General features: G+C 72.8%; 55 protein-coding genes, 1 tRNA gene, 1 pseudogene and 1 riboswitch (1 of these 58 running past the window's edge). Of the genes and pseudogenes, 15 read left to right on the top strand and 42 right to left on the bottom strand.

The window, feature by feature from the left end; translation table 11 throughout:
- The 16 genes from JS756_RS03130 to JS756_RS03055 form a co-directional block, all read right to left on the bottom strand.
- Positions 1 to 331, bottom strand: the 5' portion of a protein-coding gene (locus JS756_RS03130) for a hypothetical protein (protein WP_205381363.1). 80 nt of this gene lie to the left of the window's left edge; the window shows 331 of its 411 coding nt (coding positions 1-331); its start codon is at positions 329 to 331; its stop codon lies off the left edge, out of view.
- Positions 332 to 339: 8 nt separating this feature from the next.
- On the bottom strand, positions 340 to 819 hold the full coding sequence (locus JS756_RS03125) for a hypothetical protein (protein ID WP_307790274.1): 480 nt from the start codon (positions 817 to 819) through the stop codon (positions 340 to 342).
- Between the two features lie 29 nt (positions 820 to 848).
- Entirely contained in the window at positions 849 to 1,259 is a 411-nt protein-coding gene (locus JS756_RS03120; protein ID WP_205381362.1) for a phage tail tube protein, read from the bottom strand.
- Positions 1,260 to 1,322: 63 nt separating this feature from the next.
- Positions 1,323 to 2,057, bottom strand: coding sequence for a hypothetical protein (locus tag JS756_RS03115; protein ID WP_205381361.1), 735 nt, complete (start codon positions 2,055 to 2,057; stop codon positions 1,323 to 1,325).
- Entirely contained in the window at positions 2,054 to 2,254 is a 201-nt protein-coding gene (locus JS756_RS03110) for a hypothetical protein (protein WP_205381360.1), read from the bottom strand. The genes JS756_RS03115 and JS756_RS03110 overlap by 4 nt, the downstream gene beginning before the upstream one ends.
- A complete protein-coding gene (locus JS756_RS03105; RefSeq protein WP_205381359.1) occupies positions 2,254 to 2,703 on the bottom strand; it encodes a hypothetical protein in 450 nt (149 codons plus the stop codon). Before JS756_RS03105 ends, JS756_RS03110 begins: the two co-directional genes overlap by 1 nt.
- A gap of 10 nt (positions 2,704 to 2,713) precedes the next feature.
- Entirely contained in the window at positions 2,714 to 3,307 is a 594-nt protein-coding gene (locus JS756_RS03100; RefSeq protein ID WP_205381358.1) for a phage gp6-like head-tail connector protein, read from the bottom strand.
- A 1-nt stretch (position 3,308) separates the two neighbouring features.
- Complete coding sequence (locus tag JS756_RS03095) at positions 3,309 to 3,515, bottom strand: hypothetical protein (protein WP_205381357.1); 207 nt, start codon at positions 3,513 to 3,515, stop codon at positions 3,309 to 3,311.
- A gap of 68 nt (positions 3,516 to 3,583) precedes the next feature.
- On the bottom strand, positions 3,584 to 4,999 hold the full coding sequence (locus JS756_RS03090) for a phage major capsid protein (RefSeq protein WP_205381356.1): 1,416 nt from the start codon (positions 4,997 to 4,999) through the stop codon (positions 3,584 to 3,586).
- 138 nt (positions 5,000 to 5,137) lie between these two features.
- Positions 5,138 to 5,812, bottom strand: a complete 675-nt coding sequence (locus JS756_RS03085) for an HK97 family phage prohead protease (protein ID WP_205381355.1) — start codon at positions 5,810 to 5,812, stop codon at positions 5,138 to 5,140.
- On the bottom strand, positions 5,809 to 7,023 hold the full coding sequence (locus JS756_RS03080) for a phage portal protein (RefSeq protein ID WP_205381354.1): 1,215 nt from the start codon (positions 7,021 to 7,023) through the stop codon (positions 5,809 to 5,811). The genes JS756_RS03085 and JS756_RS03080 overlap by 4 nt, the downstream gene beginning before the upstream one ends.
- Before the next feature lie 13 nt (positions 7,024 to 7,036).
- A complete protein-coding gene (locus JS756_RS03075; protein ID WP_205381353.1) occupies positions 7,037 to 8,599 on the bottom strand; it encodes a terminase large subunit domain-containing protein in 1,563 nt (520 codons plus the stop codon).
- Positions 8,562 to 8,843, bottom strand: a complete 282-nt coding sequence (locus JS756_RS03070) for a hypothetical protein (RefSeq protein ID WP_205381352.1) — start codon at positions 8,841 to 8,843, stop codon at positions 8,562 to 8,564. The genes JS756_RS03075 and JS756_RS03070 overlap by 38 nt, the downstream gene beginning before the upstream one ends.
- 180 nt (positions 8,844 to 9,023) lie before the next feature.
- Complete coding sequence (locus JS756_RS03065; protein ID WP_205381351.1) at positions 9,024 to 9,317, bottom strand: HNH endonuclease; 294 nt, start codon at positions 9,315 to 9,317, stop codon at positions 9,024 to 9,026.
- Positions 9,318 to 9,389: 72 nt separating this feature from the next.
- Positions 9,390 to 9,641, bottom strand: coding sequence for a hypothetical protein (locus JS756_RS03060; protein WP_205381350.1), 252 nt, complete (start codon positions 9,639 to 9,641; stop codon positions 9,390 to 9,392).
- Positions 9,642 to 9,847: 206 nt separating this feature from the next.
- Positions 9,848 to 10,048, bottom strand: a complete 201-nt coding sequence (locus JS756_RS03055) for a hypothetical protein (RefSeq protein ID WP_205381349.1) — start codon at positions 10,046 to 10,048, stop codon at positions 9,848 to 9,850.
- 404 nt (positions 10,049 to 10,452) lie between these two features.
- Here JS756_RS03055 and JS756_RS03050 point away from each other — a divergent pair, with 404 nt between their 5' ends.
- On the top strand, positions 10,453 to 10,671 hold the full coding sequence (locus JS756_RS03050) for a hypothetical protein (RefSeq protein ID WP_205381348.1): 219 nt from the start codon (positions 10,453 to 10,455) through the stop codon (positions 10,669 to 10,671).
- Between the two features lie 567 nt (positions 10,672 to 11,238).
- On the opposite strand, the gene JS756_RS03045 is transcribed toward JS756_RS03050, so the two are convergent.
- From JS756_RS03045 to JS756_RS02960, 18 genes and pseudogenes are all read right to left on the bottom strand, one after another.
- Positions 11,239 to 13,350 carry an FtsK/SpoIIIE domain-containing protein gene (locus tag JS756_RS03045; RefSeq protein WP_205381347.1) on the bottom strand — a complete coding sequence of 704 codons (2,112 nt, stop codon included), beginning with the start codon at positions 13,348 to 13,350 and terminating at the stop codon, positions 11,239 to 11,241.
- A gap of 85 nt (positions 13,351 to 13,435) precedes the next feature.
- On the bottom strand, positions 13,436 to 13,609 hold the full coding sequence (locus tag JS756_RS03040; protein WP_205381346.1) for a hypothetical protein: 174 nt from the start codon (positions 13,607 to 13,609) through the stop codon (positions 13,436 to 13,438).
- Between the two features lie 20 nt (positions 13,610 to 13,629).
- Positions 13,630 to 13,788, bottom strand: coding sequence for a hypothetical protein (locus JS756_RS03035; protein WP_205381345.1), 159 nt, complete (start codon positions 13,786 to 13,788; stop codon positions 13,630 to 13,632).
- Positions 13,789 to 13,873: 85 nt separating this feature from the next.
- Positions 13,874 to 14,191: a hypothetical protein gene (locus JS756_RS03030; RefSeq protein WP_205381344.1), complete on the bottom strand. Its 318-nt coding sequence runs from the start codon at positions 14,189 to 14,191 to the stop codon at positions 13,874 to 13,876.
- Positions 14,191 to 15,318 (bottom strand): conjugal transfer protein, encoded by a 1,128-nt coding sequence (locus JS756_RS03025; RefSeq protein ID WP_205381343.1) that lies wholly within the window; start codon positions 15,316 to 15,318, stop codon positions 14,191 to 14,193. The genes JS756_RS03030 and JS756_RS03025 overlap by 1 nt, the downstream gene beginning before the upstream one ends.
- Positions 15,315 to 15,461 (bottom strand): hypothetical protein, encoded by a 147-nt coding sequence (locus tag JS756_RS03020; protein ID WP_205381342.1) that lies wholly within the window; start codon positions 15,459 to 15,461, stop codon positions 15,315 to 15,317. Before JS756_RS03020 ends, JS756_RS03025 begins: the two co-directional genes overlap by 4 nt.
- A complete protein-coding gene (locus tag JS756_RS03015; RefSeq protein ID WP_307790270.1) occupies positions 15,458 to 15,829 on the bottom strand; it encodes a DUF6907 domain-containing protein in 372 nt (123 codons plus the stop codon). Before JS756_RS03015 ends, JS756_RS03020 begins: the two co-directional genes overlap by 4 nt.
- Positions 15,826 to 16,452: a hypothetical protein gene (locus tag JS756_RS03010; RefSeq protein WP_307790268.1), complete on the bottom strand. Its 627-nt coding sequence runs from the start codon at positions 16,450 to 16,452 to the stop codon at positions 15,826 to 15,828. Before JS756_RS03010 ends, JS756_RS03015 begins: the two co-directional genes overlap by 4 nt.
- Positions 16,449 to 16,610 carry a hypothetical protein gene (locus JS756_RS03005; protein ID WP_205381341.1) on the bottom strand — a complete coding sequence of 54 codons (162 nt, stop codon included), beginning with the start codon at positions 16,608 to 16,610 and terminating at the stop codon, positions 16,449 to 16,451. Before JS756_RS03005 ends, JS756_RS03010 begins: the two co-directional genes overlap by 4 nt.
- Positions 16,611 to 16,705: 95 nt before the next feature.
- Complete coding sequence (locus JS756_RS03000; RefSeq protein WP_205381340.1) at positions 16,706 to 16,948, bottom strand: helix-turn-helix domain-containing protein; 243 nt, start codon at positions 16,946 to 16,948, stop codon at positions 16,706 to 16,708.
- 41 nt (positions 16,949 to 16,989) lie between these two features.
- Positions 16,990 to 17,613, bottom strand: a complete 624-nt coding sequence (locus JS756_RS02995; RefSeq protein WP_205381339.1) for a hypothetical protein — start codon at positions 17,611 to 17,613, stop codon at positions 16,990 to 16,992.
- A gap of 31 nt (positions 17,614 to 17,644) precedes the next feature.
- Positions 17,645 to 18,400: an ATP-binding protein gene (locus JS756_RS02990; protein WP_205381338.1), complete on the bottom strand. Its 756-nt coding sequence runs from the start codon at positions 18,398 to 18,400 to the stop codon at positions 17,645 to 17,647.
- A gap of 1 nt (position 18,401) precedes the next feature.
- A complete protein-coding gene (locus JS756_RS02985; protein WP_205381337.1) occupies positions 18,402 to 19,424 on the bottom strand; it encodes a helix-turn-helix domain-containing protein in 1,023 nt (340 codons plus the stop codon).
- A 54-nt stretch (positions 19,425 to 19,478) separates the two neighbouring features.
- A complete protein-coding gene (locus JS756_RS02980) occupies positions 19,479 to 20,279 on the bottom strand; it encodes a phage antirepressor (protein ID WP_205381336.1) in 801 nt (266 codons plus the stop codon).
- Positions 20,276 to 20,500, bottom strand: coding sequence for a hypothetical protein (locus JS756_RS02975; protein WP_205381335.1), 225 nt, complete (start codon positions 20,498 to 20,500; stop codon positions 20,276 to 20,278). Before JS756_RS02975 ends, JS756_RS02980 begins: the two co-directional genes overlap by 4 nt.
- Positions 20,497 to 20,982 (bottom strand): hypothetical protein, encoded by a 486-nt coding sequence (locus tag JS756_RS02970; RefSeq protein WP_205381334.1) that lies wholly within the window; start codon positions 20,980 to 20,982, stop codon positions 20,497 to 20,499. Before JS756_RS02970 ends, JS756_RS02975 begins: the two co-directional genes overlap by 4 nt.
- Entirely contained in the window at positions 20,979 to 21,209 is a 231-nt protein-coding gene (locus JS756_RS02965; RefSeq protein WP_205381333.1) for a hypothetical protein, read from the bottom strand. The genes JS756_RS02970 and JS756_RS02965 overlap by 4 nt, the downstream gene beginning before the upstream one ends.
- 136 nt (positions 21,210 to 21,345) lie before the next feature.
- A pseudogene (locus tag JS756_RS02960) lies at positions 21,346 to 21,570 on the bottom strand (hypothetical protein); the annotation flags it as partial.
- Positions 21,571 to 21,747: 177 nt separating this feature from the next.
- On the opposite strand from JS756_RS02960, the gene JS756_RS02955 reads away from it, so the two are divergent.
- From JS756_RS02955 to JS756_RS02945, 3 genes are all read left to right on the top strand, one after another.
- Complete coding sequence (locus tag JS756_RS02955) at positions 21,748 to 22,785, top strand: helix-turn-helix domain-containing protein (RefSeq protein WP_205381331.1); 1,038 nt, start codon at positions 21,748 to 21,750, stop codon at positions 22,783 to 22,785.
- 1 nt (position 22,786) lies between these two features.
- Entirely contained in the window at positions 22,787 to 24,370 is a 1,584-nt protein-coding gene (locus JS756_RS02950; RefSeq protein WP_205381330.1) for a site-specific integrase, read from the top strand.
- Between the two features lie 1,132 nt (positions 24,371 to 25,502).
- A complete protein-coding gene (locus tag JS756_RS02945; RefSeq protein ID WP_205381329.1) occupies positions 25,503 to 26,822 on the top strand; it encodes a coiled-coil domain-containing protein in 1,320 nt (439 codons plus the stop codon).
- A 283-nt stretch (positions 26,823 to 27,105) separates the two neighbouring features.
- Here the strand turns inward: JS756_RS02945 and JS756_RS02940 are convergent, their stop codons facing one another.
- Positions 27,106 to 28,236, bottom strand: a complete 1,131-nt coding sequence (locus tag JS756_RS02940; RefSeq protein WP_205381328.1) for a dihydrofolate reductase family protein — start codon at positions 28,234 to 28,236, stop codon at positions 27,106 to 27,108.
- A gap of 74 nt (positions 28,237 to 28,310) precedes the next feature.
- Between JS756_RS02940 and JS756_RS02935 the strand changes: the two genes are divergently transcribed.
- The 6 genes from JS756_RS02935 (at position 28,311) to JS756_RS02910 (ending at position 34,128) form a co-directional block, all read left to right on the top strand.
- Positions 28,311 to 28,826 (top strand): MarR family winged helix-turn-helix transcriptional regulator, encoded by a 516-nt coding sequence (locus JS756_RS02935; RefSeq protein ID WP_205381327.1) that lies wholly within the window; start codon positions 28,311 to 28,313, stop codon positions 28,824 to 28,826.
- Between the two features lie 131 nt (positions 28,827 to 28,957).
- Positions 28,958 to 29,596 (top strand): GTP cyclohydrolase II, encoded by a 639-nt coding sequence (locus JS756_RS02930; RefSeq protein ID WP_205381326.1) that lies wholly within the window; start codon positions 28,958 to 28,960, stop codon positions 29,594 to 29,596.
- 149 nt (positions 29,597 to 29,745) lie between these two features.
- Positions 29,746 to 29,819: transfer RNA gene (locus tag JS756_RS02925), tRNA-Met, on the top strand.
- Between the two features lie 461 nt (positions 29,820 to 30,280).
- Positions 30,281 to 31,462 carry a PP2C family protein-serine/threonine phosphatase gene (locus JS756_RS02920; RefSeq protein ID WP_205381325.1) on the top strand — a complete coding sequence of 394 codons (1,182 nt, stop codon included), beginning with the start codon at positions 30,281 to 30,283 and terminating at the stop codon, positions 31,460 to 31,462.
- Between the two features lie 230 nt (positions 31,463 to 31,692).
- A riboswitch (cyclic di-AMP (ydaO/yuaA leader) is annotated at positions 31,693 to 31,850 on the top strand.
- A gap of 9 nt (positions 31,851 to 31,859) precedes the next feature.
- Positions 31,860 to 32,891, top strand: coding sequence for a M23 family metallopeptidase (locus tag JS756_RS02915; protein ID WP_205381324.1), 1,032 nt, complete (start codon positions 31,860 to 31,862; stop codon positions 32,889 to 32,891).
- A 292-nt stretch (positions 32,892 to 33,183) separates the two neighbouring features.
- A complete protein-coding gene (locus JS756_RS02910) occupies positions 33,184 to 34,128 on the top strand; it encodes an aldo/keto reductase (protein ID WP_205381323.1) in 945 nt (314 codons plus the stop codon).
- A 205-nt stretch (positions 34,129 to 34,333) separates the two neighbouring features.
- On the opposite strand, the gene JS756_RS02905 is transcribed toward JS756_RS02910, so the two are convergent.
- The 4 genes from JS756_RS02905 to JS756_RS02890 all read right to left on the bottom strand — a co-directional run bounded on the left by JS756_RS02905 (position 34,334) and on the right by JS756_RS02890 (position 39,997).
- Positions 34,334 to 35,779 (bottom strand): PrsW family intramembrane metalloprotease, encoded by a 1,446-nt coding sequence (locus JS756_RS02905; RefSeq protein ID WP_205381322.1) that lies wholly within the window; start codon positions 35,777 to 35,779, stop codon positions 34,334 to 34,336.
- Between the two features lie 155 nt (positions 35,780 to 35,934).
- The gene (trmB, locus tag JS756_RS02900; RefSeq protein ID WP_205381321.1) at positions 35,935 to 36,828 is read right to left on the bottom strand and encodes a tRNA (guanosine(46)-N7)-methyltransferase TrmB; all 894 of its coding nucleotides are present in this window, start codon (positions 36,826 to 36,828) and stop codon (positions 35,935 to 35,937) included.
- A gap of 168 nt (positions 36,829 to 36,996) precedes the next feature.
- Positions 36,997 to 38,217, bottom strand: coding sequence for an L-2-hydroxyglutarate dehydrogenase (gene lhgD / locus JS756_RS02895; protein WP_307790324.1), 1,221 nt, complete (start codon positions 38,215 to 38,217; stop codon positions 36,997 to 36,999).
- 358 nt (positions 38,218 to 38,575) lie between these two features.
- On the bottom strand, positions 38,576 to 39,997 hold the full coding sequence (locus tag JS756_RS02890; RefSeq protein WP_205381319.1) for an NsdA family TPR-like regulatory protein: 1,422 nt from the start codon (positions 39,995 to 39,997) through the stop codon (positions 38,576 to 38,578).
- A 694-nt stretch (positions 39,998 to 40,691) separates the two neighbouring features.
- Here JS756_RS02890 and JS756_RS02885 point away from each other — a divergent pair.
- Both JS756_RS02885 and JS756_RS02880 read left to right on the top strand, forming a co-directional pair.
- Positions 40,692 to 42,779, top strand: a complete 2,088-nt coding sequence (locus JS756_RS02885) for an asparagine synthase-related protein (protein ID WP_205381318.1) — start codon at positions 40,692 to 40,694, stop codon at positions 42,777 to 42,779.
- A gap of 273 nt (positions 42,780 to 43,052) precedes the next feature.
- Positions 43,053 to 46,496, top strand: coding sequence for an AfsR/SARP family transcriptional regulator (locus JS756_RS02880; RefSeq protein WP_205381317.1), 3,444 nt, complete (start codon positions 43,053 to 43,055; stop codon positions 46,494 to 46,496).
- On the opposite strand, the gene JS756_RS02875 is transcribed toward JS756_RS02880, so the two are convergent.
- Both JS756_RS02875 and JS756_RS02870 read right to left on the bottom strand, forming a co-directional pair.
- Positions 46,483 to 48,477, bottom strand: coding sequence for a sigma-70 family RNA polymerase sigma factor (locus JS756_RS02875; protein ID WP_205381316.1), 1,995 nt, complete (start codon positions 48,475 to 48,477; stop codon positions 46,483 to 46,485). The genes JS756_RS02880 and JS756_RS02875 overlap by 14 nt on opposite strands.
- A gap of 327 nt (positions 48,478 to 48,804) precedes the next feature.
- The gene (locus JS756_RS02870) at positions 48,805 to 49,572 is read right to left on the bottom strand and encodes a TetR/AcrR family transcriptional regulator (RefSeq protein ID WP_205381315.1); all 768 of its coding nucleotides are present in this window, start codon (positions 49,570 to 49,572) and stop codon (positions 48,805 to 48,807) included.
- 374 nt (positions 49,573 to 49,946) lie between these two features.
- Here JS756_RS02870 and JS756_RS02865 point away from each other — a divergent pair, with 374 nt between their 5' ends.
- Both JS756_RS02865 and JS756_RS02860 read left to right on the top strand, forming a co-directional pair.
- On the top strand, positions 49,947 to 51,326 hold the full coding sequence (locus JS756_RS02865; protein WP_205381314.1) for an NAD(P)/FAD-dependent oxidoreductase: 1,380 nt from the start codon (positions 49,947 to 49,949) through the stop codon (positions 51,324 to 51,326).
- 235 nt (positions 51,327 to 51,561) lie between these two features.
- A complete protein-coding gene (locus JS756_RS02860; protein WP_205381313.1) occupies positions 51,562 to 53,217 on the top strand; it encodes an ATP-binding SpoIIE family protein phosphatase in 1,656 nt (551 codons plus the stop codon).
- Positions 53,218 to 53,244: 27 nt separating this feature from the next.
- Here the strand turns inward: JS756_RS02860 and JS756_RS02855 are convergent, their stop codons facing one another.
- On the bottom strand, positions 53,245 to 54,510 hold the full coding sequence (locus JS756_RS02855; RefSeq protein ID WP_205381691.1) for an MFS transporter: 1,266 nt from the start codon (positions 54,508 to 54,510) through the stop codon (positions 53,245 to 53,247).
- Positions 54,511 to 54,644: 134 nt separating this feature from the next.
- On the opposite strand from JS756_RS02855, the gene JS756_RS02850 reads away from it, so the two are divergent.
- A complete protein-coding gene (locus JS756_RS02850) occupies positions 54,645 to 55,199 on the top strand; it encodes a MarR family winged helix-turn-helix transcriptional regulator (RefSeq protein ID WP_205381312.1) in 555 nt (184 codons plus the stop codon).
- Positions 55,200 to 55,721 lie beyond the last annotated feature (522 nt).

Here is a 55,721-nt window from a genome sequence, read left to right as displayed (position 1 = left end):
CCAGGACGGCGTCCCGCTCGTCGCCGGTCGCCGTGTCGGCGACGGTCTGGCGGATCTCGGTCAGCTCGGCGCGGCTGTACTCCAGGGTCAGCTCGTCCCAGGCGAAATCCACGTCGTCCCACTTGAGGGTGGGGTGTTCCCGCTTGAGGAGTGCGTGCAGCAGCGCGCGACGGCACAGGCTGTTGCCCTTGATGACGTCCTGCGTGAAGTCCGACCAGTTCCGGCCGGTGCGCCGCTCGATCGCCTCACGCTCGGCGGACATCATCCGGCGCGGGTTGTACTTCCAGCGCTTCGGTTCGTCCTGCCCCTCGGGGCTGTAGACCAGGTACACCGTGCTCCCTATCCGGCCCGGTCGGCGATACGCCGGGCCATGTTCTCCATCGCTGCCTCGACAGCGGCCCTGTAGACGCCCTCGCGTCCCTGGAAAGCGCGGTCGAACCAATCGACCTTGCCGTGTTGCTGCACCCACACTTCGCGGTTGCCCCACACCGGATGCCGCCAGCCGCGGGCCCGATTGGTGCGGCGGGGCGCGTTGGGGAAGTGGCGGAGGCTCTTGGTCTTGAAGGCCTTCACGCGGGCGCCGGACCACCGGCCGCCCAGCTTCACCTCGGGGCGGATCTTCCGCGCGATCGACGCCCGCAGCGCGGGCGCCGTCGCCAGGCCGGCCGAGGACATCGCCATGATGCCGCTCTTGGCCTGGGCGGCCCCGGGGCGCAGGGCGGCGCGCAGGTTCGCGGCCAGTTCCTTGCGCAGCTGCTTGCCGTCCTCCTCGGCGCGGATCGCGCGGGTGAGCGCGGCCAGGCCCTCGTGTGTGTCCACGCCGAGGGTGAACGGCGGCCCACCGGCCATCAGGACGTCGCCCGGCTCACGGCGCCCGAGGTCGGGAAGGACACGCCCACGGTCGCCTCGTCGCCGACGGATCCCTGTACCGGGTTCCATCCCTTGATCAGGACCGACCCGGTGTAGGAGGGGTTCGTCGCGGACGCGGCGGCGTTGTCCGGCCGCACCTCGAACGTCACGACGGTGCCGAGCAGCGGCCACATCGTGGCGTCGAGCTGGCTGGTCGCGAAGTCCTGGAGGAAATCGCACGCCAGCTCGGCCGACTTGATGCCGCCGAGGAGTTCCTTCCAGCCGTTGCTGGCGTAGTTGGTGACGTCCTTGTCCTCGACCTCGACGGTCAGCTCGGCCTTCTTCGTGAACGCGCTGAGGTCGGTGCTGTTGATGTTCAGGTACTGGGCGAGCAGAACCATCTTGGGCATGGCGGAGATCCCTTCCAGGGCATGACGAGGGGGCCCTGTGCGGGCCGGGCGGGGTGGTGTCGCCTACCGGATGCCGAGGGAGGCGACGAACAGGAACGACGGGGTGGTGCCGGTGATCGTCCACGCCACGCGCCACCAGGTGTCCGTGACCGGGCTGCCGTCGGTGCGCAGGATCTGCCCACCGGCCGCGGAGGCCGCGTCGAACGTCAGCCGCGTCGTGGGGGAGGCGAACGTGTTGTCGGCCGAGGACTCCACGCGTGCGGTGATGCTGGGCGTGGTGCCCGAGGCGGACAGCACGTGCAGGGCCGCGTACAGCCGCTGCCCCGAGGCGAGGGCGCCGAGGTTCAGGCCGGTGCCGCTGCCGTCGGCGGTGCGGGCGGTACCGGGCGGGTGGGCGAACTCCCCCCGCACCAGCGGCCAACTGCTCTTGGCGGTGCTGGCCCAGGGGGCAATCTCGCCGACGGCGTCGCCCAGCTTGTAGTCCGATCGCAGGGCCTTGGTGAGGTAGGCCAGGTCGCCCACGGCGGCGGCGTTGTTCGCGCTGATCGACCAGGGGCCGACGCCGCCCAGCTGGGCCCAGGACGCGTCGTCGACCTTGCCCGGGTCGCCCGCCTCCCACTGCCCCTCGCCGGAGATCTCCGCCGACCCCAGGCCGCCGAGGAGTTCCTTCCAGCCGCCCGAGCCGTAGTTGGTGGCGTCCTTGTCCTCGACCTCGGCAGAGATCTCGATCTTGTTGCTGTTGCCGGTGAGGTCGGCGCCACCGGCGAACGTGCGGACGTTGGTCAGGATCGTGCTCACGTCGCCTCCCTCTTCGCCTCGGTGCCGGACTTGCGGCGGCGCCGCGGCTCGTCGGCCGGCGCCTCCTCGGCGACGCCGGACGCGATCAGGTGGGCGGCGTCGGCCGCGGGCAGCTCGGCCGCCTCCCCCAGAGCCGGCCACGGCTCCCCGTTGCGGGTGGCCCCCGCGGGCATCTGCACCAGCATGCGAATCCGCATCAGCTGCTCCCGTCTCCGATGACCTTGACCATCAGCTCGGCACCGACGTAGGTAGCTCCCGCGTGCTCGTACCAGCGGTAGCCCTGCACGCGCATCACGTGCAGGTCGTGCGCCAGGCCGCCGAGCGCGTACTCGCCCGGCGTGCCGCGGGCCGCCTCGATCGCCACCTTGAGGGAGGCCTGGCCCGAGCCGGACAGCATGCCGTCGAGGGTGCGCTGGGAGGGCCGGTCGTCGGTGCGTGAGACCAGCACGCGGCAGGTGAAGACGAGTTCGTCCAGGCCGCGCCGCATGGCACGGTCGTAGTCCTGCTCGTACTCGGCCACGAAGAAGTGCGGTGCCACGACGGCGTCCGGGACGTACCCGGTGCACGTCAGGGATTTGATGCCGTCGGGAAGGACGACGGCGGAGGCCGCGGTGGCGATCGCGTCGCGGACGTCGGAGATCTGCACGGCGCCCCCTCTATCCGAACCCGGGCAGGATGTACGGCTCGATCAGCGCCCACACGTCCGGGTCCCGCCGGGACAGGTTGCGCACGCCCCACTCCGCGGAGCCGATGATGCCCTCGGGGGAGTCCTTGCGCTTGTACAGGCGGGTGGCCTGGATCAGCGTGGCCTCGGCGATGTCGTCCGGGACGGACGGCCAGCCGAACTGGGCGGTGATCCGCAGGCGGGTCGTCGCGCTGCCCCACGTGCCCAGCACGCGCAACAGGCCGGTGATCGGCCGCTCGTCGGCCAGTGCGTTGTCGGGGCTGGTCTCGTAGTCGGTGAGGGCCGTCCAGGACGAGCCGGATCCGGTCTCGACGACCAGGCCCGCGGTGCTGCCGATGTCGTCGACGAGGAACAGGTCGCCGTCGTCCTCGCGCACGATCCGGCCGCGCGGGTTGAACGTGCGCTGCACGACGGCCGGGTCGAGCCAGAATCGGCGTCCGCACGTGCGGTCGATGCTCCGCGACGCGGACGTCAGCGCGGAGGCCAGCAGGGTGTCGGCGCTGGTGTCGGCAGTCTCCAGCCCGAGGCGGGTTTTCAGCGCGGTCAGGCTGCTGTAGTCGGTCATGTCACGTCGTCTCGCTACCGCGCGTCTTGCGGCCCTTCGGCGGCGTCGACCGGGACGTCGGCGCGCTGCTCGGGGCGGCGGCCGGCGGCTCGACGTCCCGCAGCCTGAGCTGTTCGTCGACCTGGGCCACGCGGTCGTCCCAGCCGCGGGCCACGTAGCCCTCACGCTCGCGCAGCAGGGCCGCAACCATCGGATCATCGCTTGCCATGGGGACTCCTGTTGGTGAAGTGGTGGGCTGCGGGCCCTCCCCGGGGTGGAGCGGGCCCGCAGCGGGGATCACGCGCCGGTGAACGTCGGCGTCACCAGGCCGGTGCCGGCGACCTTTTGGGCGTGCGCGTACCGCTGGTGCGTGTAGGCGAAGTAGCCGTAGACGACCATCAGGACGCCCAGGCTGGCGGCCTTGGCCTGCTCAGCCCGGATGTACATCGGTGCGTCCGGGTCCTCCCACAGGTGGCATTCCTGCCGGTCGACGAGGTACACCTCGTCCTCGTTGGTGCCGGCGCCCAGGTTGGTGGCGATGTTGTTGTCGACGATGACCGGGGTGCCGTTCGGCAGGACACCGCGTACTCCGCGCCCGTATGCCTCGGCGTAGTTGGCGCCCAGGGTCTGCGCGACGATGCCGGGCTGGGTGATGAGCGGCCAGGTCGACCCCATGGCGTTCTGCATCCAGTACCAGCGGCGGGAGTGCATGACGGCCACGTTGTCGCCCGAGGCCAGGTCCAGGAGCGCCGCCTCGACGTTGGACAGGCCCTCGATCACCTTCGGGTACAGCTCTGCCGCGGTGGGGGAGGCGTCGGTGTAGGCCACGGCGTTGGCGACGTTCGTCAGGCCGGTGGTGGCCTGGTTGAGCAGCTTGCCGTCCAGGTTCGTGGCGTACCGCCGGAACAGGTCGTCCAGGACGACCGCTTCCACGCCGGCGCCGCGCTCGACGGCCTGGCGTGACAGCGTCTGCTGACCGGCCGCGGTCTGCACGTTGAAGCTGAGCAGGGTGTCGTCCATGTCCTGCTCGGCCACCGCGGTGTTCTCCGACGCCTGCACGTCGACGTCGCTCTCGGTGGTGACCCGGGACAGGTTGACGACCATGCCCTGGGCGGGCATCTGGTGCGGACGGCACACGTCGGCGAACGGCCGCTTCGCGGCGGCGGCCGGGGCGTACATGTCGGTCAGGTACTGCGGCACGACGAGGCCCGCGAACGCGCCCGTACCGGCCGCGCGCTGCTGCTGTCCGTCGCCGCGCAGCTGGTCGCCGCGCTCGACGTGCTCCTCCTGCATGTGGCGGGCGAGGCGGCCCTGGGCCGCGTAGTCGCCGAGGAACGCCGACGCGACGTCCCGCTCGAACGCCGCGCCGCGCCGGTCCTGGTCGGGCCGGTAGGTGCGCTCCTCCTGCCCGACGCGGGCCACCTGGTCGTAGGCCGGCCCGCGGGGGACCTGGGCCGCCGGGGTGGTGCGGGCCTGGAGGGCGGCCAGTTCCTCCTCGCGGGCCTGCTCGGCCTCCAGCTCGATCAGGGCCTGCTGCCGTCGGGTGACCTCGGCGTCGGCGGCGTCGCGGCGCTCGATCTGCGCGCGCACCTGCTCCTCGGTCAGGTTCTCGTCGGAGCGCAGCGCCACCAGGGCGTCCTGCTCCGTCCTGCGGTTGGCGATCGCCGTATCCAGCGCGGTACGCGCCTGGGCGATCAGCTCGGCGAGAGTCATCTCGGCCGTCCTCTCTCATGTGGATTCCAGGCGCCCCGTGTCCAGGTCAGACGGCCGCCCGAGGCCATGGCGCCGGGCGGACTCGTGCGCGCGAGCGCAGGGCAGGTACTCCCGCCGGGCGGCGGGAAGATCAGGGGGTCAGGCTCCGGCGATGCCCAGTTCGAGCAGCGCCCGGGCCCGGGTCGCCGGTGCAGCTGCGGGCTGGCGCAGCGCCGCACCGGTGTAGGGGTTCGCGCCGTAGCCGACGATTGCGACGTCGCCGCGGTGGATGTCGTACCGGTTGATCCGGTACTCGGTGTAGTCCGGGGACCACTGCCCCGACTCGATCCGGAACGCGAACGACATCTCGTCGATCAGCCCGGACCGCAGCTTCGGCGCGATGTAGGAGACGTCGTGGTCCGCCGGGTCCAGGGCGGGCGCGTGCACGAACAGGCCGTTCGCGTCCTCGGCCAGCAGCAGGGTTCCGGTCGTCGTGCGGGCCAGACGGCGCAGCTGGTCGTGCCCGAGGACGAGCGGCACGTCGAGTTTCGCGCGGGCGAGGGAGTCGGCACCGGCGCCCTCGGAGACGATCTCGGTGTACGGGCCGAAGTAGTCCCACATCTCGTAGCCCTGCTCGTACACCGAGGCGTGCCCGCGGAACTCCAGGGTGCCGCCGTCGCCGCTGTCGCGGACCTGGACGCCGGACAGCGCGGCGCGGACGGTGGCCCGGGCGCCGAGCTGCTCGGCGCACCGGCGCTGCGAGGGACGGTCGGCGCGCTGGCGGACGTGCTGCGCTCGTTCGGCCGCCGCGGCGGCGAGCGTGGTCTGCGTCATGAGGGTGCTCCCGGTACGGCGGTCGTGGGTTGGGCGGGCACGGAGCGGGCGCCGAACAGTCGGTCGAACTCGGCGTAGTCGTCCTCGGTCAGCGGCGGGCGGTCGTCGAGGGCGCGCGCCTCGGACGGGGTGAGGGTCCGGGAGGTGATCTGCGAGTTGATCGTGCGGGCCCGGGCCTCGGGGTCCATGCGCAGCATGGCGTCCGTGTTGAGCTTCACGTACCGGGGTCCGGACACCAGGCGTCGGCTGAACGCGTCCTCCCGGCGGCCGACGGCCGGACCCAGGTTCATGATCAGGAACTGGAGGTTGCGCTGGGAGATGCTGGCGTAGGTGACGCTGCTGCCGGACACCGCGGCATCGATCAGGTCGGCCGGGCAGCCGAAGAAGCGCGCGATGTCGGTCGTGCCGAACTGCCGCGTCTCCAGGAACGCCGACTGGGAGGCCACGGCCTGGATCGGCTTGTACTCCCAGTCGACGCCGTGGACGAACAGGCCCGAGCTGTCGACGGCCGCCTTGAACTGTTCGCGCGCGATACGGGCCGCGTCCTTGTCGACGATCTTCGCGGTGTTCTTCAGCTCCGCCAGCGGCACGGCCCCGGCGGCGAACCAGTCACGGGCGAACTGCTGCGCGGACAGCGACTCCTCGATCGTCCACGCTGCATACGCCACCGGCGACAGGCCGAGCGGGAACCCGGCCACGGTGTACTGCTTCTCGTGCCAGATCTCCCACGGCTCGTACTCCACACCGCCGATGACGAACTTGGTGATGGTCGGCCCGTTCGCCCGCACCACCACGGAGCCCAGCTCGACCAGGTCGACGCGCCCGGGCAGGCCCCGCCCGTCCGGGCCGATGACGCCCGTGCGCTCGGTGATGATGCCGAAGGTGTTGCCGGCCCGGTCCAGGTCGAACTCGGTGCTGTAGACCCACTCCTTGATGCCCATCGTGGTGCCGCCCGGGCTGACCAGGACGGGAGGCTTGGGCACCTCGACCTGGATGCCGTTGACGCGCCGGTACACGTCGATGGGGAAGCTGCTCATCAGGTCGGCCCGCAGCCGCAGGCACGCCCATACCGCGCTGTTGCGCAGCGCGGTCTCGTTGGTGACGTGCACGCGGCCCGAGCGCCGCTCCCGGGACTGGGCCAGGAGATCCTCGGCGGAGGTGATCTGCGCGTCCCGGGTGAACATCTGCCTCAGCCTCGACACCACGCCCACGGCCCGCCTCCTCTCACGCGAACGAGTCCGCGATGTCGTAGTCGTCGAGCACGTGCGGGCCGCGGATGAGCAGCGCCCACCGGGCGAAGGTGACCGCGCACAGTGGGGAGATGTCGACCAGGGAGGTCGTGCGGTCCAGCGTCCAGGCGTCGCCCTGTCGGCGCGTGCGCGCGCCGTTCACCGCGGCGGTGAGGGGGACCTGGTCCAGGTGGGCGACGGTGCCCTGGTTGATGGCGTCGGCCAGCTGCCCGCACGCCTCGGTGATGTCGCCCGTGCGCATCACGGCCAGGTCGCCCCGGAGCGGGGCGCTCTTGTCCTTGGGCACGTCGATCCCTGCGGCGATCAGGTCGTCGATCAGCGACGCGGCGGGCGCGCCCGAGGAAGCGACCGCGACAGCGACCGGATTCCACAGGGCGTGCAGCCGGGCCATGGCGGGCACCACCCATTCCGTCCCCGGCCGGTGCGCCACGACCTCCAGGTGCACGATGCCGTCCGGGCGCAGCGACGCCGCAGCGATCGCCGCCCCCTTGCGGTCCTGCGACACGTCCAGGGCGAGCGCGACTCTGGACGGCTCCGGCCTGCTCGCCGCGTCGACCAGCCCAGGCCACTTCCCCTTGGGCACGTTCGGGTCGCTCGGCGGCGTCGGCTTCCGGGTGCGGTTCAGGTAGGCGCGGTCGAACTCGGCCGGGTCCATCTTCTCCAGCTCGGCCGCGATGACCTCCTCGGTCACGGTGTAGCCGAGGGCGGGCAGCGTCGCCCGCCAGGTCGCCGGATCCGCCCGGTCCATGTCCTCCGGCGCGAACCACTCGAAGTAACAGGCCCGCGGCCGGATCGCGTCCGGGTCCTCGGCGAGCGCGGCGAACAGAGCCTCGATCAGCTCCCGGCCCTTCTCCCGCTTCTTGTTCAGCCACACCGACTTGGTGGTGCCGCCGGCCGACGCCCACCACAGCTGTGCCATGGCCCGGGTCAGCATCGCCGGACTGAACGCCTGCTCCAGGCGGTCGTCCTCGTGCGCGAACGCCTCGTCGATGAACCCCAGGTCCAACGGGGGTCCGTGCCCGGCCTTCTCCGTGTTCGCGGTGATGCCCATGCGCGAGCGCTTGCCGGGGAACAGGATGGCCTCGTTGCCGTTCGACTTCCGGATCCGGGCGTACCTGGCCAGGTCCGAGCCGGAGATCTTCTCCCAGAACTCGTCCTCCCACCGCTGCCGGGCCATGCCCCGGGTCTGGGCGGCGTAGACGATGTTCTGCTGCTTCCACGCCATCGCCCGGTGTACCTGGGCCCCCAGGGTCAGCTCGGTCTTGCCCTGCTGCCGGGAGACGGAGAGGCCGACCTCCCGGTGGGCGAACAACCCCGTCTCCGGGTCGATCTCCAACGCGACGTCGGACACGTACTTCTGCCACGGCATCGGCGGGGCGCCGAGCTTGGCCATGACCTTCCACAGCTTCGGCCCGAGCGACTTCCGGCCCGGGTGCCGAGGGGTGCCCCAGCGCGGTGGGCACGTGAGCCCGTACCGCTCGTAGAGATCCTCGGCGAACTCAGTCGGGGGAGCCCAGGTCTCCGAGGTCGTCGTCATCGTCAGCGGCCCGCCCCTCCAGCAGTTGGGCGAGCGTCTGCCGTAGCTCGCGGTTCAGCTGAGGCAGGGTCCTTCCGTCATCGGCGTCGGTCACCGCCTCACCGCACGTCTGGCACTCGCCGGACGCCGCCGTGTCGATCGAGCGGGCGAGCGTGTAGGCCATCTCGGACAGCGACGGCTCGACACCGGCCAGGTCGCCGAGCTGCTCGACGTCGCTGCGCACGGCCTCCTCGACAGGGCCCATGGCGCCCCCCTCCAAGATCGTTTCCGGGGCAATCGGCCCGGGGGGAGAAAAATAAAAGCTGGGCGCGGGGTTGCGATATGTCCGATTTCTAAAAATCGTCGGCGCCGACTCGGACTTGGGCCGATCCGCTCCGGATCACGTGCGCGGTCATGCCTATGACCTGCGTCTTTGTGCGCGGCGTCAAGGGCCTGCGAACCAGTCGACCGAGGTGACGAGCTGGGTGACCTCGGCCAGGGAGCGGTCGCCCTTCTCGCTGTTGCACTTGCGGAGGCAGACGGGGCAGCCGTCCACGCCGTGGATGGGCGCCAGGTTGTCGGGGTCGCGGCGGGGTCCGCCCTTGCTCACCGGGATGACGTGGTCGACGGCGTCGGCCGCGCCGTGGCCGCAGACGATGCACACGTCGGACGCGGCGAGAGTGCGGGCACGCATCTGCCGATAGTCGTAGCTGGTGAGTTCGCCGCGCTGGGTGGCCACCCCCCACCCCCCTCCCCCGGCATGGCGTCGGCCCGCACCGGGCGCGGTGCGGGCCGGGCTCACGCGTGTGCGTCAGGCAGCGCGGAAGAGGCAGACTAGGGCAACGCGCTCGCCGGTGAGGGCCTTGCCCTCAGCTGCTGCCATGTGGTCGAGTCGCCAGCCCTGCTCCTCTACGGCGCTGATCTGCTCGGCGATGCCGGTCATCGGCGCAGTGGCCCGGCTGTTCGTGTTCGCCTCGATGAACTTGTAGACGAGGAGGGTCTGGCCGCGCTCTCGCGCCTTGCGCGCCTCGGTGCCTGCCGTGTTGGCCTTGGCGTCGTTCATGAACCCCATGGGTCCCCCCTGGACGGTTGCGGCTGAGGGGCCATCATGCGACCGCTGCGGGAGGCGTGGTGGCACTGTAACCAGTCTGTGACGGGCTGCAACGGTGAGGCTCCCGGGTGCGGTCACCGGGGCTCATCCGCGTCGTTTGGGGCTCGTGTGCGGACACAGCTGTACACCGAGATCGTCACACAGCGTCTGACCTGGGGTCAAGCGACCGTGCGGGCGGCGCGAGTCGCGGCGAGCGCCTGGACGTCGGCGACGGCGTACCAGGGCTGGCGTTGCGTGCCGCCCGCGCGGGTGAGTCGGCCGCGGTAGACGAGCTGGCGGACGCCGCCGAGGGTGATGCCGAGAGCGCGGGCGGCTTGGTGCGCGGTGAGGTAGCCGGGGCGGATGTTCTGCTGCTCCATGGGCCCATGATGCCTGTGAGCGGCCGGGGAGTGCTCAGCGGTGACGCGGTGGCCAGCCCGTCCAGCCCCGCGGTGTTGTGCGGGCGGAGTCCGGGGCCGCGCTGGCGCTTCTTGAGTGCTTGGCGGTGATGAGGGCTGCGACGCCGGCGCATGCACCGCCCAGGGAGGCTACGGCTCCGGATATGGTCTGGATCATCTCCGCGTTGGTGCTGTGTTCGGGGGGACTGGTGAGCCAGATTTGGTAGCCGCTGGGCGGGACGGGCAAAGCGGACTGGGTTTCCGGAGCTGTGCTTGCGATCTCCGTCTTGGTTGGCGAGTTGTGGGCCCCGGTATCGATCCCTGGGCTCGGCGCCGGGGGCGCTGTCAAGAGCAGTGCGATGCCTAAGCCGAGGCCGAGTGCAGCGATGAGTGTCAGCCACAGTGCGCGCCGCCTGCCCGATCGCGATGCCGCCATCTCGTCGTCCCTAGAGCTGACCGTGGCCTTCGCCGTTGATTTCAGTCTCCGCGTTCTCGGCGGACATCGCGCGCTGGGGATGTTCTGGGGGCTCGGACAGGGCTCGAAACTCGAAACTGTGCAGGTCAGGCCCGATATCGGGGGCGAAACCGGTTTCGGGTCGGGGTGAAACCATCGGCCCTTCCCGAAACCGGTTCGCAGGCCCATCTAGCGGAACGAGCGCTCCATCGCCGCGATCGCCTGGAGGGCTTCGGCGCGGCGCTTCTCCGCCTCGGCGGCCTCCTGGTCCGTCCACTGCTCTGGATGCTTACGCACCCACGTCTCGATCACGTCCCGGACTTGCGCGTACTCCGCATGGACGGCGTGGCTCGACTCGCCGTATGGCTGGTGCCCGGCGGCGCAGTAGGTGCAGCTGTCCCCATCGCACGGGATGGTGCGACCAGTGCGGCGCCAGTAGCGACGACCGGGCGTCGGGTATGCCGGGTCCCGGCGGGAGATGACGAGTTCCTGTTCCTCCAGTCGCCGGACCGCTCGCCTGAGGCTCACCGTCTGAGACCGGCTCGGCTGCTCTGTGTCGTAGACAGTGGCGGCCAGTTGGCTGATTGGCAGACCGTCATACGGCGACGCTCCCCCGACCGCTTCAAGGATGGCCCGCTCAATGCGCCCGTGACCTCTACTCATGCCTAAGTGTTGCATCGCTCCGTCAGGCCTGCAAGCGATGCAACACTTAAGTCCCCTACTCGCCGTCCTCGGCGGCCGGGAGGTCGGCCCAGCGGACGCCCTTGGCGCCGCCGCAGCACTCCCGGATGGTGAGCTGCCGGGTGGACACCTTGAACGGCTTCAGCGCCGCGGAAAGGGCGGTGGACGCGCCTGCGGCGTCCATCTCTGTCCACGGCTTGTAGAGGTCGGGCCGGTAGCGGGCGAGGGCTTCGACGAGGCGGTGGGAGTGGACGGACTCGGTCCCGTCGGGCCAGATGGCGCGCAGGTGGTCGAGGACGGTCTCGACGTCGTGTTCCTCGACGGTGGCGCCGACGGACTGTCCGGACAGGGTGCCGGCGGCGGTGCGCAGGGCGAGCGCGCGGGTGGCGATGTCCTCGGCCTCGGTCTGCTTGATGAACGCGGCGCGGACGGTGATGCCCTCGCGGCCGCGGGCGAGGATGCCGGTGCCCTGCTCGTCCACCGAGATGTCGGTGGCGCGCATGCCGCGGTCGTAGGCGCCGGTGCCGAGGACGTTGTTGTTCGCGCGCCAGTCCATGACGGCCAGGCACAGGCGGGTGCCGACCGAGCTGGACACGCTGGTGGGCAGGGACGGGGCGTCGGGGTTCTGGGTGAGCAGGATCAGGATGATGCCGTAGGCGCGGGCTTTCTTGATCAGGCGGGTGGCCAGGGCGGCGGCCTCGTCCTTGTAGTCGGCGTGGGTGAACAGTTCCTGGACCTCGTCGATGACGATGACGCGGGGGCCGAGCTGCTGCTCGGGGTACTTCTCGGCGAGCGCGCGGGTGACCTTGCGGCCCTCGGGGACCTCGGAGGCGGGCAGGGAGCGGATGAACGCGGCGCGGCGCTGGTACTCGGCGATGCCGGAGCGCATGCCGGCCAGGGCGGCCTCCAGGTCTTCGTCCTCGTCGCCGGAGACGTACCGGTGGCAGACGGGCTTGACCGAGTCGAGGTCGCCGGATCCCTTCAGCTCGTAGATCCACAGTTCGGCGGTGGGGTCGAGGGCGACGCCGAGGACGATCGCGAGTGCGCAGCTCGTCTTGCCGGAGCCGGGGATGCCGCCGACGAGGAGGTTGGAGTACATGAGGGTGATCTCGACGAGGTTGCCGCGGGGGTCGAACCCGAACGGCAGGGGCTGGTAGAGGTCGGCCTGGCCGTCCTTCATCAGCGGCCACAGCTTGCGGCCGGCCTTGGCGGGGTCGCGCTGGGCGACCCACAGCACCAGGCGGCCGGGGTGCGCGGTCCGGTCGGCCTCGGGCCACACGGTGGAGATGGGGCGGCGCATGGCGGCGGCGAGCGCGGCCCGCTTCTCCAGGACGGCGGTGGCCTCGACGCCCGGGGGCAGGTCGACCTCGGCGCGCCAGCCGGGCCCGTCGCGCATGACCTCGGAGGCGAACTCCACGCCCTTGCGGCCCTTCTTGCCCTCGATGCCGATCGCGGCGAGCGCGTCGTAGACCTCGGTGGAGTCGAGTCGGCGCAGGACGTTGGTGGCGACGTAGCGGGTGATCAGCGGCTTCCCGTCGTGCTTCTTCCCGGCGAGGCCGACCAGGGCTGCGGCGGCGACGGCGGTGGTGAGGGTCCAGCCGGGCACGAGGAAGGCGGACACGAGGGTGGTGATGCCGGTGGCGGTGGCGACGGCGAGGGAGGCGACGCGGCGGGGGCGGACGCGGCGGGAGTGCTCGCGGGACAGGGCGAGCCAGGCCTCGATGTCGGCGGAGGCGGCGGCCTTGGCCTCGACCGGGCGTGCCTCGGTGTCGGCGACCCACTTGCCCCAGCGGACGATGAGCCGGCCGGTGCCGCGGGGTGCGCGCAGCAGCAGCCGTGCGAGGTAGACGGGCGTGCGCAGGGCGTGGAAGGCGCCGAGGTGGGCGTAGTAGGAGACGGTCCAGCGGGTGGCGTCCTTGAAGGCGTCCCAGCGGCGTAGGGCGGGCGGTACGACGGGCGGCGCGTCGGCGAGGTAGGCCTGTGCCTCGGCGATCCAGGTGCCGGGTTCGGGTGCCTGCTGCGGCGGGTCGACGGGCCGGGGTTCGGCGTCCTGGACGACGTCGATGACGGTCTCGGCCAGGGGGTCGGAGGCGTCGTGGACGAGGAGCGGGGGCACGTCCTTGTGGAGCTGGACGACGTTCTCGGTCATGCTGGTGGCTTCCTGCCTCTTGCTGGGTGGGGAAGGGCCCGGGGGCGGCCCTGCTTGGTCGTGGTGCGCCGCCCCCGGGGCGCAGCTACTTCTTGCGGTTGGTCTGTTGGGTGCGGCGGCGGGCGCGTTCCTTGATGCGGCGGATCCCGGCGTCGATGTCGGGCTGGTGCTCGATGCCGGCGGCGGCGCGGCGGATCCCGCGCAGCTCCAGGCGGGCGATCGCCAGCTTGTCGGCGGCGTTCAGGCGGGGCTCGTCCATGGGGTCTCCCTCGGTGATGGTCAGCGGCCGGTCTTCTCGTGGCGGCGGCCGGCCTGGCTGGCGGCGGAGTGGCTGTCGCGGCGTCCGCCCTGGCGTCCGCACGTGCACACGAACCGGTACGAGCTACGGCCGGAGCCCAGGGACTTGGTCTCGACGTAGGTGCTGTGGCCGGTGGGCATGGGGTGCTCCTCCCTGCAGGGGCCGGACGGTCCGGCCCGACCGCACCCCCACGGACAGGCGCCCGCGGGGGACGGACGGGGCGGGTCAGCGGCCCCGCTGCATGTCCTGCCACACGCTCCGCAGCACCAGCACACAGACGGTGGTGGCGACCGCCCCGACGGCGATGGCCGCCGCGAGGAGCGCGGCGGCCATCGCCAGGAACGACAGGGCGACCGCTCCGCCGATCCCGGCCGCCACGTACAGGCCCACCGGCCGGTGGGCCGGGGCGGGCGCGGGCGCCGCCGGCTGCTGCTGGGCGTTGGCCAGCTGCTGCGCGGCGAGGAGCGCGGCGATCTGCCGGACCATCTCCGCGTTGTCGGCCGCGTCGACCGCGTCCCGGGCGGCCTTCTCCAGGTCACTCATCACGCGTATCCCCCTCGCATCTCGTCGGCCGGGGCGGCGGCGGGCGGCTTCTTCGCGGCCCGGGACAGGGCGGTGCGCACGTAGGGCTCGGTGACGACCAGGCGGCGGTGCCGCTCGACGTGCTCGACGATCTGGCGGACCTTGGCGTCCGGGCCGAGAGCGGATGCGGCCTCGATGACGGCGGCCTCCAGCGTGACCGGCTCCAGGGCCGTCATGGGGTCGCTGACCTGCTGATGCGCTGGCGCATCACCCCGATGCACCTCGTACTCGGGAGGCTGCTGCCCGAGGACCAGGGCGACCGCGACGGGGTCGACGGTCACCCCGTAGTGGCCGAGGACGGACGCCAGTTCCGCCGGGGGCGCATCAGGTCGCGCATCAGCCGCAAGCCGGATCGCATCATCGGGGTCCATGGAGGCGAACCGGGCGCGCAGGACATCCGCGGCGAGGGGCCGGGCCGGCGTGGGCTGCTCCTCGGCGACCGTTGCGGGCGTGGCGCCGTACATTCCGGCGAGGGCCGCATCGGCTCCGTCGCGTACCCGGGTCCGCTGGACCGCGACCAGGCCGGCGCCGAGGTCGGCGTCGCCGACGCCCACGTGCTTCGCGAGCCGCCAGTAGCGGCGGACGGCGACCTTGCGCCGCCACTCGCCGGGGTGTCCCTGGGCGACGGCCCGGTGGAAGGCGAGCAGTCGGGCGGCGTTCGCGTTGCGGCGCATCACCTCGGCGTCCACGCCGGTGGTGTAGACGACGATCCGGCGGGCGATCAGCCCGAGGCCCTCGGCGGCGCCGGACATCGCCAGTGGTGTGATGGCGTAGACGGCGGCCTCGGTGAGGGTGTCGGCGATGGCCATGCCGGTGAGGCAGGCGCCGAGCGGGGCGAGCCACAGGCCGCCGCGGACCCAGGCCGGGGCGGCCTGGCCGAGGAGGGTGAGGCCGAGCATGGTGAGGGCGAGGATGAGGGTGAGGCCCTCGCCGCCGGCGACGACGCCGGCCGCGGTCGCGGCCCGCCCGAACTCGGCGACGGTGTTGGCGTAGGTGCCCCAGGCGCCGAAGCCGCCCACGGCGAGCATGGCGACCGCGGCGCCGCCCAGGGCGGCCTGCTGGCCGGTGGTGAGGGTGCGGGTGGTCACCGGCCCTCACCTCGCAGCGTGTTCGGGTCCTGCTTGGGGAAGGGGTGCTCGGCGAGGTGGCGGGCCAGGGCGCGGCCTTCGCGGGCGGTGCCGGGGTGGCGGAGGCTGGCGCAGAGTCGGCAGTCGCGCGGGTTGTGCTTCACCGGGCACCTCCGGCGAGGATCGCGGCGAGCTCCCGGCCGAGCGCGCGGAGCTGGTCGGCGCATGCGACGAGGGCGTCGGCCAGCTGCTCGGCCTCGTCGGGGGTGTAGGAGCCGGTGATGTCCTGCTGCTCGATGTACAGGGCGACGTCGCGGGAGGCCCGCTCGGCGTAGGGGGACTGGGCGAGCATTGCCTTGAACAGGCCGTAGTCGTGTGCGGCGACGTTGTGCTCGGGGCCGTAGTGCGTGATGTCGACCTTGTACTGGGCGCGGTCGTCGTGGTGGCCGGCGCACCAGTCGGGTTCGTCGATCTCCAGGGCCTTGGCGACCAGCACGCTGACGGTGGCGGTGCGGGGCAGGTGCTGCGTCACTGGCCCTCACCACCGCGGCGGATCTCCTCGCGGGACAGCTGCTCGGGGCGGGTCCGCGTCGCCTCGATCCACGGGAAGGGGCGGATGCCGTCCGCGGCCTTGAAGACGCGGATGGCGGTGCCGGCCGGGGCGTGGGGGAGGCCGTAGACGCGACCACCGTCGAGGGAGGCGAGGAGCCGGGCGGCGTGATGCTCGCACCCGTCCGCGCCCGCGTTGTCGGCGTCGAGGACGGTGACCACGGCCGGGCCGTCGCACGGCGTGGGGTCCTCAGGGTGCGCGACCGGACAACGAACCTCACGGGTCGGCTGGCCGGCCAGCAATTCCGGTTGAGGGACATCGGCGCCGAGGGCGCGCAGCAGGATCCGCAGGGCTTCGGCGAGGCCGCCGTGGGCCTGGGCGTAGGCGAAGACGTCGTTGCCGTCGACGGTGCCGTACACCTCGAGCATCCGGAGGCCCACGCGGAGGGCCGTGTCGACGTCGTTGGGGTCCGGCAGGGTGGGCGTCCAGTCCGGGGTGTCCGTGGCGTAGGCGGCCCGGGTGCGCTGGGCGGTGCCCTTGGCGTAGTCGCTGCGGCAGAGGGCGTGCAGCGCGGCGAGCCGGTCGGGGTTCGGGGTGATGGTCACCGGGTCACCGCCTTGCGGATGGTGCCGGTGACGCCGGCCTTGGTGACGCGCACGGTGGTCGTGCGGTCGGGGGCGCGGCGGATGACGCCGGCGGCGATGAGGCGCCGGGCGGAGCTGATCTGCGCGCATGCGGGCGCGCTAAGGTTCTGGTGGTCCATGACGAGGTCTGCTCTCGTTCGTGGGCTTGAGGGTCGGGCGGTGCGATCGCCCCGGGTGCGCCAACACCTGGGAGCTGCTGTCCGGCCCTCGCTGTCTATTCGGTTGTGGTGCCGCCGGGGCCGGCGGCTTTCTTGCGCTGGTACTTCTTGATGGCCTTGTCGACGGCGTTCCAGCTCACGCCGAGGTCGCGGGCGACGTCGGCGATCGTGCCGAGTTCGTCCACGCCGTCGAGCAGTGCCTGTGCTCGTCGGTCGGCGGCTTCGGAGGCGAGTCGGTTGAGCTGCGCCAACAGCTCTTCCTCGTCGCGGAGCCGGTCCCGCCAGGGTTTCGGTTCCATCCCCAGCACCGTATCTAACCCGGGGGTTAGATGCAAGGTGGTCACGCCGACTCCCGCGGCTGGTAGTGCAGGAGCAACAACAGGTCCTGCTCGGTCCGGTAGGCCGTCCCGCACTGCCGGCACTGCACCGGCTGGCCTGGCAGTCGGGACAGGACCGCGCCGCACACAGTGCCCTGGTCGTCCGTCACCGCCACGCACAAGCCCAGGTGCTGCGGACGGGGTACCGGATCGCCGACGATGGAGCGGGCCCGGGCCTCCAGCTCCCGCACCTCGCGCGCCAGGTCCCCGGCCGCCGGGTAGTGGTCGGCGACCCACTCCAACTCCATGCGGAGCCAGCGGCAATCGGCATCCAGGCCGCAGGGCGGCGGCGCCCCGTGGCTGGGCCACCGCTCGCGCTGCACGTCCACTCGCCACAGGTGCATCACCTCGGCCGCGCGGGCCGCGTTCACCGTGTCGAGGACGTCCTCATCGATAGGAGACCGCGGGCCGGCCGCACCCCGGGTGGCGACGATCTCGCCCCAGCCGGACCGGCGGGGTACCAGGCACTCGCCGACCTCGGCGTACAGGGTGGGCAGTTCGGCCAAGCGGCTGGCGAGCTGGACGGTGTGCCGCTCGCACAGGTACCGGCCCTCGGTCTCGTCGCCGCACAGGCCGCAGACGATCACCCGGCCCCCGTGTGCTCGGCGACGTGGGCGCTCATGCGGCACCTCGTCGGCGGAGGTCGTCTCCCGTCATCGGGACGACGGTGGTCATCTCGGCGAGGCGGGAGACGATCCGCTCGCCCAGGGCGGCTGCCAGGTCGGGCGCGATCGGCCGCCCGTTCTCGTCCCGGGGCGCGCGGGTGGGCAGGTTCGAGGTGAAGACCGTGGGCAGGCACTGGTTGTACCGGCCGTTGATGAGCCTGTAGGTGATCTCCTCGGTCCACTCGGAGGCCTTGGCGCTGCCGAGGTCGTCCAGCAGCAGCAGGGGGATGTCGCACAGGCGCTTCAGCTCGTCCTCGGCGGTGCGCTCGGAGCCGCCCGGGCGGAGACGGCCGTACATGTCCGCGGCCGTGGTGGCGAGCATCCGGAAGTCCCGAGGTCCGGACTCGGCGACCAGGCGGAGCGCGCCGTACGCCTGGTGGGTCTTGCCGGTGCCGGTGGTGCCGGTGATGAGCAGGGACCCTGCGGCGTCCGGTTCGGCGGCCACCGCAGCGGCCCACGCCTTCACGTCCGGGTGGCTGGCGTCGGAGTGCTGGTAGCGGGGAGGTGTCGCGGTGCGCCAGCGGGCCAGCGCGAAGTCGATCCGGTTCTGCCGGTGGAACTCGGGGTGGCCCGGCATTCCGGGTACCGGTCCGTCGTCGATGGGGCCGGGCTCGACCGGGCTCAGGCCGCGGGCTGCCAGGTGCGCGGCGAGGCGTTCGTTGAGGTGGTCGAGCGCGGAGGCGCTTCCGATGGGCTGTGGGTCGGTCATGTCACCATCCGTTCTCGTACACGGCGGGGTCCGTGGGGTTCGTGTAGGGCTTCCAGCCGGAGCCGGGACGGCGCCGGTCGGGCGCGGCCTCGCCTCCGCCCTCGAGGGGCATCAGGAAGGCGCCCTGTATCGGCTTCGCTCCGGGGGCGGGCAGCGGCGGCAGCTCGGCCCAGCCGCGCATGAAGTACCTCGCCGAGTCGACGTCCGGCGTGCGGCCGACCATGCGTACGGCGTGGCTGACCATCGCTGGGACGCCGGTCTTCTGGATGAGGGCGAGGACCGGGAACCATTGGTCGCCCTTGAAGGGCCAGCGGACGGTGATCCCGGCGGCCGTGAGCGCGTCGACGAGCGGGCGCGCCGCATCCGGGATGCCGTAGGCGTGTCGCTCGCTCGGGCCCTCTGGTTGGCTCGCCTCGAGCTGGCTACTACCTGAGCTGTTGTCCTCCAGTTCGACCACCGATTGGTTCTCTGGTGGTTCCTGTGGTGGTTCCTTGATGGTTCGGGCGGCACTGAGTGCGTGACGTCCGGACGCAGAGTGCGTGACGTCGCGCACTCTGGATGCGTGACGTCCGGACGCAGAGTGTGTGACATTCCCTTCCGTCACGCACTCTGTGTCCGTGACCGTCACGGACGCAGAGTGCGCGACGGTCTTCGCGCGGGACCGGCGCTTCCGCTCCGCCGCTGCCGCCCGTTCGGCCTCCTCATCGGCCTTCACCGCCTCCCAGTCCGAGGCCGGCCGCTTGCGACGCAGGTCCAGCGCCCACACCCTGCACCCGCTGACCTCACCGGTCTTCCGGATGAGCCGACCGTCCTCGAGGCGCCTGAGCGCGCGCTGGACCGTACGCCGGTCGTAGCCGGTGCAGTAGGAGATGAGGTCGACCGAGGGGTAGCTGTTGGAGCCGTCCTTGTGGGCGTGCTCGGCGAGCACCGCCAGGACGTGCCTGGCGGTGCTGTCCGGCCTGCCCTTCTCCGTGAGAAGCACCGGGGAGTCACGCATGGCCCACCGCACAGCCTCGTAGCTCACGGCCGTCCTCTCGCTTGGTGGGGGAATCCGACAGCGCCTCGGTGACGGGTCCGGTCACGATGGGTCCTCGTCGAGCGGCAGGGCCTCCTGCCGGCCGCTGAGGCGGCCACGGAGGGCGGCGACGCCCTTGACTGTGATCCGAACCTGCGACGACAGCACGGGCTCACCGTGGTGCGGGTGGCTGTAGCTGGTCGTCCTCCGGCGGAGCCGGCCCGCGTCTACCTGGGCCTGGTAGGGCTGGCCGGATGCGTCGATCCATCCGATGTCCCGCAGCGTGGCGAAGAGCCGGTTCTGGCCGGTGCTGATGCCCGCGCGGACCAAGAGCTGCGCGGCCTCCCTTACCGAGTAGTCCCCCTCGGCAGCCGCCAAGGTCTCCCACGCGCCGGCGGCGGGCGCCAGCTCGGCGACGCGCGCCTCCGCAGCCTCCCGCGCCTCCACCTCGGCCGCGAACGCGCGCAGCGCCTCCGGCAGCGTCTGCGGAACGGCGACCGAGTACGAGCCGGTCTTGCGGATCGAGGGCAGAACCTCGTGGGTGATCCACCGCTTGAAGGTCTTGGCCTGCGGCTTCCGACTGCGAAGGATCAGCGAGTACAGACCCGGCTCGTTCACGACGGCGAGCTGTTGCGGGCCGCCAGGGGTCTCCACACTGTGGAACCCCTTCTCGTCGTCGTCGAGCAGGGCGAGGGAGCTGTGCACGTTGCCGAGCTCAAGGACAGCCGCAACGTCGAGAGCAACCCACCAGGGTTCGCCCTTGATGGGCACGGAACGTACGGGCTGGCCGGTCTGCGGGTAGTGGAACAGATGCGGCAGGACCGGGCGGCCGAAGCTCCCGGTCTCCAAGTCGTACGCCCTCACGCCGCCTCCTTGGCCGTGCCGGTCGTGACGCTGCTGAAGATGGTTCGGAGCGGTGCCTTCTGCTCGGGGCTGAGCGGAGGAGCGGCATCGACGATGCGGTCGATCCGCGCCCAGTACGCGGCGTTGCGGACCGGATCGGAGAAGCGGACAGGCCGGTCGGGGCGGGCCGGACGGCCGGAGGGCTCGCCTCCGGCCGCCGCGGCGATGATGGGGCTCGTCACCGCTCGCCCGCCTTCGCACCACGCTCTTCGATGGCGGTGAGGAACCAGGCTGCGAACGCCTTGGCGTCGCCCCACTTCCGCACCAGCTTCGTCGCCTCGTCGATGAACGTGGTCAGGTGCACATCGGCGCCCACGCGCCGGGCGTTTAGGTCTGCGACGAATGCCTCGACCTGCGCAGCGACCTGAGCCTGTTCCGCGTGCTCGTCGATGCGGTCGGCGAGCGCTCGCAGCTCCGCCGCCTTGTCACGGGCCTCGTCGGGGGTGAAGTCGGACTCCCCGATCGACACGGTCGGCTCCGTGTTGGAGAAGAAGATCACGCGGCTATCGATGATCTCCCGGCCGGTCGTGTCGGTGATGGCGTGTCCAGTGCTGATGTGGTCGTGGTGGGGGCCAGCCACGTCGCACCAGGTGTAGGTGGTGCAGGCGCTGGACGCGGGGCATTCGTCAGAGGCGAAGCGCTGGTCGCTGGTTGCGGTCGTCATGCCGTCACCTCGCCAGGCCGACGGCTGTACTTCTTCAGGAGCTGCAGAACCCTCTCAGCGTCGACGACGCACTCGCGGCCGTCGTCGACGGCCAGCCAGAGGTGCTCGCCACGCCACTCAAGGCGCATCGAGCACCCGTCGACCACGTCCTCCATGAGGACCTGGAGCGCGGTGGGGGCGCGCTGTTCATCGGGCGTCGCCGTTGACGCCTGTGCGATGCTGTGCATGAGGACGTTCTCTTTCCGGGCGGCGTTGGGGCGGCAACCCCAGCGCCGCTCTGTGCTAGTGGGAACTGGTGGAGACAGGGGCGTTCTCGTCAGACGGCGTCGGGGCGGCAACCCCGGCGCCGTCGCAGTGGGGGTCCATTCCGAGTTCGCGGAGAAGGTCAGCTCGGTTGACCCTGTAGGTGCGGCCGTCCCTCCGGACGGGCACGGGGTACTCGCCCCGCTTGGCAAGCTCGAACCCCTTCGTCCGACCGATGCCGAGGGCGCGGTTCGCGGTCTCGAGGTCGAATGCGACGGGCAGCGCCACGACCTCCTCGTACTGCATGCCGCGCCTGGCGGCGATCTCGGTGGATGTTGTGGTCATGACTCCATCTCTCGTGGCACCGCCCCGACCAGCACTCATGCCATCCGATGCCGATCACTGCCAGGCTGTACCGTTTCAGTGCAGAAGGTGCTTGTAGTCGAACCGTTCCGGTTCGACTGGCCGGGACTCTACGGCATGGGTCGACACAGTTCAAGCCGCTCCGTATGTTGGATGACTATGGAGCAACAAGACTGGATGTCGGCGATCAGCAGGTCCATCGCCGGCGAGATCCGGCGTCATCGACAGGAGCAGGGCCTGAGTGCACAGCAGCTCTCGGACCGCTGTGCAGAGCTCGGGGCTCCAATCCCGAGGGTCGTCCTCTCCAACCTGGAGAACGGCAAGCGGCAGAACGTCACTATTGCCGAGGTGCTTGTTCTGGCTCGAGCCTTGGGGGTGCCGCCTGGAGTGCTTATCTTTCCCGTTGGGCACGTAGCTCACGTCGAGGTGCTGCCTGGGGCATGGCAAGAGCCGCTAGCGGCGATTGATTGGCTTTCTGGTGCAGTGGCGTTCAGTCAGGACGAGGCGGGTGCGGTAATTGATTCCCCTCTGGGGTTCATTCGCGAACACGAAGAACTTATTGACCGCTTGCGGCGAGCCGTAAAGGCCGACGATATGGCATTCGCCAGAACCCTTGACGCAAGGAAGGAGGTGGAGAATTCTGAAAGACGCTCTCTAGAGCTCCGTGACCGTCTGGTCGAGCTCAGGGAAACGCTGGAATCAGGGAATCCTGATCGCGATGTAACTCAGCGCCTGCAGGTAGAGATTGTTCGTGTCGAGCGCGATTTGGCAGCCGCGGAGACTGTATTGGCGAGTGCGCGCGCCGCGGAGGTGCACGGTCGTCAGGCCGCCCATGCCGTGGCCGAGCTCAGGGATAGAGTGCTGAGCTTCCGGAAAAGCATTAGAGAGCGGGGACTGTATCCGCCCGCTCTGCCGAACGATCTCGCCTACCTGGAACAGGATGCGGAAGGCAAATGGCGTGGCGGGTATAAAGGTAACCTTCCTGCTGTCTCTGCTTCTCCCCGTCCAGTAGATTCAGTGCTTCAACTCTTCCAAATGGAACCTGCTGCCTCTGGAGAGGATGGAGCGTACAGGCGATTCAAGAAATACTTCGAGGAATATTCGAAGGCTGCAATCTCGGAGGCTATGGATAGAGCAATTTCTGAGTATCTGGCGACGGGGCGTCGCGTCTCAAGCGCACAGGAAGAAGGTGACTAAATTGCCCGTGTCTCGCCGTGCTGGCGGCATCAGTAAGCGCTGTGAGTGTCGCGGCCCGGACGGGAAGCGGCTCGGCTCGAAGTGCCCGCAGCTGTCGAGACGCAGCCACGGCAGTCACCGCCTCTCCCAGGAACTCCCGCCCGATGCCGAGGGCGGGCGCCGGCGCTTCCAGCGGACCGGCTACGCCAAGGCCTCCGACGCGCAGACCGACCTCGACCGCATGCGCGCCATCCTCGACCTCGCCGGCGACGACGAGGACGGCCTGCGCCGTGTCGGCGACCTCCTCGCCGACCTGCAGAAGACCCGCGCCCCCGTCCCCGAGCCGACCGAGGTCTCCCGGAAGCTCGGCGTCGGCGTCCCACTCGACGGGAAGATGACCGTCGGCGAGTGGCTGGACCGGTGGATGGCGACGAAGAAGACCCGCCCGACCACGAACAACGGCTACGCCTCCCACATCCGCGTCCACATCAAGCCCCACATCGGGCACCTGCGCCTGGACCGGCTCGGCGTCGGCCACGTGCAGGAGATGTTCGACGCGATTGCCGACGAGTCCGACGTCATCCGCGCCGAGAACGAGGCCCGCCGCGAGCAAGAGGTCTCCGCGAAGTGGTCGAGGCCGGGCCGGCCGCCGGTCGTGGAGCGGGAGCGCCTGGCTGCCGAGCGCGCCAGACTGGCGGAGATGAAGCCGTACCGCAGGACGAACGGTCCGGCGACACGTCACGCGATCCGCCGGACGCTGCGCGCTGCGCTCAACAAGGCGATCGCTGCGCAGCTCATCACGTTCAACGCGGCCGCGCACGTCGAGCTCGGCTCCAGCGCGCGGCCGAAGGGCCTGCTGTGGACGGACGAGCGGGTGGCGCGCTGGCGCGAGACGGGCCAGAAGCCGAGCCCGGTCATGGTGTGGACACCGGCCCAGCTCGGCCAGTTCCTCGACGAGGCAGAGTCGTCCCGGCTGTACGCCCTCTTCCACCTCATCGCTCACCACGGCCTGCGCCGCGGTGAGGGTGTGGGTGCCGACTGGGCCAACGTGCACCTGGACGCGGCCCAGCCCCGGCTCGACGTGCTCACCGAGATCGTGGTGGACGGCTGGACGCCGGTGCAGACGGTGCCGAAGACGGACAGCTCCATGTCGTCGGTGATGCTCGATCGCGGCACGGTGCTGGTGCTGAAGGAACACCGCGCCCGCCAGCTGGCCGAGCGGGAAGCCTGGAACGAGCAGGCTGAGCGGGAGCGGGCTGCGGGCAAGAAGGTGCCGGCCTGGACAGACACGGGGAAGATCTTCACGGCGGAGGATGGGGCCTGGCTGCACCCGGACGCCGTCTCGAAGGAGTTCAGGCGCCTTGCCGAGGCGGCCGGGGTGCCTCCGATCAACCTGCGGGACCTCCGGCACGGCGCGGCCGCTCTCGTGAAGGCCGGCGGCGGGGATGTGCATGACGCGAAGGTCAAGCTGCGGCACTCCACGATCACGCTGACCTCGGACACGTACATGGAGCTGTTCACGGAGTATGAGCAGGAGCTGACGGAGCGCGCGGCGGCCGCGGTGCCGCGGGCCCGGCGGGGTGGCGCCAAGGGGCCGGTGGAGTAGCGTGATGGGTGGACAGCGAGAGGCCTCGTCACCGCAGGTGACGGGGCCTTCTTTGCTCAGCCAGCGCTCAACCGAACGTCCCGGAACTGGCCGATACAGGGTGACATGAAGCGGGATGAGGAGAAAGTCCGGCGGGGCCCGGATCGGGCGTTGAACAGGGATGTTCAGCACCGCGCGTCACATGGCGGCATGGGCCGGAACGGCGGGGTCCGCAAGGTTCGCAGACTTTTAATCCATTGGTTGTGGGTTCGAGTCCCACAGGGCCTACCGGTGGTGGGCGGGGGACATGCCCTCCGGCCTGCTGTGCAGCGCTCGGGTCGACGTCTGTCGGCTCGGGCGCTGCGGCGTTCTCGGGGTTCTGCGATGCGGGCGGACGTCGGCGGCACGCCACGAGCGCCGTGCGCCCGGCCGCGTATCGGGCGCAGACGGCGGGCCGGTGCCGACGGCGTGGCCGGGCACCCGGAACCGACCCTGCGGTCGCACGGCCGATCCTGCTCCACCCCGTGCCGGCGCCGAACGCCGACGCTCCCGCGCCGGGGCCGCCTTCGTCGCGGCCGGCGTCGCCGTGCCCCTCGCCCACGACCACGACGCCTCGGCCCGCATGCTCGCGTCCGCACCGGTGGCTCGCTGAACGCGTGTGCCGGCGCTCCCACTTCAAGGACGCGAGGGCGGTCACTGCCTCATGTCATCGCTCGCTGCTTCTCCTTGCGGCCGGCGGTGACAGTGGAGCAGCCGGGCGGAGCTCACCGCGCGGTGAGCGCAGCACTCCCTGCGTGCAGTGCGCACCGCGCATCACGACGCTTTCGCCCGGCCCTTCCTGACGGCACGTCAGTGCTCAGGGGATGACAACCGTCACACGGAATGTTGCGCAGGTGGGGGCAACTGTTCTGTTTGTCCGCCTTCGGTGTTGGTGGAGGTGGCCCTTCCGGGCTCCGCTCGAGGGCCGGGAACTGAAACGGGTTTCAGTCGACCTGTGAGGGAGCTGTACGCTCACTTCGCCGACCGGGGAAATCCGCCGCATGTCGGCCACGGCGCGTGAGATCACGGGGGGTCTGACGCAGCGACAGGTGCCGATGCCGTCCGCGATCCATCGCATCCATTTCCTGCTCTTCCGCGCCAGAAAAGAGAACTTGTGAAGATTCGCCGTACCCTCGCGACCGCCGTCGCCCTCGCCGCCACCGCTCCCGCCGTCCTGCTCGCCGCCGGTCCGGCGTTCGCCGACGCCGCCGCCGCGCCCTCGTCGTCCTCGTCGTCCGCCTCGCGGACGGAGGGCAAGCCCTCCGTCGCCGAGCTGGAGCGGGCCGTCGCCGAGGCCCGGAAGGCGTACGAGGACGCCGTCGCCGCCAGGTCCGCGGCCTACCAGGCCCTCGAGGACGCGCTCTCCGACACCTCTCCGCTCGCCGTCGCCGCCGCCGGGGCCCGGCAGAAGGCCGAGGACGCCGCCACCGCGAAGACCGCCGCCCACCAGGCCGTCGCCGACGCCCAGGCCCACGTCGACGCCGTGATGGGCGACGAGAAGGCCACCGACGACGACAGGGTCGCCGCCCTGAGGGCCCTCGCCGAGGCGCGGACGGCCGCCGACGCCGCCGACGCGGCCGAGACGGCCGCCGACGCCGCGGCCGCGGCCGCCGTCGAGGCCCGGGACGACGCCGAGGTGGAGGCATCCCGCGCCTACGGCGTCGCACAGACGGCCGAGAAGGCCGCCAAGGCGAACCTCGAAGCCGCCGAGAAGGCCCTCGCGGACGCCGAGGAGGACGCCGGCGACGACGAGTCGTGCGTCGCCGAGCCCGACCTCGCGGTGTCGGTCTCCGGCCTGCCCGGCAGGGTCGCCGCGGGGACGACCGTGGACTTCTCGGTGCGGCTGACCAACCGCACCCGGCGGACCCTGGACGAGGTCCGCCCGTTCGTGGCCGTCCACGCGACCGGCACGAAGGGCGAGCGGGACCTCGACGACCTGCTGAAGCTCCAGTGGTCCAGCGCCGCGTCCCCGGCCTGGAAGAACGTCGACCGGAACGGCTACGCCGGTGCGGTCGGCCCGCTGAAGGCCGGCGCCCACGCCGACGTCGCCCTGCGGCTCACCGTGGGCTCGGGGGCGCCCGCCGGCCAGGGCGTCGCCCTCACGGCCGGCGACTACGTCAACGACGACGGCAGCTGCGGCGGCACGCCGGACCTCACGGTCCACACGTTCGAGCTCGTCGCCGCGGGCTCCACGTCCGGCGGCGCGGCGAAGCCGACGACCTCCACGGCCCCGCGCACCTCGGGCGGCTCGCCGCAGGGCGGGACCTCCGTGGTGCCGGTGTCCGCCACGACCACGCGGACGGGCACGCTCGCCGCGACGGGTGCGCCCTCCGCCCTGCCGCAGCTCGCCCTCGCGAGCGGGGTCGCCGTGGCGCTCGGTGCCGGGGCGACGGTCGTCGCGCGCCGTCGCCGTTCGGCCCGCTCCGGCGCCTGACCCGCCTGCTCCGGAGAAGGACGAGGGGTGGCCCGCTCGCCGGCGGGCCACCCCTCGTCGCTCCCGGCCGTGCCGCGCCCGCGCCCGAACGTCCCACGTCACCCCCGCTCGCCGGCCGCCGCAGCCGGACGCCCCGTCGCCGCTCCCGGCTGTCCGCGTGGCTCCTGCCCGCCCCGGTGGCTCCCAGTCGCCCCTCGCCGCTCCGGGTGCCGCTCGACGGCACCGTCGCTCACGTGAGAGCCCGGCGGGCCGGCCCGCCGCCGTCGGCCGCCTCGCCTGTCGTTCAGCCCGCCAGGTGCCGGTTCGGCGCCTTCGCCCGCTCCTCGTACTCCGGCAGGACGACCACCTCGGCGCCCCCGGCGGCCAGCACCCCGCTGCCGTCCGCGCCCTCGACGAAGGTGTCGGGTTCGCGCCAGGCCGTGACCACGCGCCGGACGCCGGACGCCAGGATCAGCCGGGCGCAGGGCAGCGGCCGGGAGGCGCGGCGGGCACACGGTTCCAGGCTGCTGTAGACGGTCGCACCGGGCAGGCGCGGATCGTCCGCGGCGATCTTCGCCAGCGCCGCCTCCTCGGCGTGCACGACCGGGTCCCCGGCCTCGCGGGAGTGGCCTCGCGCGAGTTCGGTGCCGTCCGCCGCGACGACCACCGCGCCGACGCTGAAGGCGGTCTCGGACGGCGGGCACCGCTTTGCCAGCCGGCAGGCGAGCGACAGCCAGTGGTGGTCGGCGGCGGTGGCCGCCGGCCCGGTCCCGGGCGCGGTGGGTTCGTAGCGCATGAGGACGACGTCCTCGATCTGCCGGGTCTCCACCAGGCGGAGGCGGCCCGGCTGGTAGGTGCCCGGGCCGAAGAGGCGGGGTGCCTTCGGGTCGCCGACGAAGAGGGGGGCGAGGACCAGCTGGAGTTCGTCGGCCAGTCCCTGCTGGAGGAGCTGGGTGTGGACGGTGCCGCCGCCCTCGACCATCAGGCGCCGCACCCCCCGGACGTCGTGCAGGTGCTCCAGCAGGCGGCGCCAGTCCAGCGCCGCGCCCAGCGGCACCACGTCGGCCGCGATGCCGGATCGCGCGGCCCGCTCGGCGCCCCGGTCCGTGGTGTACAGGAGCTTCGCGCCGCCGGTGTGCCAGAACCGCGCTGCCGGGTCGAGGTCGCCCGAGCCGCTGACGGTGACCTTGAGCGGGTACTCGGGCCGTCCGGCGGCGCGGCGGGCGGCGCGTCGCTCGGGGGAGTTGACCAGCAGGCGGGGGTTGTCGGCGCGGATGGTGCCGGCGCCGACGAGGATCGCGTCGACACAGGCGCGTACCTCGTCGACCCGGTCGAAGTCGGCCGGGCTGGAGAGCAGCAGGCGCTCGGGGCCGGTGTCGTCCAGACAGCCGTCGAGGGAGACGGCGGCGGACAGCAGGACGTACGGGAGGGGCATCGGTGCTCTCCGCTCGGGGACGGCGAAAGCCAAGCTAGCTTGGTTCAAGTTTGAAACAAACCTACACTGGTGGCATGACGACCCGCTGGCTCACGCCCGAGGAGCAGCGCGCCTGGCGCGCGTACATCGCCGCGACGCACCTCCTGGAGGACACGCTGGACCGGCAGCTCCAGCAGGACGCCGGCATGCCCCACCTTTACTACTCCATCCTGGCGACTCTGTCCGAGGCTCCGGAGCGGCGGCTGCGGATGACCGAGCTCGCCGAGGCCCTGAAGATCACCCGCAGCCGGCTCACGTACGCCGTGACCCGGCTGGAGAAGGACGGGCTCGTGCGGCGGGAGAGCTGTCGGTGGGACCGGCGCGGCAGTGTCGCCGTCCTGAGCGACGCGGGCACGGCCGAGGTGGAGCGGGCGGCCCCCGGGCACGTCGAGACGGTGCGGGCCTCGCTCTTCGACCACCTCGACGAGGAGCAGGTGGGGCAGCTGGAGGCGATCTGCACCACGATCGTCCGGTCGCTCCAGGGCGAGGACGCCTCGACTCCCGCGGGCGACGACCTGCCCTGGCGCCGCCGGTCGTCGCCCTGCTCGTGACGCCGGCCCGGCACTCGAACCAGTTGCTTCAACTTTAAAGCAGAGATACGGTTCCCTCCGAACACCTGCTTCAAATCTGAAGCAGGTGCCCGTAGCAGTACGGGCGACTCGGAACGGAACCGGAGAACCGCATGGCCGACACCCCCGCTGCCCCCGCCGCCACGCAGCGCGCCCGCGTCCGTGTGCCGCTGCGCTTCGCGGACGGGTACCACGCCGACGCCGAACTGGTCACCTTCCACGGCCTCGCCGACGGCCGCGAACACCTCGCGATGGTCCTCGGCGACCCCGGCGAGGTGCCCCTGGTCCGCCTCCACTCCGAGTGCCTCACCGGCGACGTCCTCGGCTCCGCCCGCTGCGACTGCGGCCCCCAGCTCCGCGAGGCCGTCGAGCGCATCGCCGACCGCGGCGGTGTCCTGCTCTACCTCCGCCAGGAGGGCCGCGGCATCGGCCTCTACAACAAGCTCGACGCGTACGCCCTCCAGGACGAGGGGCTCGACACGTACGAGGCCAACGCCGCCCTGGGCCTGCCCGAGGACGCCCGCGACTACACCGCGGGGGCCCAGATGCTCCGCGCCCTCGGCATCGACCGCGTCGACCTGCTCACCAACAATCCCGACAAGGCCGGGCAGTTGGGCGACCTCGGCGTCGATGTGCGCGACCGGGTGCCGACGGGGGTGTTCACCACCCGGCACAACGTCCACTACCTCCGTGCCAAGGCCCTGCGGACCCAGCACACCCTGCCCCTCGCCGAACTCCACGCCACCGGCTGACCGCACCGGCCCGCGCCCGTGGCCGGGCGCGGCGGGGCCCCGGTCGGCGGGCCGCGTGGGAGGTCCGTCCGCCCGAAACCCTTCGCTGCGGACCCCGAACCAACCGATTCGCTTCCTGTCCCACTCATGGCATACACTGGGATCACCGACGCGGGGTGGAGCAGCTCGGTAGCTCGCTGGGCTCATAACCCAGAGGTCGCAGGTTCAAATCCTGTCCCCGCTACTGAAGGCCGAGGGCCGGAGACCGAAAGGTCTCCGGCCCTCGGTGCGTTCTGCGCCGACTCGCCCTCAGGGTGCGTCGGCAGGGTCGCCCGCACCGAGCCCGTGGCCGCCGCAGCCTGGGCGGGCCGTCCCGCCCGCCGGGCGCCGACGCGGCCGCCGACGCGGCCGCGATGCCGTGGCCGCCGTGCCGGCCCCTGCCGGAATCCGCCGGAATCCGCCGGACTGCCGTCGCCCTCAGCGGGTACCCCACCGTCCGCAGGCGTCGTCCGGTCGGCGCACCCCGCTCGCGGTGTACCCCCGCTGCGGGAAACCTGGACTGACGGAGCCGACGGAGCCGAGGGAGCAGAAAGGCGGTGCCGGACGTTCGCCGGACGATCCGGATGCGCCCGCACGAGCGTTGCGGACCGGCGAGGACAGGGTGTGGATGTAGGTCGGTGGGAGACGAAAGTGCGGCCTGGTGACATGGCGGACGAAGGGGCGCTCGCGCAGGGCTCCGGGCATCGGCCCGGCGGTCCGGCCCCGGCCGGCGATCCCGCCCCCGGTGACCCGCCCGCGCCCCCCGCTCCCGAGGGCCGGCGGATCTCCCGTGCCCGCACCGCCGTGCGCCTGCTCCCGGCGCTGCTGATCGCCGCCGGCGGTGTCTACGACTACTACACGCCCTCGACGTACAGCGCGGTGCCGCTGTTCATCGCCGCCCCCCTGGTGGCCGCTCCGCTGTACTCGCGGCGGGGCACCGTGCTCACCGGCCTCGCCGCCACGACCGTCGTGCTCGCCGTCCACCTCGTGCTCGGGGGCGTCTTCGACGTGGACGCGGTCACCGAGCTGGTCACCGTCGTGACGGTGTCCGCGCTCGCCGTACTGATCAACACCCTCGTCCGGCGCAGCAGCGAGCAGCTCGCCTCCGCCCGCGAGATCGCCGAGGCGGCACAGCGCGCCGTCCTGCCCGAACCGGTGGAGCGGATCGGCGGCTTCCAGATCGCGGCACGGTACGAGGCCGCCCAGGCGGACGCCTCCATCGGCGGCGACCTGTACGCGGTGCAGGACAGCCCGCACGGCGTCCGGCTCATCGTCGGAGACGTGCGCGGCAAGGGCCTGGGAGCGGTGTCGGCCGTGGCGGTGGTGATCGGCGCGTTCCGGGAGGCCGCCGAGCAGGAGACCACCCTGGAGGCGGTGGCCCAGCGCCTGGAGCGGGCCCTGGCCCGGGAGGGCACCCGGCGGGACCGTGTCGACGCCTTCGAGGAGTTCACCACCGCCGTCCTGGCGGAGCTGCCGCACGGCGACGGCACCCTCAGCGTCCTCAACCGGGGCCATCCACCGCCCCTGCTGCTGTACGCCGACGGCACGGTCCGCGCGCTGCTCGCGACCCAGCCCGCGCTGCCGCTCGGCATGGGCGAGCTCGGCGCCTGGCCCGACCAGGCCGACCGGGCCGCCTTCCCCGGCGGTGCCACGCTGCTGCTGTACACCGACGGCGTCAGCGAGACCCGTGACCCGCAGGGCCGCTTCTACGACGTCGAGGAGCGGCTGGAGGGCCGTGTCTGCCACGATCCCGGCGCGCTTCTCGCCGCCGTCGCCAAGGACGTGCGGCGCCACTCGGGCGGGCGTCTGACGGACGACATGGCACTGCTCGCCGTGCGGCGGCCGTGAAGGTCACCGACCGTGCCCGGACGACCGCCCTGCGCATAACAACTGACACACCGTCAGTTCTCGGGTCTCGCCCGAAGCCGAGTCAACTCGCCCGATTTGGCACGGTCGTGACGTGTAAGTCCCGGCCGGAAATGTTAATGATCAAGCCGAACGGCTTGGAATCCCGCCTCCGGGTCTATTAACGTTCGATAACGCAGCGCGGTCGTCCCAGTCGCCACAAGAGGCGGCTCCGTGCTCACGCGCCGAATCCCGTCAGGGAACCGGGGAACCACCACCTTGGGGTGAATCGGGCGTATGCCGCCGTCTGCCGACGGCTCGTATACGCGCGTAGGAGACCTTCCCGCTCCGAACCCGTCAGCTAACCCGGTAGGCGACGGAAGGAAAGGAGTACGCCCGCGTGGCGTCCAACCGTCCTGCCTCCGCACCCCCGTTCGTGCCGAGCCAGCAGCGCAGCGAGACCTTCGGCTACGGCAGCTACCGCACCGACGAGGGCCCCTGGGAGGAATGGAATCCCACCGAGGAGTCCATCCGTCCCGTCCGCGGCCGGCACCGGGTCGCCAAGCAGCGCGGCGGACTCGCCCGCAGCTCCACCGTCCTGGGCGTCGGCGTCATCGCCGCCGTCGGCGCCGGCGGCATGGCGAGCGCGCAGACCGGCAAGCCCCCGGTGTCCATCTCCCTGCCCGACCTGCCGTCGGTCGGCTCGCTGATCTCCGACGACGCGCCCGCCGCCGAGCCCGCCGCCAGCCCGCTCAGCGACATCGGCGGGGGCACCGCCGGCACCGAGCAGAGCGCCACCGACGCCGGCGAGGCCCTGCGCACCCGCATCATGGCCCAGGCCGAGCAGCAGCAGGTCGCGGTCGACACCAAGGCGCAGGCCGCGACCGAGGCCGCCCTCGCCAAGCAGGCGCAGGAGGCCGCCGCCGCGGCGGAGAAGAAGGCCGCCGACGAGGCCGCCGCCGCGAAGAAGGAGGCGGAGGAGGAGGCCGCGAAGAAGGCCGAGGCCGAGCGGCTCGCCGAGCTGGCCCGCCAGTACTCGCTGCCGACCTCGTCCTACACCATCACCTCCACCTTCGGTCAGGCCGGCTCCATGTGGTCCTCCGGCTACCACACGGGCCTCGACTTCGCCGCCCCCACCGGCACGCTCATCAAGGCCATCCACAGCGGCACCATCACCGAGGCCGGCTGGGCCGGTGCGTACGGCTACCGCACGATCCTCACCCTCGACGACGGCACGGAGCTCTGGTTCTGCCACCAGTCGTCGATCAACGTCAGCGTGGGCCAGAAGGTCAACACCGGCGACGTCATCGGCCGCGTGGGTGCCACCGGCAACGTCACCGGCCCGCACCTGCACCTGGAGGTCCACCCCGGCGGCCAGACCACCGGCATCGACCCGATGGCGTGGCTGCGCAGCAAGGGCCTCACCCCCTGACACCCCCGGTCCGGGCCGATCCGGCCCGGTACCTTCACCTCCGGCGCGATCTCTTCGGCTCGATCCTCCGGATCCACCGGATCCCTCTGATCGCCCCTGCTCCCCCGCGGCCACCCGGTCCCCGGCGGTCCTGACGGCACCCCCCCACGTCAGGGCCGCCGGTCCGCGTCTGCGGGGGAGAGGGCCCGGAAGACGTGCGCGGAGCGGGTCGCCGCGGGCGGGGCGCGGGTGGCAGCGCGCCGCGGAACCGGATGCGGAATGCGCGCATGTCACACGTGTGTTCAGGAGGAGCATGACTCCTCTTCGCAAGCTCGGATCGTCCGACCTCGAGGTCTTCCCGCTCACCCTCGGAGGCAACGTCTTCGGCTGGACCGCGGACGAGACCTCGTCCTTCGCCGTCCTCGACGCCTACACGGCCGCCGGCGGCAACTTCGTCGACACCGCCGACGTGTACTCGGCGTGGGCCGAGGGCAACCGGGGCGGCGAGTCCGAGACCATCCTCGGTGCCTGGCTGAAGGCCCGCGGCAACCGCTCCGACGTCGTCGTCGCGACCAAGGTCAGCCAGCACCCCGACCACCGGGGTCTGAACGCGTCCACCATCAGGGCCGCCGCCGACGCCTCCCTGCGCCGCCTGGGCACCGACCACATCGACCTCTACTACACCCACTTCGACCAGCCCGAGGTGCCGGTCGAGGAGATCATCGGCGCCCTCGACGAGTTGGTCAGGGCGGGCAAGGTGCGCTACATCGCCGCCTCGAACATCTCCCCCGAGCGGCTCAAGGCCTCCCTGGACTTCTCCGACCGCGAGGGCCTGGCCCGGTACGTCGCCCTCCAGCCGCACTACAACCTGGTCTCCCGCACCACCTACGAGGGAGCCCTCCAGGACCTCGCCGCCCGTGAGGGCCTGGCCGCCGTCCCGTACTACGCGCTGGCCTCCGGCTTCCTCACCGGCAAGTACCGCGCGGGTGCGACCGTCGAGAGCGCGCGGGCGGGCGGTGCCGCACGGCACCTGGAGTCCGAGCGCGGCCCGAAGGTCCTCGCCGCGCTCGACGACGTCGCCCGGTCGCACGACGCCCCGGTCGCCACGGTGGCCCTCGCCTGGCTCGCCGCCCAGCCGACCGTCGCCGCGCCGATCGCCTCCGCGCGGACGGCGGAGCAACTGCCGGTGCTGCTCGGGGTGGCGGAACTGACACTGACGGACGCGGAGTTGGACACGCTGACGGAGGCGTCGGCGTAGCGAACCCTTCCGACCGCGGGACCGTTTCCCGCACGACGGGCTCACCGGACCCCTGCGGCGCGACGGCTGTGCCCAGGAGCCCAGGAGCCCAGGAGCCGGGCCTGGGGCCCTGGGCGCAGGGCCTTGGTGGCCCAGGGGACGTGGGCGCTCGGCCCGGCCGGCGAGGGCCGTCGCTCGGCCGCCCGCCGTTTTCCGACGTTGCCGGCTACGACCGGTAGGGGTTGTACGCCGGCTGGTACGGCGCTGCCGGCCCGTGTCCGGCCGAGGGCCACGTCCCCGTCGCCTGCCCCTGCCACGGAGCGGCTTGGCCCTGCCACGGAGCGGCTTGGCCCGGTGCCTGTCCCGGCCACTGGTGCTGCCCCGGCCACGGCATCGGCCCCGGGACGGCGGCCGCCGCGGGCCAGACGGGCGCCGTCGCCCGTGCGGCGTACTCCAACGCCGGCCGCGCCACCTCGCGCCGCGCCCACAGCTCGTGCAGCAGTTCCCGCTCCCGTACGACGAAGTCGGCGTCCGCCCGCCCTCGGCGCCCCCGGTGACGGAGGAACGCCAACGATGTCGCGAACGCCTCGTACTGCGCCACGGCTCGTGCCGCCTGCTTGCCGATGTGGTGGCCGGCGTACTCGCGGGCCAGTCGGCGGGCCCGCATCGAACCGAGGGCGAACGGCTCGCCGGCCGTGAACCAGCCGGCGACGACATAGGCCGGCAGCTCTTCGCGGACCGTGCGCAGCTCGCGCTGCCGGGTCCAGATCACCAGCCACGTCAGCAGTCCGAACGCGGGCACCATGAACGCGCCGTACACGGCGAAGAACCCGAACGGGCCGAAGGTCGCGGAGCCGTTCCAGAAGGCGTGCATGCCCATCGCGAGCAGCAGGCCGGCCGGCGGCAGCAGGACGCGCCTGACGCGCCGGCGTTCGCCGGAGAGCGCGGCGATCCCGAAGCCGATGCCGGTGAGCACCGTGAACAGCGGGTGCGCGAACGGAGACATGATGACGCGCACGAAGAACGTCGCGGCGGTGACGGAGGCGATGCCGCGGTCGCCGGACATCTGGTCGGTGCCGAAGGCGGTCCCGAGATAGAGGATGTTCTCGGTGAACGCGAAGCCGGTGGCCGTGACCCCGGCTATGACCACGCCGTCGACGATCCCGGTGAAGTCGCGTCTGCGGAAGAGGAAGACGAGGAGGACGGCGGCGGCCTTGGCCGACTCCTCCACGATCGGCGCGATGACCGTGGCGCCCAGGGTGTCCGCGCTGGACGGGTCGGCGGTGGACGTGGCGATCCACCGGGTCGCGAAGCTGTTGGCGACGATGGCTATCAGCGCCGCCGCGCACGCTCCCCAGGCGAAGGCGAACACCAGGTTCCGCCAGGGGCCGGGCTCCACCCGGTCGAGCCAGCGGAACGCGGTGACGAGCAGCGGTACCGGCAGGACGGCCAGCCCGAGGCCGACCAGGAAGCCCTGGGTGCCGGTCTGCTCGCGCACCAGCGCGAGGATGACCAGCCCGGACAGGGCGAGCAGGGTGACGAGTGCTCCGTAGCGGACCCAGCTGCGCTGCCACCAGTGCGCGTGCCGCAGCGCACCGCCGGCCGGGTCGACTCCCTCGCCGGGGTGCGGCGGATACGGCGGATACGTCGGGTACGGAGAAGTGCTGGCCACGGCATCGACCCTAACGAGGGAGGGGTGTCGCCCGCGACGGCGTATCGCGCCGCCCGCCGGGGCACGGGGTTGCACGCGCTGGTGGTCGTGCTCTGATGGTCACGCGGTGGAGGTCATGCGCTGGAGGTCCTGCGGGGCTGGTCCTGCGGGGCTGTTCACTCGCTGTCGGCAGACGGGCTCAGGCTCTGGAACCGGTTCCGGCCCCGCTCCCCGTCGCGGTGCTGTACGCGGCGGAAGAGCAGGTCGTTCACGACATGACCCTTGTCCAGTCCCTGCCCCTCGAAACGGGTCAGCGGCCGGAAGTCGGGGCGTGGCGCGAAACCGCCGTCGGTCCGGGTGTTCTCGAAGTCGGGGTGCCCCGTGAGCACCTCCAGCATCCGCTCGGCGTAGGGCTCCCAGTCGGTGGCGCAGTGCACGAGCGCCCCCGGCCGGAGGCGGGTCGCGGCGAGCGTCAGGAACTCCGGCTGGACGAGTCGCCGCTTGTGGTGGCGCTTCTTCGGCCAGGGGTCGGGGAAGTACACGCGCAGTCCGTCGAGCGCGTCGGGGGCCAGCATCTCCCGGAGCAGGATGATCGCGTCGCCGTTGCCGACACGGACGTTGGACAGGCCGTTCCGGTCCGCGAGATTGAGCAGGTTGCCCTGGCCGGGGGTGTGGACGTCCACCGCGAGGACGTTCGTCGCCGGATCGGCCGCCGCCATCTGCGCGGTGGCCTCGCCCATGCCGAAGCCGATCTCCAGCACCACCGGGTGGTCGTTGCCGAACAGCTCCTTCAGGTCGATGACCCGCTGCCCGTCGATGTCGAGCCCCCACTCGGGCCACAGCCGCTGCAGGGCGTCCGCCTGCCCGGCCGTCACCCGGCTCCTGCGGGGCTGGAAGCTCCGGATCCGCCGCTCGAAGTGCGACCCGGCAGGATCGGCCCTCGGGCCGTCCGGGAACCGGGGCTCCCCCTTGGCACGGGTGTGCCGGACCGACACACCGGGGACGTGGGAGGACAGCTCGTCGCCGGGGCCGGGCCGGGGGGGTCGGGGGGTGCTCACGGAGTCAGACACAGTGAGGTCGATTTTACGGGGGTGCGCACCCCGTCCCACGACCGACCGGGTCCGGAGGACGGCCGGGCGCCGGCGGCCACGGGCACCGCCCGCCCCGGAGGGGGCAGGGGAGGACGACCGGGCACGGGTGGCGGCCCGGCCCGTGCCCATGTGCACAGGGCCCGCTCCTCAGACGGACGCCAGCACGTCCAGCGCCCGTCTCGCCACCTCCCTGCCGATCGGCAGGGAGGCCGTGGCAGCGGGCGAGGGCGCGTTCAGCACGTGCACCGTCCGCGGGCCCTGTTCGATCAGGAAGTCGTCGACGAGCGTCCCGTCCCGCAGCACGGCCTGGGCCCGCACCCCGGCGGGCGCCGGCACGAGGTCCTCCTCCGTCACGGCCGGCAGCAGCCTGCGGACCGCCTCGACGAACGCCCCCCTGGACACCGACCGCCGCAGCTCCCCGATCCCGTACCGCCAGTGCCGCCGCGCGATGTGCCACGAACCGGGCCACGCCACCGTCGCCGCGGCCTCCCGCGGCCGGACGACGCCCCAGTCGTACCCCTCGCGGGCCAGCGCCGGTACCGCGTTGGGTCCGATGTGCACCTCTCCGTCGACCCCCCGCGTCAGATGCACCCCGAGGAACGGGAAGGCCGGATCCGGCACCGGATACACCAGCCCCCGTACCAGCTCGGGCCGCGCCAGCCCGTAGTACTCGCCGCGGAACGGCACGATCCGCGCCTCGGGGTCGTCGCCGGCCAGCCGCGCGATCTCGTCGCAGTGCAGTCCGGCGCAGTTCACCAGCACGCGCGCGCGGACGATGTCCCCGTCCGCCGTGCGCACCGCGGCGCCCCGCTCGGGCCGCCGGTCGATGCGGACGACCTGCGCGCCGTACCGGATCTCCGCGCCCGAGGCCTCCGCGAGCTGCCGGGCCACGCCGACGAAGTCGCACACGCCGGTCGTGCCGACGTGTATCGCGGCCAGGCCACGCACCTCCGGCTCGTACTCCGCGATCTGGGCGGTGCCCAGCTCACGCACCGGGATGCCGTTCTCCCGGCCGCGCTGCACCAGGGCGTGCAGGCGCGGCAGCTCGTCCCGCTCGGTGGCGACGATCAGCTTGCCGGTGACGGCGTGCGCGATGCCGTACTCCGCGCAGAACTTGACCATCTCCGCGGCACCCCCGACGGCGTACCGCGCCTTCAGCGAACCCGGCCGGTAGTAGATCCCGCTGTGGATGACGCCGCTGTTGCGCCCCGTCTGGTGCAGGGCGGGCCCCGGCTCCTTCTCCAGTACGGTCACCCGCGTACCCGGCGCGGCACGCGTGATCGCATGGGCGGTGGACAGCCCGACGATCCCGCCGCCGACCACCAGCACGTCGCAGTCGTACGCGACCCCCTGCCGCACCTGCACCACCTCCCACATCGATAGTGCACTGCGCCACTGACATCGCGTTCAAACGCGGACGGCCGAGGGCGCTGCTCGGCCGCCGCGGTCCCGTGCCGGCCGGCGGCTCCTCCGGGCCGGTCCGAACGGCCGGTCCGAACGGCCGGCCCCGACCGTCGGCGCACGGCCCCGCGGCGAGGTGGACGACCGCCCGCGCGGTGGGCCCACCGCGGACCGGCAGGCCCTGGCGTCCGGCGTCGTCCGCGCGGGGACGACGGCCCCTCCGCCTCCGCCCGACGCACCGCCGCCGAGGCCGCCTCCCGTACGCGTGGCGTCCGAGCCGCGGCCGGACCGCCTCCGCACCGGCTCGGCCCCCGCCCACACACGTCTATGCCGGGGCGAGCAGCGGCCGGGCCCGTTCCCGCAGCTCCACCACACGGGGCTCGTCGCCGTACGGCTCCAGGCGGTGCAGCAGGTCCTTCACGTACTCCGTCGTCCGCGCCGAGGAGATCCGCCCCGCGACCTCCACCGCCCGCACGCCCTGCTCGCACGCCGCGTCCAGATTCCCGGACTCCAGCTCGGCGACCGCGGAGACGACCAGCCTGAGCCCGTGCGAGCGGACGAACTCCTCCGTGGGCTTCGACAGGGCCTGCTCGGTGAACCGGCGGACCTGCCGCGGGGCCTTGAGGTCGCGGTAGCACTCCGCGGCGTCCGCGGCGAAGCGGTCGTAGGAGTAGAAGCCCAGCCACGACGGGTCGTTGTCGCCGGGGCGGGACCGCTCCAGCCAGCCCTCCGCCGCCGTCAGGGCGGCCCCGGCGGCCTGCCCGTCGCCCGCGCGTGCGTGCGCACGTGCCTCGACGAGACGGAAGAAGCTCATGGTGCGGGCGGTGGCCAGGCCGCGGTTGCGCTCCAGGGCGGCCTGCGCGAGATCGACGCCCTCGTCGCCGAAGCCCCGGTAGGTGGCCTGGAGCGACATGGACGCCAGCACGTATCCGCCGAGCGGGACGTCCGCCGCGGCACGGGCCAGTCGCAGTGCCTGGATGTAGTACCGCTGCGCGGCCTCCTGCTGCCCCGTGTCGAAGGCCATCCAGCCGGCGAGGCGGGTCAGTTCGGCCGACGCCCCGAACAGGGTCCGGCCCACCTCGTCGGAGTAGGAGCCGAGCAGCAGGGGCGCCGCCTCCACCCGCAGGCACTCCGGCACCATGGACGAACGCCAGTCGCCGCCTCCGTACTTGGAGTCCCAGCGCCTGGCGTCCTCGGCGGCCTCACGGAGCTTCTGCACGTCGCTGTGGCCGACTTTGATCGGTGCGCCGGAGCCCTCCGCCGGGCCGGCCTCGCGCGCCACCGAGCTGTCGGCCGGTGTTATCAGCCAGCGTGAGGCGGGCGTTGCGTATGCGCTCACTGCGAACGAACCGGCCAGGGACTGCCAGATGCCGCCGGAGCCGGCGCGACGCCCGGCGAGGTCGAGGCGGTACAGGTCCGTCGCCGACTTCACCGCCAGTCCGACGTCGCGCGGGAAGGCGAGGCCGACTTCGGGCGCCGGGTCCGCGTCCGCCAGGCCGATCTCGTGGAGCGGCACCGGACGGCCCAGCTTCTGGCCGATGGCGGCGGCGATGAGGTGCGGTGCCGCACCCTGCGGCACCATGCCCTTCGACACCCAGCGCGCCACCGAGGTCTTGTCGTAGCGAAGAGTCAATCCGCGTTGGGCGCCAAGGTCGTTGACGCGGCGGGCGAGCCCTGCGTTGCTGATTCCCGCGAGGGCGAGAACGGCGCCGAGTTTTTCGTTCGGCCCGCGTTGCTCCCTGGACATGCGCCACCCCTCGACACAGACGGCTGCCGCGCTGGCATAACCACGCGGCATTCGTAAACCCAGCGTAGTTCGCCGCATCCCAAGCGTTAAGGGGCATTGTTCCGGTTGGCGGGATTGTGGTCCGTACTGAAGTGCGGGCGCCTGCACGCAGGGTTGCGGCGCGCTCCCGCCGTGTGGCCGTGCGCCCGTCCGTGCGCTCTTCTCCGGCCATCGGGGGAGCGGTTCCATGGGTGGTGCGTGGGTCGGCCCGCTGTACTGGATCCAGTGGGCTGGGGGACACCGCCGCCTTCATCCCCGCGGGCGGCGGACCGGTCCGGGAGACGTCGCCGTCTCCCGGACCGTGCGCTTTTTGGACCTTGTGCTGAGGCCGGGTCGCATATGTACGGAGCGTGTGCGCTTTGCGCGTGGACGCGCGCCAATCCGCCCCGGATGCCCTCGATTTGGCTGAAAATCGACCCTCGTTCGGACCGCCCGATTCCCGCTCCCACCATGGAACTTCACGGCGCACAGGGCGTTTTGGGGGAGCGAATCGGGGGCGCATTCGCGTCGCAGCCGTTCCGCCCCCGCAGCGCACTCCCCGGCGCACTTCGCGGCGCGCAACCGGCGTCGTCGCCCCGCCGAGCGCCGCTCTTCGTGGCAGCATGGTGAACCGTTCGTACGGTGCACGGAATGTCCACAGCCTGTGGAGGCGTCGATGCGGTGGTTGGTGGGATGGAGCAGCACCGCCGCGAGGGTCGCCGAGGTCGGCTCCGCCGGGACCACCGGACACGACGGTGAGACCGTGCACCCCGTCGGCTCGCAGCTGCTGTGGGGCGACCCGGACCCGCTCTGGGCGGTCGGCGACTGGCGGCCCGACGAGGTCCGGGTGGTCAAGGCCGACCCCGCGACCCGTATCGCCGTGCTGGGCCTGTGCGGCGCGACCGACGAGCAGTTGCGCGTCGGCCTGTTCGCCGCCCGCGGCGGCGCACTGCGCCACCTGACCGCCTGGCCCGGCAGCTACACCGCCGTCGTCCAGGTCGGCCGCAGGGTCACCGTCTGCGGCGACCTCGCCGGGGCCCGCCCGGTGTTCCACACCCCCTGGGCGGGCGGCACCGCCTACGCGACGGCCGCACTTCCCCTGGCCGACCTCATCGAGGCCAACCTGGACTTCGGGCACCTCGCCGCCCTGCTCGCCGCGCCCGACGTGCCGGCCGCGCTGCACGACTCCACCCCGTACGCGGGAGTGCAGCGCATCCCGCCGGGGCACGCGCTGATCCTTCGCGCAGGGGCGCGCGAGATCGCCGGCTACGAGCCGGTCGCCTCGCTCGCCGTGGCCGCCCCCGCGGCCGACCCGGACAGCGCCGTGGACGGTGTGCGCGACGCGCTCGTCGACGCCGTGCGCACCCGCCTGTCCGCGCCCCGGCACGTCCCCGACATCGACCCCGGCCCGGTCCCCGGGATGGGCCCCGCCGAACGGCGCGCCGCGCGCGGGATGCCCGTCCCCGGCATCGGCGCCGACCTCTCCGGCGGCCCGGCCTCCGGCACGCTCGCGCTGCTGGCCGCAGGCCTGCCGGGCAGGCCGGGAACGGTCCTCGGCCACGGCACCGGCGCCGGGGAACGCCTGCTGGCGGTCACCTTCAACGACCTCGCGGTCGCCGGCCGCGAGGCCGAACTGGAGCGGGCGGGCGCCCTCGCGGCCAACCCCCGTCTGCACCACGTCGTCGTCACCGGTGGCGAGGACGTCCTGCCGTACGCCGAGTTGGACGGCCCGCTCACCGACGAGCCCGGCTCCGTCCTGGTGACGGCGGCCCGCCACCGCGCCCGCCTGATGTCCGGCAGTGCGGACCACTTCATCGGGCACGGGGCCCGCCAGGTCCTGGACGCCCACCCCGCGCGCCTCGCCGACCTGCTCATGGACCGCAAGCGCCGGCACCTGGTCCGCCCGGTCGCCGCGCTGGCCAAGGCGGACGGCTCGGTCCTCGTCCCCGCGCGGGTGTACGCCGCCGCCCGCCGCCTGGCCCGCACGCCCTACCGGGCGGGGCTGGAGAGCCTGGCCGAACGCCTGCTGCACCAGCGTTTCGACGAACCCGGCGGAGCGGTCGGAGCGTCCCTGGCGGCACTCGCCTGGGCCTCGCCCGGTCCGGCCGCCCGCTGGCTGACCGGTGAGGCCCTGGCGGAAGTGTCGGTCCGCCTCCGGGAGACCCTGCACCGCTCCGGGGCGGGTCCGGGGCACCGCCCCGGCGACCACCGCGCGCGTGCCGCGCTCGCCCGGCACGCCGCGGACCTGAGGATCCTGGAACAGGCGGCGGAGATCCGCTCGCAGCGCCTGCACGCCCCGTTCCTCGACAACCAGGTCGTCCGCGCCTGCCGCACCCTTCCGGAGACCCTGCGGGTCCGGCCCGGCGCCCGAGCGGAGATCCTGCGCACCGTCCTGCAGGGCGCCGGCGTGAGCGACCTGCCGCCCGGCTGGGGCGCCCCCTCCCACGCGTCCTCGGCCGCCGCGGCCCGCACCGGCCTCCGGGTGGCCGCGGATCCCCTGCTGGCGCTCTTCGACACCCCGCTCCTGGCCGAGGCCGGCCTCGTCGAGGCCCGCGTGGTCCGCAAGGCCCTGCGCGGCGCCGCCGTCGGCGACCCGCTTCCCCTGGACGGTCTCGCCGAGATCGTCGCCCTGGAGCTGTGGCTCCGCCGCCTCCTGGCCCGCCGGGGAACCTGCTGGACCGGCACACCGGCACGCGCGCGTGCCGTCCCGTCGGGCATCACCCGCACACCCCGGGCGGTGGAGCCGGTACGCCGACTGGGCTGACCCGTACGCGGAGCCGGGGGCGGGGGACGGCCCGCGGCGCCGGGAGGAGCCGGTACAGGCCGGGGGAGACGCCGGGACCGGCCTGAAGGCGCAGGGAGGCGAGGGCGGGAGGCGTCGGGAGTGGCAGGCGCCGACCTGAAGGCGCCCGGAGTGGCGGGGACAGGCCGGAAGACGCCGGGAAGGTCACGCTCCCCCTCGCCCCGCCGGCGGTGCGACACCGCTCCGGCTCGCAAACCGCGTGCCCCTCCCGACGGCCCCGGCGACAATGACCCGGTGCGGTACGGAATCCTGGGCGTCACACAGGCGGAGGACGACCACGGCAGACCCCTGCCCGTCGGAGGCCCCCGCCTCCGAGCCCTGCTCGCCGCCCTCGCCCTGCGGCCCGGCCGTGTCACCGCCCCCGAGACCCTGATCGGGGACGTGTGGGCCGACGACCCGCCCCAGGACGCCCCCGCCGCCCTCCAGGCCCTCGTCGCCCGTCTGCGCCGCGTCCTCGGCAGGGACGCCGTCACCTCGGAGCCCGGCGGCTACCGGCTCGCCGCGACGGAGGGCGATGTCGACCTCCACGTCTTCGAGCGGCTCCTACGGCAGGCCGCGGCCGCCCTCGGCGGAGGCGACGCAGCCACCGCCGCCCCCGCCCTCGACGAGGCGCTCGCGCTGTGGCGGGGGCCGGCGCTCGCCGACCTCCCCGACCGCACCGCGGCCACCCGCGCGCAGGCCCTGCGCCTGGAGGCGGCCCGCGCCCGCGCCGAGGCCCGCCTGCGCCTGGGCCGCGCCAGGGACGCCGTACCGGAGCTGCAGGAACTCACCGCGGCGCACCCGTACGACGAGCCGCTGAGAGCCCTGCTGCTGCGTGCCCTGCGCGACTGCGGCCGCACGGCCGACGCACTCGCCGCCTACGACGCCGCCCGCCGTACCCTCGCCGACGGCCTCGGCGCCGACCCCGGGCCGGAACTGCGGGCGCTGCACGCCGAGTTGCTCGACCCCGCGCGGCGCTCCACATCCGCGGCGGAGCCGGCGGCCGGACCCGCGCCGCGGCACCTGTCCGCCGGGACCGGCAACATCCGTCCGCGGCTCACGTCGTTCGTCGGCCGGGAACCCGAGCTCGCGGCCCTCCGCTCCGACCTGCGCAGCGCCCGTCTGGTCACCCTCGTCGGACCGGGTGGCTCCGGGAAGACCCGTCTCGCCGAGGAGGCCGCCGCCGGCATCCCGCAGGCGTGGCTGGCCGAGCTGGCGCCGCTCGACCGGCCCGAGGCGGTGCCGGGCGCGGTCGTCAGCGCCCTCGGCCTGCGCGAGACCGTTCTGCTGGCCAACGACCTGGCCGGCCAGCAGGACGACCCGGTCGCCCTCCTCGTCGACCACTGCGCCCCACGCCGTCAGCTGCTGATCCTCGACAACTGCGAGCACGTCGTCGGCGCGGCCGCCGGCCTCGCCGAGACCCTCCTGACCCGCTGCCCCGGGCTCACCGTCCTCGCCACCAGCCGCGAACCCCTCGGCGTCCCCGGCGAGGCGGTGCGCCCGGTCGCTCCGCTGCGCCCCGACCAGGCGCACCGCCTCTTCCGGGAGCGCGCCGCGACCGTCGGTCCCGACGCCGGCGAGGCGCTGAGCGACCAGGACGCCGTCGCGGAGATCTGCCGCCGCCTCGACGGCCTGCCGCTGGCCATCGAGCTGGCCGCCGCCCGGCTGCGGATGCTGACGCCCCGGCAGATCGCCGACCGCCTCGACGACCGCTTCCGCCTCCTCACCTCCGGCAGCCGCACCGTGCTGCCCCGCCAGCAGACCTTGCGGGCCGTCGTCGACTGGTCCTGGGACCTGCTCGACGAGCCGGAGCGGACGATGCTGTGCGAGATGTCCGTCTTCGCCGGCGGCTGGGACCTGGCGGCGGCGGAGGCCGTGTGCACCGGGCCGGTCGCCGAACTCGTCGGGGCGCTGGTCGACAAGTCCCTCGTCGTCGCGACCCCGTACCCGTCCGGGCACGGGCGGGACGCGTCCCCCGGCATGCGCTACCGCATGCTGGAGACGATCCACGAGTACGCCGCCGAACGCGCCGCCGAGGTCCCCGGGCTGCGTGCCGGTGCCGAACTGCGGCACCGCGCGTGGGTGTCCGCGCTGACGGCGCAGGCGGAGCCGCAGCTGCGGTCCGCCGGGCAACTGCCCTGGATCGCCTGCCTGGAGACCGAACTGGACAACATCCGCGCGGCCCTGCACCGGGCCCTCACCTCCGGCGACGAGGAGGAGGCCGGTGCGCTGTGCCTCTCCGTGGGCTGGTTCTGGTGGCTGCGCAACTACCACCGCGAGGGGCACGACTGGGTCACCCGCACCCTCCGCCTGGGCGCGGCCCTGGACGCTCGGGCGTCCAGCGCACCGCACCCGCAGGGCGGTCACGCCAGATCCCCCGGGGCCCCGCCCACCGTCGGCGACCCGCCCGCCGCATCGGCGTCCGATGCCACCGGCGGGGCCGCCTCCGATGCCGTCGGCGATGCCCTTTCCGGCGCCGTCCCCGACCTCGTGGACGCCTTCCTCACGGCACCGGACGGCGAGACGCGGCACCCGCGGCACGACCTGCGGATGGACCTGCGGATGCTCGACCTGTTCTACCGCAGCGAACTTCCGCCGGCGGACTCCCCGCCGGACGAGCGGACGCGGCGGTACGTGTCCCGGTTGCTGGCCCACTTCGAGCGGGGAGGGCCCCGGACGGCCCGGATGCCCGGGGTGGTGTGGCCGCTGGCCGCGCACTTCCTGGGCGACGTGGGCGACATGCGGACGGCCCTCGGCACCGCGCTCGCCCAGTGCCGCGCCCACGGCGGGGACTGGGAGGTCGGCGTCACCCTCATGATCCGCACCCACTTGGCCGTCGACTCCTCGGGCGGCATGGAACGCATCGACGACGACCTCGCCGAGCTGCGGGCCATCGGCCGCCGTGTCGGCGACCGCTGGATGCAGGCACACGTGTCCAGCGCCGCCGGTGAGGCAGCCATGGCCCGGAGCCGGTTCGCTGAGGCCGAGGGGGAGTACCGGGAGGCGCTGCGGCTCGCCCACGAGGTCGGTGCGTACGCCGAGTCGCCGTTCCTGCTCGCCCGGCTCGGCGAGATCGCCTACCGTGCCGGGGACCGCCCCGCCGCGGTGGCCGCCCTGGACGAGGCGGCCGTCGCCGCCGACCGGTACGGCGTGGCGGACACCGAGGCGTTCGTCCTGCTGCTGCGTGCCCAGATGGCGCTGGACGACAAGGACACCGCCCGGGCGCGGGAGCTCCACGAGGCCTCCCGGCAGGCGGCGATGCGCGGCACGCCGCCGCCTCAGTTCTCGGTGATGCTGGGCGCGGTCGACGCGCTGGTCCGCGCCGCCGGGTCCGGCCCGGCGCACGGGCTGCCCCCGCTGGCCGCCGCGCACCGCGAGGCGGTGGAGAGGCGGTGCGCCGAGCCGGTGGTGGCGGGGACGGCGGACATCGGGGCGGGGCTGCTGGCCGACCTCGGCGACTTCGCCCGCGCGGCCCGGCTGCTCGGCGCGGCGGACCGGCTGCGCGGCGGGTACCCGCGCCCCCGGCCGGAGGCCGACGCCGCCGCCCGGGCCGAGGCCGCGGCCCGGGCCGTCCTCGGTGCCGCGTGCTACGCCGCCGAGCACGCCCGGGGCGCGGCGCTCACCCCGGACGATATCTGCCGCGAACTCGACCGTTCGGTGGCCGACCACGGCGCCGGCCCGGCCCCTACGAGCAGGTGAACGCCGACTCGGCCCAGTCGGCCAGGACCGGCCTGTCCAGCGGGGTGTGCGGTTCGACGACCAGGCGGACCGTCCTGCGCCCGGCGAGGCCGACATGCACCGGCACGGCCGGCTCCCCGCCCTTGAGCATTCCGGACCGCCACAGCCGTACCCCGTCGGCGTAGACGGAGAAGTGCACCTTGCCGAGGCGCAGCATCATGTCGTCCACGCCGACCACGGCGTCGTAGGACGAGCAGGAGCGGTTCAGGGCCACGGTGACCGAGGAGTCGCCGCGGACGGTGACGCCGTGCGCGTAGTGCCGGCCGGCGACGGACAGTCCGTACCGCTGCCACACCCAGCTGCTGCCGGCGAGGTCGATCTCCGGCGCGGTGCCGTCGCCGGCGACGTCGTACGACACCTCGCTGAGCCGGTAGACGACGGGTGCGGGCGGCGGAGTGGGCGTGGGCGTCGGCTTCGGGGTGGGGGACGGCGTCGCGGCCGGCGAGGGTGTCGGCGTCGGTGTCGGTGTCGGCTTCGGTCTGGGCGTGGGTGTCGGGGTCGGCGTCGGGGTCGGTTCGGGCGCGGGGGTCGGCTTCAGCACCACCGGCGCGGGCTCGGGAGGTGTCCGCCTCGGCGTCGGGGTGGGCGTGGGTGTCGGGGCGGGCGGGGGCGCCGGGGTCGGCGGCTCCTGCCGCACCGCCGGCGCGGACACCGGAGGTTGCGCCACCGGTCGCTTCGGCGGGTTGCCGCCGTCGGTCAGGGCCAGCGCCACCGCGGTGGCCGCCACGGCGACGACGCCGGCGGCGATCCCCGCCTTCACGGGCGCGGCCAGCCCCTCCGAGACGACCGCCCCGCTGCCCGCGCCCGCGCCGGAGGAGCTTCCGCTGGCCGCGGCGGCGGCGCCCGCGGCGCCGGCCGCGCCCGCACCGGCTCCGCCGGTGACGAGCCCGAGCGCCTTGGCGTACCCGGCGGCGCCGAACCAGCCGATGACGGCCACCGGCACCACGGCCGGGATGCTGCCCGCGACCTCCTCGATCTGACTGGCCGCCAGGCGGCACCGCGCGCACTCCCCCAGGTGCTTGCGCAGGCCCCGCTCGGCACGGGTGCGCAGCTTGCGCCGGGCGTAGCTGCCGAGCTGGTCGGCGTAGCGGGCGCACGCCTCGTCGCCGGTGAGGGCGGCGGAGACGTGGGCCTGCAGATAGGCCTGCTTCAGGCCCTCGCGGGCCCGGCTCGCCAGCACGCGCGTGCCGTTGGCGTCGAGGCCGAACAGAACGGCGACCTCGCTGGGCGACTCGTCCTCGACCTCGGTGTGCCACAGCACGGCCTGCCACCGTTCGGGCAGGGAGCGGAAGGCCCGCATCGCCATGGACTGCTCGGCCTCGTGCAGGGCATGGACGTCCGCGCCCAGGCCGACGGTGTCGTCGGCGCCCTCCGTGGCACGGGCCGCGGAGGCGGCGAAGAGAGCGAAGTCGTCGACGAGCTGCTCGCGCCGGGCCGACTGGAGCCAGTGCGCGGCGACGCGCCGCACGGAGGTGAGCAGGTAGGCGCGGACGGCGTGTTCGGGCCCCGAGCCGCCGCGGACCGCCTGGAGCATGCGGGCGAAGACCTCGGCGGTGAGGTCGTCGGCGGTGTGCGCGTCCCGGCAGCAGGTGCGGGCGTAGCGGCGCACGGCGTCGGCATGGCGCCGGTACAGCTCCTCGTACGCCGTGTCGTCGCCCGCGCGCATCCGCTGGATCAGATCGACGTCGGACGGCGGCAGGTCGCGCGCCGGCGGCAGGTCGCCGTCCTCGTGCCGGTCCCGCTGGGGCGGGACGCCGCCGTCGGAAGGGCCACCGGCCGCAGCCGGTTCCACGGGGCTGCCGCGGCGTGCTCCGCCCCGGGGCGCGCCGTCACCCGCGGGGGCACCCGCCCGTCCGCCCTGACTCGGCACCTGCGGCAGGGCCGGGTCGCCGGTCTGCGCGTCGCCGTCACCGAGTGACCCGTCCCGCCCGTCAACGCTCATCGCGGTATGCCCCCGCCGCCTGCCCGACCACTCCCGACCACCGGGTCAGAGTGCCACATCGGTTTTCGGCCAGGGCCTCGGAGCCGGAGGCATCCACCCGTCCGAGGGGACCTTTCGGAAACCTGTACCGGTTCTCACTCGAACGGGGAGCGTCAACCGGCCTCGCGAAGTCCGGAGTCGGGCTGTCACGGGCGGCGGCCGGGTGACGGCGGGGGCCGGCGGCGCCCGCACCCCATCGTCACTCCTGCCCAGTGGCCCGGTGCGGACCGCCGCCGACCGGTGCTGCACGGGGCGTCCCGGCGCGGAGCGCGGTCCGGCGCGGTCCGGTCAGGCCGGGCGCGAGCGCAGCCCCTCCAGCAGGATGTCCAGCAGCCGTGCCGACGCCGCGGCCTGCTGCGCCGCGTCCGGCAGCGAAGGTGCCGCCGTCGCGATGACCAGCAGCACGTCCGACACCGACACGTCCGGCCGCAGCTCGCCCGCCGCGCGTGCCCGCTCCACCAGCTGGCCCACGACCTCCAGCAGCGCCGCCGTCCCCGCGTCGTCCTCGGGCTCCGCGGTGCTGTGCTCGGTCACCAGACGCAGCTCGCCGCCGCCCGGCTGGGTCCGCTGCTGCGGCACCCGGGTGGCGTCGCCCGCCACGGAGCCGGTCCGCTCCTCGGCCACCCCGACCCGCAGGACCTGAGGCGGCAGCAGCCGCCCGGCACCCGAGGCCACCGACGTGCGCAGGAAGCGCGAGAGCGCCGACCACGGCTCGTCCTCCTGGCCCAGAGCCGCGCGCGCCTGGTCGGTCAGCCGCGCGGTCTCCTCCTCGGCTATCCGCCGGACCAGCACGTCCTTGCTCGGGAAGCGCCGGTACACCGTGCCGACACCCACCCGCGCACGCCGCGCGACGTCCTCCATCGGCGCGCCGTAGCCCAGCTCGCCGAAGACCTCGCGCGCCGCACGCAGCACGTGCTCCAGGTTGCGCTGTGCATCCACCCGCAGCGGCGTGGTCCGCGCAGTGTCCCCGCGTCCGTTGCCCGCCGCCGCGCTCAGCGTTCCGCCGCCCGCCGCGAGGGCGGACGCGGACGACCAGTGCGAGTCCTGAATGTGCATAAACGATCCCCCGGTAATGACGTCTCCCCCCGGAGACTCTCCGCTTGGAAATGCCAGGCGTGCGGATCAAGCCTCGCGTGCCCGGTCCCGCGTGCCGCGGTCCCGATGAGCGCTCCCCCTACACCCCGTCGACACACGAACATAGTTGAGAGGGAGTCAATTCAGAAGGGGCAGGTTCCGCACGGAGCGCCCCCCGATCGGAGTACGGGTCGCATACATCCCGATTGCGCCCCGTCCCACACCCCGGCGCACGCCCTCTGACCTGGGCACCCGTCCCGCACTTGGGCGTTTCGGCCAACTCTGCGCATCCCCGGCACGCGGTCACACAAATCGCCGGGGCTGTGGACAAACGGCTGCGCCGGGTGCGTCATGGGATGGTGAAGGAACGTGCGCGCATTCTCGTTGTCGGCGGCGGCTACGTCGGGATGTACACGGCCCTGCGTCTCCAGCGGCGCCTGAAACGGGAACTGAAGGAGGGCACGGCCGAGGTCACGGTCGTCAGTCCCGACCCGTACATGACCTATCAGCCGTTCCTGCCCGAGGCGGCGGCCGGCAACATCTCCCCGCGCCACGTCGTCGTCCCGCTGCGCCGCGTCCTGCCGCACTGCCACATCGTCATCGGCGAGGCCACCGCCGTCGACCACGCCTCCCGCACGGTCACCGTCGACACCCTCGCCACCAAGGAGGGGGGCTCGCCCCCGGAGCGGCTGACCTACGACGAACTCGTCCTCGCCCCCGGCTCCGTCGCCCGTACCCTCCCCATCCCCGGTCTCGCCGAGCACGGCATCGGCTTCAAGACCGTGGAGGAGGCCATCGGCCTGCGCAACCACGTCATCGAGCAGATGGACATCGCCTCCTCCACCCGCGACCCCGCGATCCGCGACGCCGCGCTGACCTTCGTCTTCGTCGGCGGCGGATACGCCGGAGTGGAGGCGCTCGGCGAGCTGGAGGACATGGCCCGCTACGCCGCGCGCTACTACCACAACGTCCGGCCCGAGGACATGAAGTGGATCCTCGTCGAGGCCTCCGGCCGCATCCTGCCCGAGGTCGGCGCCGACCTCGGCCGCTACACCGTCTCGGAGCTGCGCCGCCGCAACATCGACGTACGCCTCGACACCCGTCTGGAGTCCTGCGCGCACCGCGTCGCCGTCCTCAGCGACGGAGCCCGCTTCCCCACCCGCACGGTCGTGTGGACGGCCGGTGTCCGGCCCCACCCGGTGCTCGACGCCACCGACCTGCCCCGCAACGCCCGCGGGCGGCTGATCTGCACCCCCGAGCTGACCATCGAGGGCACCCCGCACGCGTGGGCGGCCGGCGACGCCGCCGCCGTCCCCGACGTCACCGCCGCGGAACCCGGTGCGGAGACCGCCCCCAACGCCCAGCACGCGCTGCGCCAGGCGAGGGTCCTCGGCGACAACATCGCGCGCTCCCTGCGCGGCGAACCCCTCCAGGCCTACGCCCACAGCTACGCCGGCTCGGTCGCCTCCCTGGGCTTCCACAAGGGCGTCGCCCACGTCTACGGGCGCAAACTCAAGGGCTACCCCGCGTGGTTCATGCACCGCACCTACCACCTCAGCCGCATCCCCACCGTCAACCGCAAGGCACGCGTGACGGCCGAATGGACACTCGCCGGACTGTTCAAGAGGGAGATCGTCTCGCTCGGTTCCCTCGAACATCCTCGCGCAGAGTTCGAACTGGCTGCCGGTGGAAAACCTTCAGACAAGCCGAAGGACGACCCGAAGGGGTCGTCCTGACCGGACCCAGGAACTCCATCGGCTGTCCCGGCGTCTGACTGTCGGCCCCGACATCCACCCTGCCAGACTGGTCCCCGAGCCCGGACGGGCCGCCCCCCGTCCGCGAACCCAGAGGCTGTTCCCACGTGCTGCATTTCCCGGGTGCTGCAACAATGTGCGGCCACCGCCGCCCGGCCCCCGGAGCCCAGGCCGGGCCCCGGAGCCGGCCGACGACGACTACACGAGGCAAGGATTCGTGAACTTCACGCGCTGGAGCGCCCGGCTCCCCGGAACGCAGCGCCGCGCCGCAGCGCGGACCGAGTCGGTCGCCACCGACCGGCGGAGCGAAGGCGCCGTCCCCGCGGCCCGCGCCGAACGACCCACCGACGGCACCCCGACCGTCCCCGCGGTCGACGAACTGCCCGTCCGCGAGGTGCTCGACCGCGTCCCGGCCCTCGTCGCCCTCGTGCACGGCCCCGACCACCGCCTCGCCCACGTCAACGACGCCTACACCGCGGCCTTCGGCGGACGCCCCTGCGGCCGGCCCGCCGCCGAGGCCCTCCCCGAGCTGAAGGAACTGGGCCTGCTCCCCCTCCTCGACCAGGTCCTGCGCAGCGGCAAGCCCCGCACCTTGAAGTCCCGCAAGGCCCCCGACGGCCGCTCCTACACCTTCACCTGCACCCCCGTCACCGAGGGCGACGGCGGCGGCCCCGGCGTCCTGGTCTTCGCGACGGACGTCACCGACCACGCCGAGGCCGCCGAACGCCTGCGCGCCAGCGAGCGCCGCCAGCGCGAGACCGCCGTGACCCTCCAGCGGTCCCTGCTGCCCCAGGAACTGGAACAGCCCGACGACCTCCGCATCGCCGCCACCTACCAGCCCGGCGGCACGGAGGCCGCGGTCGGCGGCGACTGGTACGACGTCATCACCCTCGGCGGCGGCCGCACGGCCCTGGTCATCGGCGACGTCATGGGCCGGGGCGTCCGCGCCGCGGCCGTCATGGGCCAGCTCCGCACGGCCGTCCGCGCCTACGCCCGCCTGGACCTGCCCCCGCACGAGGTCCTGCAGCTCCTCGACGGCCTCGCCACCGAGATCGACGCCAACCAGATCGCCACCTGCGTCTACGCGGTCCACGACCCCAACGAGGGCCGACTGGTGTACGCCTCCGCCGGCCACCTGCCGATCCTCGTCCGCGACGAGAACGGCACCGTCCTGCGCGCCGACGAACCCACCGGCCCGCCACTGGGCACCGGCGGCTGGATCCACGCCTCCGGCTCGGTCCCGCTCGGTCCCGGCTCCACGGCCGTCCTCTACACCGACGGCCTGGTCGAACGCCGCGACGAGGACCTCGACGAAGGCATCGCGGCCCTGGAACGCGCCCTCGCCGGGGCCTCCGGCACCCCGCAGGTGGTCTGCGACCGGCTCGTCCGCTCGGCCGGTGTCACCGCCGACCACGACGACGACGTCGCCGTCCTGGTCCTCCAGCACCCGGCCCGCACGGGCCGTGACGGCGACCTCTTCCGCAATGCCGCCCTGGAACTCCTCGGCGGTGTGGAGGCGGCCCCGCGCGCGCGTGCCTTCGCCTCCGGCGTGCTCACCAGCTGGCGCTTCCCCGCCGACCTGCACGACCTGGGTGTGCTGGCCGCCAGCGAGCTCGTCGCCAACTCCCTCCAGCACGGCACCCCGCCCATGCGTCTGCGGTTGCGCCGCACCGACCGCCGCCTGATCGTCGAGGTCACCGACGGCGACGACCACCTGCCCCGGCGCCGCCGCGCCGAACCGGCCGACGAGTCGGGCCGGGGCATCGCGATCGTCGCGACGATCGCCTCGAACTGGGGCTCGCGCCGGACCCCGGGTGGAGGAAAAGCGGTGTGGTGCGAGTTCGCCCTGCCGTCGCAAGCGCCCCGGGCGTAGGCGGGCGCCGCCGGGCGTCCACCCGGCTCAGGCCTCCGACGGCACCCGCTCCGAGGGGGCCGCGCCACCCCGGGTGACGACCCGGCTCCGGGCGGCCCACGGCTGGTCCTGCACGACGGTGAGCCGCCGTCCCAACCGCACGGCGAGCACGCTGATCCCCAGCGAGAACAGCAGGAACGTCACGACGTACGGCGCGTGCAGGGACGCGCCCATCGGACCGCCCACCGCCGGCCCCACGGCCAGCGCCAGCTGCTTCACCAGGGCGAACGCCGAGTTGTACTGCCCCGCATACCCCTCGGGCGCCAGATCGGCGACCAGCGGAGCCACGGTCGGCGACAGCATCGCCTCGCCCAGCCCGAACAGCGCGTACGTGGCGACGAAGGCCGCGGTCGCCATCTCCCGGCTGCCGTGCCCCAGCCCCGCGTACCCGGCCGTCAGCCACGCCACGGCCCAGATCAGACCGACCAGGGCGATCACGCGCGTCCGCCGGCGCCGCTCGACGAACCGCAGCACCACGAACTGCGCGACCACGATCATCCCGGTGTTCGCCGCGAGCGCCGTGCCCAGCGCGGACGTGGAGATCCCGGCCGCCTCGACGCCGTAGGCACTCAGCCCCGACTCGAACTGCCCGTAGCAGGCGAAGAACAGCACGAAGCCCAGCACGCACAGCTGCACCATGGCCCGGTTGCCCAGCAGCCGCCTCCAGTCGCCACCGGCCGACTGTGTCGGGGCATCCGCCAGGCGCGGCGAGTGCGGCATCCGCACGGTGGACATCACGACGACGAGCAGCAGGAACATCGCCGCCTCGATCGCGAAGAGCAGCGTGAACGACGACACGCGCGTGGTGTCGACCAGATGCCCGCCGATGAGCCCGCCGACGCCGAGCCCGAGGTTCTGCAGGAAGAACTGCGTCGCGAAGGCCCGCGACCGGGTGTCGGCGCCGGAGCAGTCCACGATCATCGTCGCCAGGGCGGGCTGCATCACGGCCTGCCCCGCACCGAGCAGCGCGGCAGCGGCCAGGACGGTGGCGGCACCGGCGGCGAGCCCCAGACTCAGCGCACCGGCGGCAGCGGTCACCAGGGCGGCGATCAGGACCGGCAGCGGGCCCCGCCGGACGATGGCCCGCCCGGCGATCGGCAGCACGACCAGCGCGGCCACGGCGAAGACGGCGAGGACCGTCCCCGCCGTCATGGGCCCCAGCCCCCGCACCTGCGCCACATAGACGTACAGGTAGGGGACGGTGAAGCCGAGCCCGAACGCGCTGAGTGCGTTGCCCACGTGGATCCGGCGCATCGCTGCGCCCATCGCCCTGGTCACGTTCACCTCTCTCAGTAGTTAGGAGTGAAGACTTCGAAACTAAAGTTCGAAGCTAAAGAGTACACAGTCAAGGACTTCAAGGCAAAGCGGGGACGTGCGATACTGCGGCCATGGGCGACAACCCCGGCACCCTCGGCACCGAACCGACCCTCGAAGAGCAGATCGCGGCCTACCAGCGCGAGTTCCAGGACCTCGACCCCCAGGTCGAGAAGATCGTTTCGGCGCTGTCCCGGCTGAACCGCCGCATGAACGTCGCCTACGGCCGTCAGACATCCGCCCTGGGCATCAGCAACGCCGAGTGGGAGGTCCTCAAGGCCCTCGTCCTCTCCGGCGCCCCCTACCGCCTGGGCCCCAGCGACCTCGCCAAGCGCCTCGGCCTGACGCCGGCCGCGATGACCCACCGGATCGACCGCATGGTCGCCGAGGGGCTGGTCACCAGGGAGCGGGACGAGAGCAACCGTGTCCGGGTGATCGTGGAGCTGACCCCCGAGGGCAGGGAGAAGTGGCTGGAGGCCATGCGTCTGGCCACCGTCTTCGAGGAGGACCTCCTCCAGGACCTCAACCCTGCCGAGCGCACGGCTCTAGGTGAGGTCCTCACCCGGCTCCTGCGCCGCGTGGAGCACTCCCAGCCGGACGCCGGCGGACGCCTCACCGACCTGGACTGACGGACCCGAGGGTGCCGGACCGAAAAGATCTTGACAGTCGGCGCTTGACACCCCCCGGCTCGATCCGTAAAGTTCTTCGGGTTGCCACGGGCCCGTAACGGTTCTGCGGCATCACCTTCCGCCGCACTGCGGCACTCAACCATCAGCAAGATCTCCTGACCGGATTGATTTCGGCGTGCCCGAATTCAATTCGAATAGGGACTCGGACGCCCGATTGGGAATCGCCGAGAGCATCCGCTAAGGTTGAACTCGTCGGAACGGCCCAACAGCCCGACCGGCAACCCCCTCTGACTGGGAATCGGACGCCGAAAGGATCTGATAGAGTCGGAATCGCCGGAAAGGGAAACGCGAGAGCGGGAACCTGGAAAGCACCGAGGAAATCGGGTCGGAAAGATCTGATAGAGTCGGAGACACCGAAGGGAAGCGCCCGGAGGAAAGCCCGAGAGGGTGAGTACGAAGGAAGCGTCCGTTCCTTGAGAACTCAACAGCGTGCCAAAAGTCAACGCCAGATATGTTGATACC

Origin of the sequence: Streptomyces actuosus (genome assembly GCF_016921115.1) — a bacterium.
Taxonomy (GTDB): Bacteria; Actinomycetota; Actinomycetes; order Streptomycetales; family Streptomycetaceae; genus Streptomyces; species Streptomyces actuosus_A.
The sequence above is the reverse complement of the archived record's forward strand: the minus strand, read 5'-3'. Positions and strand labels throughout refer to the sequence as shown.

What these genes read in the sequence shown, in the direction of transcription:
- JS756_RS03120 (WP_205381362.1), bottom strand. Translation starts at nt 1,259, where the DNA reads ATGCCCAAGATGGTTCTGCTCGCCCAGTACCTGAACATCAACAGCACC.
- JS756_RS03110 (WP_205381360.1), bottom strand. Translation starts at nt 2,254, where the DNA reads ATGCGGATTCGCATGCTGGTGCAGATGCCCGCGGGGGCCACCCGCAAC.
- JS756_RS03100 (WP_205381358.1), bottom strand. Translation starts at nt 3,307, where the DNA reads ATGACCGACTACAGCAGCCTGACCGCGCTGAAAACCCGCCTCGGGCTG.
- JS756_RS03095 (WP_205381357.1), bottom strand. Translation starts at nt 3,515, where the DNA reads ATGGCAAGCGATGATCCGATGGTTGCGGCCCTGCTGCGCGAGCGTGAG.
- JS756_RS03090 (WP_205381356.1), bottom strand. Translation starts at nt 4,999, where the DNA reads ATGACTCTCGCCGAGCTGATCGCCCAGGCGCGTACCGCGCTGGATACG.
- JS756_RS03085 (WP_205381355.1), bottom strand. Translation starts at nt 5,812, where the DNA reads ATGACGCAGACCACGCTCGCCGCCGCGGCGGCCGAACGAGCGCAGCAC.
- JS756_RS03075 (WP_205381353.1), bottom strand. Translation starts at nt 8,599, where the DNA reads ATGACGACGACCTCGGAGACCTGGGCTCCCCCGACTGAGTTCGCCGAG.
- JS756_RS03070 (WP_205381352.1), bottom strand. Translation starts at nt 8,843, where the DNA reads ATGGGCCCTGTCGAGGAGGCCGTGCGCAGCGACGTCGAGCAGCTCGGC.
- JS756_RS03060 (WP_205381350.1), bottom strand. Translation starts at nt 9,641, where the DNA reads ATGAACGACGCCAAGGCCAACACGGCAGGCACCGAGGCGCGCAAGGCG.
- JS756_RS03055 (WP_205381349.1), bottom strand. Translation starts at nt 10,048, where the DNA reads ATGGAGCAGCAGAACATCCGCCCCGGCTACCTCACCGCGCACCAAGCC.
- JS756_RS03050 (WP_205381348.1), top strand. Translation starts at nt 10,453, where the DNA reads ATGAGTGTCAGCCACAGTGCGCGCCGCCTGCCCGATCGCGATGCCGCC.
- JS756_RS03045 (WP_205381347.1), bottom strand. Translation starts at nt 13,350, where the DNA reads ATGACCGAGAACGTCGTCCAGCTCCACAAGGACGTGCCCCCGCTCCTC.
- JS756_RS03040 (WP_205381346.1), bottom strand. Translation starts at nt 13,609, where the DNA reads ATGGACGAGCCCCGCCTGAACGCCGCCGACAAGCTGGCGATCGCCCGC.
- JS756_RS03035 (WP_205381345.1), bottom strand. Translation starts at nt 13,788, where the DNA reads ATGCCCACCGGCCACAGCACCTACGTCGAGACCAAGTCCCTGGGCTCC.
- JS756_RS03030 (WP_205381344.1), bottom strand. Translation starts at nt 14,191, where the DNA reads ATGAGTGACCTGGAGAAGGCCGCCCGGGACGCGGTCGACGCGGCCGAC.
- JS756_RS03005 (WP_205381341.1), bottom strand. Translation starts at nt 16,610, where the DNA reads ATGGACCACCAGAACCTTAGCGCGCCCGCATGCGCGCAGATCAGCTCC.
- JS756_RS03000 (WP_205381340.1), bottom strand. Translation starts at nt 16,948, where the DNA reads ATGGAACCGAAACCCTGGCGGGACCGGCTCCGCGACGAGGAAGAGCTG.
- JS756_RS02990 (WP_205381338.1), bottom strand. Translation starts at nt 18,400, where the DNA reads ATGACCGACCCACAGCCCATCGGAAGCGCCTCCGCGCTCGACCACCTC.
- JS756_RS02970 (WP_205381334.1), bottom strand. Translation starts at nt 20,982, where the DNA reads ATGACGACCGCAACCAGCGACCAGCGCTTCGCCTCTGACGAATGCCCC.
- JS756_RS02965 (WP_205381333.1), bottom strand. Translation starts at nt 21,209, where the DNA reads ATGCACAGCATCGCACAGGCGTCAACGGCGACGCCCGATGAACAGCGC.
- JS756_RS02955 (WP_205381331.1), top strand. Translation starts at nt 21,748, where the DNA reads ATGGAGCAACAAGACTGGATGTCGGCGATCAGCAGGTCCATCGCCGGC.
- JS756_RS02940 (WP_205381328.1), bottom strand. Translation starts at nt 28,236, where the DNA reads ATGCCCCTCCCGTACGTCCTGCTGTCCGCCGCCGTCTCCCTCGACGGC.
- JS756_RS02935 (WP_205381327.1), top strand. Translation starts at nt 28,311, where the DNA reads ATGACGACCCGCTGGCTCACGCCCGAGGAGCAGCGCGCCTGGCGCGCG.
- JS756_RS02930 (WP_205381326.1), top strand. Translation starts at nt 28,958, where the DNA reads ATGGCCGACACCCCCGCTGCCCCCGCCGCCACGCAGCGCGCCCGCGTC.
- JS756_RS02920 (WP_205381325.1), top strand. Translation starts at nt 30,281, where the DNA reads ATGGCGGACGAAGGGGCGCTCGCGCAGGGCTCCGGGCATCGGCCCGGC.
- JS756_RS02910 (WP_205381323.1), top strand. Translation starts at nt 33,184, where the DNA reads ATGACTCCTCTTCGCAAGCTCGGATCGTCCGACCTCGAGGTCTTCCCG.
- JS756_RS02890 (WP_205381319.1), bottom strand. Translation starts at nt 39,997, where the DNA reads ATGTCCAGGGAGCAACGCGGGCCGAACGAAAAACTCGGCGCCGTTCTC.
- JS756_RS02885 (WP_205381318.1), top strand. Translation starts at nt 40,692, where the DNA reads ATGCGGTGGTTGGTGGGATGGAGCAGCACCGCCGCGAGGGTCGCCGAG.
- JS756_RS02875 (WP_205381316.1), bottom strand. Translation starts at nt 48,477, where the DNA reads ATGAGCGTTGACGGGCGGGACGGGTCACTCGGTGACGGCGACGCGCAG.
- JS756_RS02870 (WP_205381315.1), bottom strand. Translation starts at nt 49,572, where the DNA reads ATGCACATTCAGGACTCGCACTGGTCGTCCGCGTCCGCCCTCGCGGCG.
- JS756_RS02865 (WP_205381314.1), top strand. Translation starts at nt 49,947, where the DNA reads ATGGTGAAGGAACGTGCGCGCATTCTCGTTGTCGGCGGCGGCTACGTC.
- JS756_RS02855 (WP_205381691.1), bottom strand. Translation starts at nt 54,510, where the DNA reads ATGCGCCGGATCCACGTGGGCAACGCACTCAGCGCGTTCGGGCTCGGC.
- JS756_RS02850 (WP_205381312.1), top strand. Translation starts at nt 54,645, where the DNA reads ATGGGCGACAACCCCGGCACCCTCGGCACCGAACCGACCCTCGAAGAG.